Here is a 48,433-nt window from a genome sequence, read left to right as displayed (position 1 = left end):
GCCGCGTCGAGCCGCTCCCCGGAGTAGCGGTGCGGCATCCCCTGCCGGCCCACACCGACGGAATGGTTGCGGGCGGCACCGCGGATGCCGGTAACGGCCCGCACCTTGTCCGGGAATGCGCCATCGGGGGCCGTGACCAGGGCGACGCCCACCTGGGACGTGACGTCCTCCACTGTTCCGCCGGCGGCCTCGATGGCGGTGGTGGCGGCTTCGGGGGTGCCACTGAAGGAGACGACGAACTCGCCCCCGGCCAGCGTATGCGGCGGGTCCTCACTGAAACCCGCCACTGCAGGCCAGGCAGGAATAACTAATGCTGCAGCAGCGAGACATGCGAGCAGTGGAAAGTTCATTTTCATTGGATACTCCGGTTTGGCGCCCTTGACGGGCCGGATAAGGAGCCTCGCGGGAGGCAAATAAAATTCGGCAACCCCTGGCGCCAGACTATGCCTGCGGAGCAACGGTGTCGCCGGGAATGCCCCTTATCCGGCCCCCTATTGCGCCCCCTAATTCATCCCCTAACGCCAGCCCCTTGGCTAGGATCAAGCTATGAAACAGGCGGACCACGACCCCGATGATGCCACCCACTACCTCGAACAGGCGGTGGCGCTGGCCACCCGCAACGTAGCGGACGGGGGCGGACCGTTCGGTGCGCTGGTCGTGACCAGCGACGGGCAGGTGCACGAGGGAGTCAACCGCGTCACCCGCGACAACGATCCCACCGCCCACGCCGAAGTCGTGGCCATCCGTACGGCGGCTGCCGCCATACGGAGCTTCGACCTGCGCGGCGCGGTCCTCTACACCAGTTGCGAACCGTGCCCGCTGTGCCTTGCCTCTGCCCTTTGGGCACGGATAGACCGCGTCTATTTCGCCGCGGACCGGTACGGTGCTGCTTCCGCAGGCTTTGACGACGCCGTCTTCTACGACTACTTTTCGGGGACGCGCCCTGAACTGTTGCCGGTCAGCAAGGGCGACGTCCCGGCGTCGGACGCTCCTTTCCAGGCCTGGGGCGCCCATAAAAGCAGGAAGGATTACTAAGCATGCCAGCCGCCCTCGTCAAGTGTCCGCACTGCGGAAAGACCAACCGCATCCCGGCCGCCGCTGCCGGCCGGCCCCGCTGCGGCAGCTGCCGCGGCGCGCTGCCCTGGATCGTGGACGCCGGGGACGCGGATTTCGCCGCAGTTGCCGAGCGGTCACCGGTACCTGTGCTGGTGGACTTTTGGGCCGCGTGGTGCGGGCCCTGCCGCATGGTAAGTCCGGTCCTGGACAAGCTGGCTCATGAACGTGCGGGCGACGTCAAACTGGTCAAGGTGGACGTGGATAAATCGCCTGCGTTGTCCCGAAGGTTCGATGTACAGGCCATACCCACCCTGATGGTCATCGTGGACGGCAAGGTGGCCGCACGGCAGGCAGGTGCTGCCCCGGCGGACGTCCTGCGCACCTGGCTGGACGGCGCCCTATCCAGACCCGCAGCTAACGAAGGACCCGCTGCCGGCAGGTCGCTTTAAGCGCGTTCCGGCAGCCGGGCCAGGCCGTCCAACAGTTCCTGCCGCTTGCCGCACAGCGCGATCCGCACCCAGCCTTCACCGATGGAACCAAAGGCAGTCCCAGGGGCCAGCGCAACGCCTGACTCCGCAAGGAAGCGCCGGACCCACCCGCGGACGTCGCCGCCGCTGGCGTGGGACACGTCTGCCCAAAGATAAAACGCGCCGTCAGCCTTCAAATAGGGAATACCCTTGGAATCGAGCACGGCTGATGCCGCGTCCCGGTTGGTCCGATAGTGTGCGTGGGCGTGCTGGACGTAATCCTGTGGCCCGGTGAGGGCAGCGAGCGCGGCGTACTGCGACGGCGACGCCACGCACGAGACGATCGATTCCATGACGTTGTTCATCTTCTGCTCCAGGCCCGGCGGGCACACCAGCGCGCCGATCCGTAGCCCGGTGAGGCCATACGTCTTGGACAGGGTCAGCGACGTGAAGACGCGCGCCTCGCCCGGCAGGTCGCCGTCGAACCTCGCAGGGCTCACATGCGGGACGTCGTACGTGAACGCTTCGTAGCATTCGTCCGAAATCACCCATAGGTCGTGCCGGCGGGCGAGTTCAACGAGTTCCTTGGTCAGGTCCTCGCTGAGGACCGCGCCCAGGGGGTTGGAGGGGGAATTCAGGACCAGCACCCGGGTCCGGTCCGTGATGAGCGCCTCGATGTCGCCGGTCCTGGGCTGGAAGCCCTGGTCGGGGTAGAGCGGGTAGCCCACGGGGATGGCATTCAGGAGCCGGCTGGTCATGGCGAACGTGGGGTAGCCCGGGTTGGGAATCAGGATCTCGTCGCCGGGGGAGAGCAGCAGGCTCATGGCGAAATGCAGGCCCTGCTGGGCGCCGTCCACCACATACACCCGGTCGGCGCCCACCTCGCAGCCCTGCTGCTCCCGGAACCTGGCGGCGAAGGCTTCGCGAAGTGCCGGAATGCCCGCGTTGGGGGTGTAGTTGGTTTCGTCCCGGTCCAGGCATGCCATCCCGGCGTCGAGAACGTGGCGGGGGAGTGGGAACCCGGGCTCGCCGATACTGAGGACCAAGGCGCCCGGGGTACGCCATGCGGCCTCGGTGATCTCCCGGATCTGGTTGATGGGGACATCGCGGACGTGGGGGGCAAGCTCAGGCATGCCTGCCATCCTAACCGGCACGGACCCGGGGCGGCCGGGGATGCTCCCCGGGCCGGGCGATGCGTGGGCGGGTGCCACGACCAGCGCCGATATACTGGGAAGCGTGCTTTCTGGACTGGTGATAGTGGACAAACCGCAGGGATGGACCAGCCATGATGTGGTTGGCCGGATGCGGCGCCTTGCCGGTACCCGGAAAGTGGGGCATGCAGGCACCCTGGATCCAATGGCAACCGGCGTCCTGGTGGTCGGCATCAACAAAGCCACCCGCCTGCTCACGTACATCGTGGGCACGTCCAAGACCTACACGGCCACCATCCGCCTGGGCCAATCGACCGTCACGGACGACGCCGAAGGTGAAGTTACTGCTACAGCCGGCACTTCCGGGGTGGGCGAGCAGGCGATACACGACGGGATCGCGGCCCTCACCGGGCAGATCCAGCAGGTTCCCAGCAGCGTAAGCGCCATCAAAGTCAACGGGGAACGGGCCTACGCCCGGGTGCGCTCCGGTGAAGAGGTCAAACTCGCCTCCCGCCCGGTCACCATCCACCGGTTTGAGGTGCACAGCATTAACAGGGACGCCGAGGCCGACGTCGTGGACCTGGATGTCACGGTGGAATGCTCCTCCGGGACATATATCCGTGCCCTGGCCCGGGACCTCGGCAACACCCTCGGTGTTGGCGGGCACCTCACAGCCCTCCGGCGGACCCATGTTGGGCCCTACTCCCTGGAGCAGGCGCGCACCCTCGAACAACTCGCGGAAGAGCTCAACGTACTCGAGATGTCCGAGGCAGCCCGGGCCCTGATGCCCAACCGCGAGCTCAGCCCCGAGGAAGCCACGGAAATATCCTTTGGCCGGCGCATCGCTGCCGGCGCTGCCCCCGGTAGCCCGGCGGCGGCCACAGCAGAACATCCCGCAGCCGCCTTTGCCCCCGATGGAAGCCTGGTGGCACTGCTAGCCGATGCTGGCAGCTTCGCCAAACCCGTCCTGGTGTTCGCCCCTGGCACCGGCCCGGGTACCGGCGCGTCCGGGGTGGGCTGAGGGTGGACGCCTATTTCTACATCATCCTGGTAGTGGGGCTCCTGTCTACCGGGATCTGCCTCCTGGCCGGCATCCTGAAGAAAGCGCCGAATGATGCCACCATCCTTTCGGTCGCCGCCGTCGAGGTGGCGCTCCTGGTGTATCTGGTCGGATCCATCGTGCGCGTCATAGCCGGAGAGCCTATCGCCGGGGAAGCCTGGGAGTTCTGGGGCTACCTGGCCACGGCCATGCTCCTGCCGCCCGCCGCCGTCTACTGGTCCATCCTGGAGCGCACACGGTGGAGCAACTTTGTCCTGGCCGCCGTGGGTGTCACTGCGCTGGTGATGGCCGCCCGAATGAATCAGATCTGGTACTGAAATGGAAGAAGCTCGCCGCGTGAAAGACCAGCACTCCGCCGTTCCTAACACCACCACCGGCGCAGGCGCGAACGGAACCGGTGGCCGGAACACCCGCAATACGGGGCCCGGACGCCTGCTCATCGCCGTTTATGCAGTCTTTGCCATTTCGGCCTCCGCCCGCGCCGGCTACCAGATCCTCACCAAGTTTTCCGAGGCACCGCTGGCGTACCTGCTGTCCGCGTTCGCCGCCCTGGTGTACGTGGTGGCCACGGTGTCCCTGGCCAAGGCCGGCAGCACCTGGTTCAAGGTTTCGGTCGCGGCCGTCCTGGTGGAACTGGTGGGCGTGCTGGTGGTCGGTGCGCTGAGCGTCTTCGATTCCGTCGCGTTCCCGCATGAAACGGTCTGGTCGCTCTTTGGCCGCGGCTACGGCTTCATCCCCCTGGTACTCCCCATCCTGGGCCTGGTGTGGTTGTACCGGCGACGGCCGGTACGCAACGCCTGATGTCCGCCCGGCCGTTGCAGGCCACCCCCGCACAGCCTGGCAAAGTTGCCCGGGTGAATACGGGTAATCTTTAGAGAGTTCCGCGGCCGGCAGGGTTCGGAACGTTGATATTTGCAGGCAGTAAAAGGCGAGGGTGATGGTCTACATCTGGAACGATCCGTCCGAGGTCCCGGCGGACTTCGGCCCATCTGTTGTCACCTTCGGGAACTTCGACGGAGTTCACCGCGGCCACCAACAGGTGCTGTCCCAGCTGATCCGCACCGCCCGCCTCAACCGGTCAAGGTCCGTAGCAATCACCTTTGACCCCCACCCGGCCCTGATCCACCGCCCGGAATCTGCGCCAGAGCTCATCATGGGACTGCATGACAAGCTGGAGGCGCTGGGGGAGTTGGGCCTGGACGCCATCCTGGTGATGAAGTACTCCCTGGACCTCGCCAGCCTCACCGCTGAAGAATTCGTGGAGCAATTCCTGGTCAACTGCCTTCACGCCAGCCATGTTGTGATCGGCCACGACGCCCGGTTCGGCCGCGGCAACTCCGGCGACCTGGACACCATGAAGGCGCTCGGCGGAAAGTTCGGGTTCGAGGTCCAGGTGATCAGCGAGTTCGGTTCAGAGGGCTACCCCCTCCATGACGACGACGGCACGGACCGCCGCTGCTCCTCCACTTGGGTGCGCGAAGCCCTGCAGGAAGGCGACGTGGCCACTGCCGCGGCAGTGCTGGGCCGGCCCCACCGCATGCGCGGCGAAGTTGTCCACGGTGCGGCCCGCGGCCGTGCCCTCGGATTTCCCACAGCGAACCTTGCCAGCGACGCCAGCGGGCTCATCCCGGCTGACGGCATTTACGCGGGCTGGCTCGTGGACCAGGCCGGGACGCGCTGGCCGGCGGCCATTTCCGTGGGCTCGAATCCAACGTTCGACGGCGTGAGCAGGCAGGTCGAAGCCCACGTGATCGACCGGCCCCACGAAGCGGTGGAGGACTTCGATCTGTACGGCCAGACAGTAGTTGTTGAATTTGTGGCCCGGCTCAGGGGGATGGTGGCATACCGTGGGCCTGAGGCGCTGGTAGACCAGATGCGGCTCGATGTGGTCCAGGCCCACGACCTCCTGGCCAGACGCTGAACCATCCGCAGGGAAAGGCAGTACCGTGTCCGTTGAGAAGAACACCAGGAAACTGGACGAAGGTATTGTCCGTGATTTCAGCTCGCGGATGAGTTACGCCTCCTACCTGCAGCTGCCTACCCTGCTGAGCGCGCAGCAGCCTGTCAGCCAGCCGGAGCACCACGATGAAATGCTCTTCATCATCCAGCACCAGACCACTGAGCTGTGGCTCAAGCTGGTGTTGCATGAGCTGCGGAGCACCGCCGGCTGGTTGCGGGCTGACGACCTCGGCTCAGCGCTCAAGGGCATCGCCCGGGTAAAGCACATCCAGAAAACACTCACCGAGCAGTGGTCCGTGCTGGCAACGCTGACTCCCACGGAGTATTCGCAGTTCCGCGGTTTCCTGGGAAATTCCTCCGGTTTCCAGTCGAGCCAGTACCGTGCCGTCGAGTTCATTCTCGGCAACAAGAACCGCAAGATGCTTCCGGTGTTCGATTCGGACCCGGAAGCCCACGCCATGCTGGAGCAGCTGCTCAACGCTCCCAGCATCTACGACGAATTCCTCGCCTACCTCGCCCGCCAAGGGTTCGACGTGCCCCCGGCGGTGCTCGAAAGGGACGTAACCCGGGCCCACGAATTCACGCCGGAACTGGTGCCGCTCTTCAAGCACATCTATGAAAACGCAGCGGACAACTGGGGCGCTTATGAGGCCTGCGAGGAACTGGTGGACCTGGAGGACAACTTCCAGCTCTGGCGCTTCCGGCATTTGCGCACCGTGCAGCGGACCATCGGCATGAAAGCCGGGACGGGCGGTTCCAGCGGTGCCGCGTTCCTGCAGAAGGCCCTCGAACTGACCTTTTTCCCGGAGTTGTTCGCAGTCAGGACGGAGATCGGCCAATGACCACCCAGCAGCATCCCATCGTGGGAAACCCCCAGGACACAGCAGTGGCCCTGCAGCAGCGGGCAGCCGAGCTGGACCGGCAGGATCCGCTGGCCCGTTACCGCAGCCAGTTCATCGGCACCGACACACCCTTGTCCTACCTGGACGGCAACTCCCTGGGCCGCCCGCTCAAGCGGACGGCAGAGGATATCAGCACTTTCATCCGGGACGGCTGGGGCGGCCGCCTCATCCGTGGCTGGGACGAGGAATGGCTGGACCTGCCGCAGGCTATCGGCGACCAGCTGGGCCGCGCAGTGCTTGGTGCGGCTCCCGGGCAAACGATCATCGCGGATTCCACCACGGTGGTGCTGTACAAGCTGATCCGCGCGGCCCTGGCGGCCGTGGCAGACCCGGAGCGCAACGAACTCGTTCTGGACACCGGGAACTTCCCAACGGACCGCTATCTGGTTGAGGGCATCGCCCTTGAGGAAGGCCTGACGCTCCGCTGGATCGAAACGGACCCCGCCGCCGGGGTGACCGTTGACGAGGTGCGGGAAGCGGCAGGGCCGCGGACCGCCGTCGTACTCCTGAGCCACATCGCCTACCGTTCCGGCCATCTGGCGGACCTGCCGGGGATCACCGCGGCAGTACACGACGCCGGGGCGCTGGTGGTGTGGGACCTTTGCCATTCCGCGGGGTCGGTGGAGATCGAGCTCGACAGTGCAGGCGTGGACTTCGCTGCAGGCTGCACCTACAAGTACCTCAACGGCGGGCCGGGATCGCCCGCCTTCGCCTACGTCAACCACCGCCACCTCGCCTCCCTCAACCAGCCGATCTGGGGATGGATGGGCCGCAAGGATGCCTTTGAGATGGCCTCCGGCTACGAGCCGGCTGCCGGCATCCGCGGATTCCTCAGCGGCACTCCGGCGATTTTCGGGATGCTGGCCATGCGGGGCACGCTGGACCTCATCGAGGAAGCGTCAATGGCCGCCATCCGGGAGAAGTCGGTGAAGCTGACGGCCTTCGCCATCGAGATCTTCGAAGCGTGGCTGGCGCCCCTGGGCGTCGAACTCGCCTCGCCGCGGGAGCCGGGGGACCGGGGCAGCCACATCACGCTGGACCACCCCGGTTTCGCCAAAGGGGCCGTGGAGTCGCTGTGGGACGGGGATGTCATCCCTGACTTCCGCGCCCCGCACGGCGTTCGGGTGGGACTCTCGCCGCTGAGCACCAGCTTCGCTGAAGTCCTGCACGGGATGGCAGCGATCCGGGAGCAGTTGCCGCAGTAGCGGGCGGGCGGCTTTGGCCACGGCACCTTCTGCCAAGGCTTGCCTGTTTCGACAAGATTGGGCGGGGGCCGCTAAACTGAGGGATGGATCCGGCTGCAGTCCGTGGCGGCTGGTTCCTGTTGCGTGTGGCACTGTCCGGGTTTCCCGGACCAGCCGCGGCGGCAGACCCGGCAGTGAATTACTGACCTGGGCCCTCACGGCACATCCCTAGGAGTTATTGTGGCACTTGAAGCCGCCGTAAAGCAGTCCATCATCAAGGAATACGCAACCGCAGAAGGCGACACCGGTTCACCGGAGGTCCAGGTTGCTGTCCTGACCCAGCGGATCAAGGATCTGACTGAGCACATGAAGGAGCACAAGCACGATTACCACACCCAGCGCGGTCTGCTGGCCATGGTTGGTCGTCGCAAGCGCATGCTGAGCTACCTCAAGAAGACCGACATCGCCCGCTACCGTGCGCTCATCGAGCGCCTCGGCCTGCGCCGCTAGTCGGACTTAGGGGCGGCCCTTTCCACCACGGAACGGGCCGCCTTCTTCAAATGAAAAATTAAACAGGAGGATCAACCGCATCACGCATTCGCGGTCCTCGGTAGTGATCCCCGGGAACGGCTTCGTTGATAGAAGCCCCGGCCCGTGGGTCTCGATCGATGACCGGGTGCAGGGCCAGTAGACAGATGCTGGGCTGGGTTGATGCGGCTGGACTTCCGTAAAACAGAAACGGAGGTGACTCTCTTGGAGGGTCCCGAAATCCAGTTCTCAGAAGCAGTCATTGACAATGGCCGTTTTGGCAAGCGTGTAATCCGCTTCGAAACCGGCCGCCTTGCCAAGCAGGCAGCCGGCGCAGCGATGGTGTACATCGACGACGACACCGCCCTGCTGTCCGCTACCACAGCCGGCAAGCACCCGCGTGAAGGCTTTGACTTCTTCCCGCTGACGGTCGACGTCGAAGAGCGTATGTACGCTGCCGGCCGCATCCCGGGCTCGTTCTTCCGCCGCGAAGGACGCCCGTCCACCGAGGCCATCCTGGCCTGCCGCCTGATGGACCGCCCGCTGCGCCCCGCCTTCATTAAGGGCCTGCGCAACGAGGTCCAGATTGTGGTCACCGTCCTGGCGATCAACCCTGACGAGCTGTACGACGTGGTGGCCATCAACGCCTCCTCCATGTCCACCCAGCTTTCCGGCCTGCCGTTCTCCGGCCCCATCGGCGGCGTCCGCGTTGCCCTGGTTGCCGACGAAAACGGATCACAGTGGGTCGCTTTCCCCAAGCACTCGCAGCTGGAGAACTCCGTCTTCAACATGGTGGTAGCCGGCCGCATCGCCGGTGACGACGTCGCCATCATGATGGTCGAAGCCGAGGCCACCGACAACTCCTGGAACCTCATTAAGGAACAGGGCGCCACCGCCCCCACCGAAGAGGTTGTCTCCGAGGGCCTCGAGGCTGCGAAGCCGTTCATCAAGGCACTTTGCGACGCCCAGGCAGACCTCGCCTCCCGCGCGGCTAAGCCGACCGTCGAGTTCCCGGTCTTCCTGGACTACGAGGACGACGTGTACGCCGCTGTTGAGTCCGCTGCCGCTGAGAAGCTGGCTGCCGTCTTCCAGATCGCGGATAAGCAGGAGCGCAATGACGCTTCGGACGCCCTGAAAGACGAGGTTTCCGCCGCCCTGGCCGAGCAGTTCGAAGGCCGTGACAAGGAAGTGTCCGCAGCATTCCGCTCGGTCACCAAGCACGTTGTGCGCCAGCGCATCCTCAAGGACCAGGTCCGCATCGACGGCCGCGGCCTGACGGACATCCGCCAGCTCACCGCCGAGGTAGAGGTCCTGCCCCGCGTCCACGGTTCAGCCATCTTCGAGCGCGGCGAAACCCAGATCATGGGTGTCACCACGCTGAACATGCTGAAGATGGAACAGCAGATCGACTCGCTGTCACCCGTCAAGACCAAGCGCTACATGCACAACTACAACTTCCCGCCGTACTCCACCGGTGAGACCGGCCGCGTGGGCTCGCCCAAGCGCCGCGAAATCGGCCACGGTGCGCTGGCAGAGCGGGCCCTCGTGCCGGTGCTGCCGTCCCGGGAGGAGTTCCCGTACGCCATCCGCCAGGTATCCGAGGCGCTCAGCTCCAACGGTTCGACGTCGATGGGTTCTGTCTGCGCATCCACCCTGTCCATGCTGAACGCCGGCGTGCCCCTGAAGGCCGCCGTCGCCGGTATTGCCATGGGCCTGGTCTCCGACCAGGTGGACGGCCAGACGCGCTACGCGGCACTGACTGACATCCTTGGCGCCGAAGACGCCTTCGGCGACATGGACTTCAAGGTTGCCGGTACCTCCGAATTCGTTACGGCCATCCAGCTGGACACCAAGCTCGACGGTATCCCCGCCTCGGTGCTGGCAGCAGCCCTGAAGCAGGCCCGCGAAGCACGCCTGCACATCCTCGAGGTTATGGATTCGGCCATCGATACCCCGGACGAGCTCTCCGAGTTCGCGCCGCGCGTCATCGCCGTGAAGATCCCTGTGGACAAGATCGGCGAGGTCATTGGCCCCAAGGGCAAGATGATCAACCAGATCCAGGAAGACACCGGCGCCGACATCTCCATCGAGGACGACGGCACGGTCTACATTGGCGCCACCGACGGCCCGTCTGCAGACGCAGCACGCTCCGCCATCAACGCCATCGCGAACCCGCAGGTCCCGGAAATCGGCGAACGTTACCTGGGTACGGTTGTCAAGACCACCACCTTCGGTGCCTTCGTATCGCTGACCCCGGGCAAGGACGGCCTCCTGCACATCTCCGAGCTGCGCAAGCTGGCCAACGGCAAGCGCGTTGACAACGTTGATGACGTCGTCTCGGTGGGCCAGAAGGTCCAGGTGGAAATCACCAAGATCGACGACCGCGGAAAGCTCTCGCTCGCCCCGGTGGTTGCCGAGGACCAAGGCGCCGAGGTCGAGACCGAGCGCGCCCACACCACGGAGCCTGCTGAAGGCGCTGAGGTCTAACGGTTCCGGTTTCCGGCACACAAAGCATGAATCGGCGGGGCCGGTGGATGATCCACCGGCCCCGCCGCTGTTACGATGGCAGCCAGATCCCGGCTGCCCCTTTTGAAAGGCCTCAATGACTGTTGTACCCCTGCCGCTTGAGCAGAACCACCGCGGCGATACCCTGGTCCACGGTTCCGACGGCGGCTCCGAAGTCCGGCGTTCGGTGCTGCCCGGGGGAGTGCGGGTGCTGACGGAGGCGATGCCTGGCCAGAGGTCAGCCACCATTGGTTTTTGGGTGGGCGTCGGGTCCCGGGACGAGGCCCCGGGGCAGCATGGTTCCACACACTTCCTGGAGCATCTCCTCTTCAAGGGGACCAAGCGCCGTACCGCACTCGAGATCGCTTCGGCCTTTGACGAGGTTGGCGGCGAGTCAAACGCGGCCACGGCCAAGGAAAGCACGTGCTACTTCGCGCGGGTCCTGGATTCCGACCTGCCCATGGCCATTGACGTGATCGCCGACATGATCACGGGTGCCGTCCTGGACCCGGCAGAAATGGAGCAGGAACGGGACGTCATCCTCGAGGAAATCGCCATGGACAGCGACGACCCCACGGACGTCGCGCACGAACACTTTGTGTCAGCAGTCCTGGGCAGCCACCCCCTGGGACGCCCCATCGGCGGCACGCCGGACGCCATCAAGGCAGTTGCACGGGACTCCGTATGGGAGCACTACCAGCGGTATTACCGGCCGGACGAGCTCGTGATCACTGCGGCGGGCGGCCTCGAGCACGACGTCGTCTGCAACCTCGTCGTGGACGCCCTTGAGTCTGCAGGGTGGTCGCTTAAGTCCGACGCGGCGCCTGTCGAAAGGCGTTCCACCGACCGGGCCCTGATCACCGGGACGGCAGGCCTCCACGTGGTCAAGCGCGCGGTGGAGCAGGCAAACATCATCATGGGCTGCCCCACGATCGTTGCCACCGACGAACGGCGTTACGTCATGAGCGTCCTGAACGCCGTGCTTGGCGGAGGCATGTCGTCGCGGCTGTTCCAGGAAATCCGCGAGAAGCGCGGCCTGGTGTATTCCACGTACTCCTTCGCTTCCTCCTACGCCGACGCCGGGTACTTCGGCATGTACGCGGGATGCACGCCGTCCAAGGTGCGCCAGGTCCTTGGCCTGCTCGGCGAGGAACTGGACAAGCTGGCCGAGCACGGGATTACCGAGGACGAACTTCGGAAGGCTGTGGGCCAGCTGGGCGGCGGAATCGTCCTGGCCCTGGAGGATACGGGATCGCGGATGTCGCGGCTGGGCCGGGCGGAACTGGTTTCCGGCGAATACCAGGACATTGACGAAACGCTCAGGCTCATCAAGGCCGTCACGGCAGAACAGGTCCAGGACCTTGCGGCGGAGCTGGCAGCGGCACCCCGGACGGTGACCGTCGTCGGGCCCTTTGAGGAATCGGAAACGTTTGGGCTCTGACCCGCCGCAGGCAGGTCTTAGCGCGGGAGGGAGGGGACTGTGGAACGGACCCTACCCAACCGCGGTCCCGACGCATTGGCAGGCTTCCTGGGCAATTGGCGCGGGAGTACCCGGTTCGTCGGCGGCCCGTGGGGACCGGAGCGCACCGTAGAAGCCGAAGTGACGTACAGGCCGGTGGCCGGCGGTTTCGCCGTGGTGCAGAGCTATCGGCACCTGGAACCCGACGGGACATATTTCGAAGGCCACGGCATGTTCACTCTGGACCCGGATCACCAAAACGTCTTCTGGTACTACGTGGACAACGCGAGCCCAGACCCGGGTGCACCGGCGCGCTGTACGTGGCACGGCGGCGCCCTCAGGGTGGAACGCCGGGGCAGTGCCGGATGGACCCGTCATACGCTGAGCATCGACGGGGGAGTGCTCACCCATGTGACAGAGCTTCGCACCCGTGGAAACACTGCCGCAGGGGACGAATCCGGCGGCGGGGCCGACGGGAAAGGCTCGGCCTATGTTCCGTTCATGACGTCAACGTTCCAGCGAAGCTGACGTCTGCAACTCCTCAACCGCCCGAGGCACGCCATTTCAGACATGCAGCAGGCTCCTGGCCGTTGAGGGGTCGGCCGGCAGCGCAGGGGGCATGGCATAGAAGTCATCCCACAAACTGTCTCCGGCCGAAATATCGTCCGGATCCACAAGACTGTCCGCGGCTGGTTCGTCAGGCGGCAGTTCCGCGGGCGGAAGCCCCGGTGGCCAGTGGGGTGGTTCCCAGTCGGGGCGTTCAGCTTTGTAGTGGCGGCCGGTGGGTGAGGTCCAGCCTGGTGGTTCGTTTTTGGTGGCCGTTGTGGGTGTCCAGGTGCCGTGGTGTTTGAGGCGGTGGTGCTTGGGGCAGAGTTGGGCCAGGTTGCTGATGCCGGTGGTGCCGCCGTGCTGCCAGGCTTGAAGGTGGTCTGCCTCGTTGTCGAGTGACTGGTTGTTGCAGCCGGGGAAGGTGCATTTTCCGTCCCGCAGCCGCAGTGCCTGCTTCATGGATTTGGTGAGGCGGTAGCTGGTCCGTCCGATTTCCAGTGGTGCCCCGTCCCTTGGATCCACCAGGACCCGGTGGAAGGAGGTGGCGCCGTCGGCGAGGAGTTGCCGTGCCATCGAGGCGGGGATGGGTCCGTAGCCGTCAAGTATGGCGGGTTCGTCGGAGAGACCCAGCAGTGCGAACACCGGGACGGTGACCAGGACCTGGGCGTTCGGGACCGGGACCGTGGCGATGCCGGCGTATTCCTTGTCGCCGGCAGGGCCCGCGGCGTCGTGCTGGCCGGTGCTTGTTACTTCGGTGTCTGTTGTTGCCAGGGATGCCAGCCCGATCGCGTCGTCGGAGCAGTCTTTGGTGCTGTCTTCGCTGGCTTCCGGGGCGGCGGTTAGGGCCGGTGCTGCGCTGAGGAGCAGGCGGGCGAGGATGTCGGCCCGGAGTTGGGTGAGGGTGCGGGGTTCGTCCGGGCCCTGGGCGCCCCGGGCGAGGGCGGTGGTGCGGTTCCAGATGGCTAAGCCCTGGTGGGCGGGGAGGCAGGCCGAGATCCAGGCCATGCCGTCCCGGTCGGGGCTGTATTCCACTCTCCGGTCGGCGACGCTTTTGGTGTGGCGTCTTTCAAGGGATTCGGGGTGGTGGCGTTCCCGCCAGGCGCGGACTTTGGTCCGGAACCGGGAGGGGACCAGCTCACCGGCGGCGGCTCCGCGGGCCGGGTTGGGGGCGTCCGGGTCCAGGAAATGGGCGGCCAGGTTGGCCGCGCCGGCGGGGTCAAGGCTGTCGGTTTCGTCGGCGATGATTTTCGCGTGCTGCCACGAGATTGTTCCCGAGGCCAGAGCATCCAGAGCCAGCGGCAGGGCGCACAGCTGCCGGGAGTGGGTGACGAGTGCCCCTGCTGCTGCGGCACTTATTGTCAGGACGGCAGCGATTTCCTCAACCGCGGACATCTCGGCATAGGTCCGCTCGTGCACCGGCGCGTCCGGTGGGGTCATGGCCTTTTGCAGTTCGATGCACTCGGCTGCATCCCGGGCCTTGAGCGCAGCGAGCTGTGCTTCCAGACGTGACACCACAGCCATCCGGTCCAAACGGAGCTCGTACCCGCGCTGCAGCACGTCAACCCCTGCAGCGGCTGCCGCTGCAACCTCCAAAGACGCATCCTGGAGGAAGAGCGCTTGGAGGGCATCAACAGAAGCATGAATGCCCTCCATCGCCACTGCCCCATCCACGCTGTGTCCCATATGAACATCATCTAAGGAGTCACTGACATTCTGTGGGAATACGGTTGAAGAGCGGACCCGAGCAGCCAGCGCGGCAGGAAACAGCGTTGCGGGCACTGACACTGACGGCGCCGGCGAACCGATTGCGGGCGGGCTACCACGCTGCCGGGAAAGCTGCTCCTAGCCCCCTGCGAAGGGAGGCAGCACGTCCACCACGTCATTCGTGTCCAGCACAACGGAATGGTCCCGGACGGCGACTTCATTCAGCAGGAAGCTGCTTCGGGACAGGATGCGGGGCAGCGGGGGAGTCCCCGCAGGAGGCTCGGGGCGCTCCACCGACAGAACGGTCTCCAGCAGGTCGGCAACAGTGGAGCCCGGCGCCAGGTCGAAGCGCTCCTCCTCCACCCCTGCCGCAGCGCGCGCGGCAGCGAAGTAACGTACGTTCAAAAGATTCAGCCCCCGATGGCGCTCATGCTGCGGTCCGGCTGGACGAAGTCCGGAGCATCAAGTCCCACGTGGTCCATTCCGTGAGCCTTAGGTTTGATCCACATCGCATCCTGCCACCGCTGGGCAAGGGCGTCGTCGCTTGCCCCTGAGCGCAGGAGGCCCAGCAGGTCGAACTCTTCCCGGGAGAAGAGGCAGCTCATGATCTTGCCCTCTGCCGTAATCCGCGTCCTGCGGCAGTCTGAGCAGAACGGCTCGGTGACCGATGCGATAATCCCCACGGTTCCCAGGACAGGGCCGGCAGCGCCATCAGCGGACCCGGCCACCCGCCGTCGTACTTCAAAGCGTTCAGCCGGTGCGCCGTCACGCGCGCGGGGATCAGCGTTGAGGACAAAATCGGTGGAGAGCAACTCGCGGATTTCGGCGGCCGTGATCATGTTCCGCCGCGTCCAGCCATGGTCCGCGTCCAGCGGCATCTGCTCAATGAAACGCAGTTCGTAGCCGCGTCCGAGTGCCCAGGCGAGCAGCGATGGCGCCTCGGCGTCGTTGATGCCGCGCATCAGTACAGCGTTGAGCTTGACCGGGCCCAGGCCGGCTGCCCAGGCTGCGTCCACCCCGGCCAGTACCTGGTTCAGGAACGGCCTGCGCGTCAGTTGGGTGAAGGTTTCCTCATGCAGGGAATCGAGTGACACGTTGATGCGGGTCAACCCTGCCGCCTTCAGCGGCGCCGCTTTTTTCGCCAAGCCAACGCCGTTGGTGGTCATGGAGATGGGCAGGCTGGGATGGTTGCTGCGCAGCGCGGCGATGATGTCCACCAAGTCGTGCCGCACCAGCGGTTCGCCGCCCGTAAGCCGCAGTTCCCGGACACCCAACTGCTCCACGCCAATGCGGACGATCCGGACGATTTCCTCGGCCGACATGACTGCCTGCTTCGCCAGCCACTCCAGGCCCTCGGCAGGCATGCAGTAAGTGCAGCGCAGATTGCATTTGTCCGTCAGGGACAACCTCATGTCCGTGGCCCGGCGCCCATAGCGGTCCGCCAGTCCGGCCGGAGCACCAGCGGGGCGGGCAGCGGGAACCGACGGCAGGGACGCTGCTTCCTCCCGCGGCTGGGGCATGCCTAGCTGGACGCTCATGAATTCAGGCTACGCCACGTTGGGCTGTGCATCACACCCGTGACAGCGCAAAGGGCTGCAACAGAATACCCAGCGGAATTCACGGCAGGGCCCGCGCCACCTGAACTCCGCGAACCTATGCTGGAAGTGTGGACAGCTCCCAGCCAAGGCAGGCAACGCACGACGGCGGGGCCGGGCTGCGGGAACCCGCGCACCCTCCGCTGCCGCACCAGTCAACGCCACGCCTGAAGGGGCGGTGGGCAGCGGCCGCAGGGGCAGTTGCGGTGGGCAGCGCCGTGGTGCTGGGGGAGCTGTTGGCGGGTATTTTCAGTCCGTCGTTGTCGCCGCTTACCGCTGTTGGCGGCGCTGTCATCGACGCCGTTCCTCCCGGTGTCAAGGACTGGGCCGTGGCGCTGTTCGGTACTGCCGACAAGGTGGCTCTCCTGGCCGGAATGGCTCTGGTCATGGCGTCCCTGGCCGCGCTGGCGGGGGTAGCGGAGTACCGCCGCCGCTTTATGGGCGCCGCAGTGGTCGCTGTCTTCGGTCTCGTGGGTCTGGCGGCCGTCCTGACCCGCGCCCAGGTCACCTTTAATTCGATGGTGTTGCCAGTACTTACCGCAGTCGCGGCCGGAGTGCTGCTTAGGTTCCTGATTCGCTGGCTGCATGAGTGGGGGAGCGCGGGAGCGGAATTAGCGTCCCCGGAAGCGCCAGCCCGCCGTCGCTTCCTGCAAGCCGTCGCAGGCGGAGCCGCGTTCACTGTCATCGGCGGTGCGCTGGCGGGAGTATGGCGCGGTGCCGCCGCCGTGGCCAGCGAAGCCCGCAGTCGTGTGACGCTGCCGGCCCCCGCATCACTGGCACCAGCCATTCCGCCAACTGCGGAGGTGACGGTGGACGGCATGCAACCACTGGTCACTCCCAACGCTGACTTTTACCGCATAGACACCGCGCTTGTGGTTCCCGCGGTCGACCCGGACACGTGGGTCCTGAAAGTCACGGGCATGGTGGACAAGGAGGTGGAGTTGACCTTCGCCGAGCTCCTGGCCAAGCCCATGGTGGAGCGCCACATAACCATCGCCTGTGTATCCAACAACGTGGGCGGAGACCTCATCGGCAACGCACGTTGGCTCGGCTGGCCGGTCCGCGAACTGCTCAGCCTCGCCCGCCCCCAGCCCGGCGCAGACATGGTGCTCTCACGAAGTGTGGACGGCTGGACCGCAGGCACCCCCCTTGAGGTGCTCAGGGATGGCCGGGACGCCCTGCTGGCCGTCGGAATGAATGGCGAGCCGCTGCCCCTTGAGCACGGATTTCCGGTGCGGCTGGTGGTGCCAGGGCTGTACGGGTACGTGTCGGCCACCAAATGGGTCACCGGGCTCAAGGTCACCCGCTTCGCGGACGACGTCGCCTACTGGACTCCCCGGGGCTGGTCGGAGCGGGGCCCGATCAAAACGTCCTCAAGGATTGATGTGCCACGAGATGGCCGGCCGGTGAAGGCGGGAACGGTGATGGTCGGCGGCATCGCCTGGGCCCAACACACCGGCATCGAAAAGGTGGAGGTCCGCGTAAACCGCGGCCAGTGGCAGCAGGCGGAGCTGGCCGAAGGCATCTCGCTGGACACTTGGTACCAATGGAAACTGGGCCTGGAACTGACGGAAGGCCAGTACGAACTCCAGGTCCGTGCCACGGACCTGAATGGTAAGGCGCAGGACGAGGAGAGCCGGCCTGTCGCCCCGGACGGAGCCACCGGGTTCCACACGATTAGAGTGGAGGTGAAACCCTGACGGCTACCGAAGGCGGAACCATGACCAGCCCGCAACACCATGGAACGTCTGTAGGGCAAGCCCCGCACCAGCAGGAACACCAGCCCGGCGCCCAGGGGCCACACCGGCGGCATCAGGGCGGGCACCAGGCGCGGTCCGTGGCTGACCATGCCGCCGCCGTCGCTGAACTGTTGCAGCATGTGCGGGCACCGGAACGGGCGGAATTGCTGCCCCTGCACCAGGCGCTGGGCCGAGGCCTGGTGAACGCCGTCCGCGCTCCCATCAGCCTGCCGCCCTTCCCCAACTCCCAGATGGATGGCTACGCCATCCGTTCTATTGACGTGCCTGACGGCGGAGCGGAGTTGAGCGCTATGCCCCCCGTTCCAGCCGGAGCATTCCCTGCACCACTCCAACCCGGGATGGCCGTTCCGGTCATGACCGGTGCGATGCTCCCGGAGGGGTCCGACGCCGTCGTCCCCATTGAACGGGCCATTCCGGACCGTTTCCTGCCGCACACGGCGCAGGCCACGGTGTGGCTGCCTCCAGCAGCGCCCGGCACCTACGTGCGGGCAGCAGGCAGCGACGTGGAGGCGGGCAGGACAGCCCTGGCCGCCGGAACCTTCCTGGGCCCGGCCCAGTTGGGGCTGCTCGCCGCGCTGGGGATTCCGGAGGTTACGGTCTTCAAAGCAGTAACTGTCCTGCTGGTCACCACCGGCGACGAAGTGGTGGAGCCCGGCCAGGAGCTGCCTGCCGGCAAGATCTACGACTCCAACGCCACCCTCCTTGAAGCGGCCATGAAGCAGGCGGGGCTGAACGTCCGCCGCACCGGCATCGTCACGGACAACCCGGACCGGCTTCGTACGCTGCTGCGCGCCGAGCCCGACGCCGTGGACCTGATCGTCACCACCGGCGGAGTCAGCCAGGGCGCGTACGAGGTGGTCCGGCAGGCGATGCAGGACCAGCCGGTGGACTTCCTGCACGTGGCCATGCAGCCGGGTGGTCCGCAGGGGATCGGCACCTTCGAGGGACGCCCATTCCTGGGCTTCCCGGGAAATCCGGTCAGCTGCCTGGTGTCCTTTGAAATGTTCCTCCGCCCCGTCCTGGCCGGCCTGCTCGGCGCACCGGCGCCGCGCCTGCCCCTCCGTGCCCGCCTCAGCCAGCCGCTCACGTCTCCTGAACACAAGCACCAGGTCCGCCGCGGCACCCTGCAGCCCGACGGGACCGTGAAGCTGCAGGGCGGGGAAAGCTCGCACCTGATGCATGCGCTCGCCGGTTCGAACGTGCTGGTTCATGTCCCGGTTGGAGTGGCCGCGCTCGCGGCCGGGGCAGAGGTGGAAGTATGGATGCTGTGAATGCACAACAACCCCCGGCCGCACTGACGCACCTGCGCCAGGACGGCAGCGCCCAGATGGTGGACGTGTCCGCCAAAGCCGAAACCACCCGCGAGGCCACCGCCACCGCCACGGTCCACACCACGGCAGACGTCATGGCCCTCCTCGGCTCGGGCGGGCTGCCCAAGGGAGACGCCCTGGCCGTGGCACGCGTTGCCGGAATCATGGCCGCGAAGAAGACTCCGGAACTGATTCCGCTGTGCCATCCGCTTCCGCTGTCCAAGGTCACGGTGGACTTTGAGCTTGGCACGGAGTCCGTCGCCATCCTCGCAACGGTCAAGACCCGCGGCGTCACCGGCGTGGAAATGGAAGCCCTCACGGCAGCCTCCGTCGCGGCCCTGAGCGTGTACGACATGATCAAGGCTGTGGACAAACACGCGGTACTGAATGACATCAAAGTGCTTGCCAAGAGCGGCGGCAAGAGCGGGGACTGGACACTGTGAGCAGCCCCAGCATCCTGAATGCCCCGGAACCCCACCGCCACGGTGACGTCCAAGGCCGGAAGGCCGGCGTCGTCATCGCTTCCACCCGGGCCGCCGCCGGAATCTACGACGACGAAACCGGCCCCGTGATTACCGACTGGCTGACCGAGCACGGCTTTGACGTGTTCCCCGCCATGGTGGTTCCCGACGGCGAGCCCGTGGGCGCAGCCATCCGCGCCCTGCTGACCCAGCGCCCCGCCGTCGTCATTACCAGCGGAGGCACGGGCCTCAGCGCGGACGACAGGACACCGGACGTCACGCTGCCGCTGCTGGACCGCGAGATCCCCGGCATCATGGAAGCCATCCGACGCGCCGGCGCAGCGAAAACGCCGCTTGCGGCACTCAGCCGCGGTTACGCAGGCGCCGCCGGAAGCACCTTCATCATCAACCTGCCCGGGTCACCCAAAGGGGTGATGGACGGACTCACCGTCCTGGATCCGGTGATCGGGCACCTTTGCGACCAGTTGGAAGGCGGACATGGGCACTGAAACAGCATTCGAGGTGGTCCGCGCGGTCCTGAGCGCGGAGCCCATCTCCGTTGACCAGGCCATTGCGGCAGTGGAAAGTGACACCGCCGGGGCGGTGGTCAGCTTCAGCGGCGTGGTGCGCAATCACGACGGCGGCAAGGCGGTCAACCGCCTCAGCTACAGCGCGCATCCCACCGCCCACCAGGTGATGGCCGACGTCGTTGCCCGGCTGGCAGCGGAACAAACGGCAGAGGCACAAGGGGCCGGTGGTGCTCCCTCCCAGCCCGTACGGATCTGGGCAGCCCACCGGATCGGCATGCTCGACATCGGGGATCCCGCGCTCGTGTGTGCCGTCTCCGCAGCCCACCGCGGCCAGGCCTTTGCCGTGTGCTCGGAGCTGGTGGACAGAATCAAGGAGCAGGTGCCCATCTGGAAGGAACAGTTCTTCGCCGACGGCACCGTGGAATGGGTAGGCGCGGGCAGCTGATCCTGCTGTTGTGCCTGGTTCGCCCAAGCTCCCTCGGGCCTGTTCCTGCGAGGTAACGCACACTCCACAGTTCCTGTGCCCCGCAGGCCCACCGGTAGGGTTAACGCCATGACCGAACAACACTCTGCTCCCATGCCCGTTGCCGTGCTGGGCGCGAATGGGCGCATGGGCGCCGAAGCCGTAAAAGCCATTGAAGCGGCCCCTGACATGAAGCTCGTCGCCGCGTTGGGCCGGGGAGATTCGCTGGACCAGCTCACCGTTGCGGGGGCACGCTTCGTGGTGGACCTAACGGTTCCCGAAAGCACTGAAGCGAACGTGCGCTTCGCCGTTGAACATGGCATCCACGCCGTTGTCGGCACCACCGGGTGGGACGCCGGCAAGCTGTCCGGGTTGAAAAACCTGCTGGCAAGCCGGCCGGAGACCGGTGTGCTGATCGCACCCAATTTCGCCCTTGGCTCCGTGCTGGCCTCCGCCTTCGCCGCGAAGGCATCCAAGTACTTCGAGTCGGTCGAAATCATTGAGCTGCACCACCCGGACAAGGTGGACGCGCCGTCGGGCACGGCAGTCCGGACGGCCGAGCTCATCGCCGCCGAACGCAGGGCCGCCCAGGTGCCACCCAGCCCCGATGCCACCACCAGCGAACTTTCCGGTGCGCGCGGCTGTGAGGTGGATGGCGTTCGCGTCCACAGCGTACGGCTTCGCGGCCTCGTCGCCCACCAGGAAGTCCTGCTCGGCAGCGCCGGCGAGCAGCTGACGCTGCGCCATGACTCCTTCGACCGCGCCTCCTTTATGCCCGGCGTACTGCTTGGCCTGCGCGGCGTCGCCGCACATCCCGGGCTCACGGTGGGCCTCGACGGCTACCTGGACCTGGGGCTGTAGCCGTGGGCGGGTTGGTTGAAGGCCTCCGGAAGAACCGCACCAAAATCTGGGTGGGTGCAGTCACGCTCCTCCTGGTCTTCTATCTGGTGGTGTCCTTCCAGCGCTCGGTTCTGCTGCTGACGGACAGCAACCCTGCCGCCGTCGCCATCGGAGCCGCCTACCTCGTGCTGCCGGTGATTGGTGCCTGGGCGCTCGTCCGGGAACTCATGTTCGGAGCCCGCACCGAGCAGATGGCGAAGGTCCTCGAGGCCGAGGGCGGCCTTCCCGTGGACGAGCTGCCCAGGACCCCGGCGGGGCGGATCGTCCGTTCCGCAGCGGATGCGGAGTTCGAGAAGTACCGGGCGGAGGCTGAAGCAGCACCGGAAGACTGGCGTTCCTGGTTCAGGCTGAGCTGCGCCTACGACGCCGCCGGCGACCGCAAGCGCGCCCGCGCCTCCATGCGCGACGCCGTCAAGCTCTTCCGCGGCCAGGTTCCGGCCTAGCGCTTTGGCGACCTGTTTTGCCCTCCCGCTCCCTGGAACGGCGGATCTAACGGCGGTGCATCAAACGGCGGTGCATCAAACGGCGGTGCATTTAGCTGCGGTGCATTTAGCGCAGGGCCTTGGCGTTGCCGCGGCCCACCTGATTTGCCGCGTGCCCCAGCCATTCCAGGGGTCCGCGCCACTTCAGCAGCACGAACACCATGCCCACAATCACTGCTGTGGCGGCGTGGGCGAAGTACATCGCGTCCTCAGTCCAGCCGGCCGGGAGCGGCTTGAGGTAGAAGCCCGAAACCACCCACACGTGGACGGAGTAGAGGGTCAGGGTCATGGCCCCCGCACCGCGAAGCGGCAGCAACAGGTCCAGGGCCACCCACTCGGCCAGCCTGCCCAGCAGGAGGAAGGCCCCGATCACCGCCGCTGCCACGGCGGACGTATGCAGCAGGTCAAGCGGCGTGGCCGAATGGGGCGCCGCCGAGGCCAGCCACCACCAGGACCCCTCCTGCGGGATGCCCGTCAGGTTTACCTGCAGGACGCTGTGCAACGGATAGCCGGGGGAATCAAGCAACTTTTCCAGGGCAGCCCGCCCGCCCCAGCTTTCCATCGCCGCGGTTCCCAGGGCTTTGGCCAGGACAGCAACGATGGTGCCTCCGATCAGGAGCACCCACGGGACGAGGGCCTTGTTGAGCATCAGGCGGCCGACGACGAGCCCCACCAGCAGGTAGGACAGCCATTGGAAGACGGGGTAATAGCCGGTGAAGAAGAGGTCCGCCAGGAGCCGGGTGGGGATGGACAGATCCTCCCAGGAAGGGTTGTGGCCGAGCCTTAGGGGCGGGTTCGCAGCCAGCAGCCAGGGGCGCAGCAAGTACGCCAAAACCGGTGAGGCAAGGATCCAACCGACCGTCCATCCGACGAGCGGCTTCAGCTTCATGCCCAGGAACGGCAGGACGCACAGGAACAGCACTGCGTAGTGGACCAGGATGATGGCCAGGTTCACTTCGAGGCCGCCCAAACTAAGTCCGACGGCGGCAATCACCAGGGCGCGCAAGGCAACGCCGCGCCGGGCTGCCGACAGGTCCGGGCCATCCAGCGGCCTGTGCTTACCCGTGGACAGGGCAAGGCCAACGCCTGCCAGCACTGCGAACAGAGCGGCTGCCCGGCCTGAAAAAGTCAGGCCGATCCAGGTAGGGGTCAGGTCGGCGTTCGGTTCAAACGTGGGAAGCCGATGGGTGGCCATCATCCCCAGCAGGGCCAGCCCGCGCGCCGCGTCAATGCCATGCAGCCGGCCCGGTATCGACCGGACGGCAGCCGTCCTGGAAGAGGTGGCGGCATTACGGGAGGTCATGACCAGATCGTCTCACACCTGCCTGTACCGGAGCTGTCAATAAACTGCTCTTGTCTTCGAATATATGTTCGAATAACATGGATCGCATGCAAACCCCATCACCCGATATCCCCGCTTCGGAGTCACAGGATGCCGGGCCACTGAAGGCAATGAGCCCGGGTGTTGTTGACTACCTCTTCCGCCAGCTGGTGACTGGAAAATCCTCCGAGGATATCCAGTGGGAGCAGGAGGGCATCAGCCTGTCCGCGCAGCCGGAGGGGGCGGAGCTCGCGCGCCGGCTCGGCGAGACGGATATCGACGCCCTGACTCCGGTCGAACTGTTCCACTACGTCCGGGCAGCCCAGAGGCTGGCCGCGTGGGCGGAAGGGCTGAGGCAGGCGGCCGTCGGCAGGTATTGCCAGCATGGTCCTGGTGAACCGCCACGCGCTCAAAAGGACCGCTGCTGAGGTGGGCGTCAGGGCAGCTGCCTAGGATGGAGGCGTGACAGACACCCTCCCCGTCGCCGCTATCCAGTACCAGCCCCTGGACGGAGGGATCACCGCAAACGCTGCCGAGCACGTGCGCCTCATCGAGGACGCCGATGACCACGGCGCCCGCCTGGTGGTCTTCCCGGAACTGTCCCTCACCGGCTACCGGCTGGATCTCCTCAGGGATTCCGATTCCTGGCTGATGCCGGACGACGAACGCCTCGGCGACGTCCGGGAGATCTGCCGCAGGACCGGGGTTACGGCTGTTGTCGGCGCTGCCCTCCGCGAAAGTGATGGTGCGGCGCGCCTGGCATCCGTAGCCATTCATCCGGACGGCAGCACGGAAACGGCGTTCAAGACGCACCTGCACGGCCAGGAGCAAGAGCTGTTCACGCCGGGGGAGGGCGCCACCCTGATCATGGTGGACGGGTGGACCATTGCACTCGCTCTCTGCTTCGATACCTCCGTACCGGCTCACGCAACCGACGCCGCTGCAGCAGGAGCTGACGTGTATTGCGTGTCCGCCCTTTACACCAGGGACGAGGAACACCGGCTGGCCCTCCACCTCGGAGCGCGGGCCATGGACAACAGGATGTTCACGCTGCTCGCCAACCTCGGCGGCAGGAGCCCCTTGGGTGAATCGTGCGGCTTGAGCGGCTTGTGGGGTCCTGACGGCTTTCCGCTGAAGCAAGCAACAGGAATCGGCACCGAAGTTGTTCCCTGCATCCTGCAGCGAAGCCGTCTCGCAAAATACCGCAAGCACACCGGCGGCCCCTTCGGCGAGGCGGCTGTTTGACGTTCATCACGCCGCCCCTATTGTCCTAACCGGCCGGGGACAGGGTAACGTTTTTTCCATGGCTGACACTTCCGCGCGCATCCCTGCCCTTGGCACCCTCCTGACCGCCATGGTCACGCCGTTCACGAAGGACGGCACAGTGGACTACCAGCAGGCCGCGGAACTGGCCAGCAAGCTGGTGGACGACGGCTGCGACGGCCTGGTGGTCACCGGAACCACAGGCGAAACTTCCACCCTCACCGACGAAGAGAACCTGGGCATGTTCCGGGCCGTCAAGGAAGCGGTCGGAGGCCAGGCGGCAATCATTGCCGGCACCGGCACCAACGACACCGCGCACTCAGTGCACCTCTCCCAGCAGGCTGCAGCCCTCGGCGTCGACGGCATCCTGCTGGTCACCCCTTACTACAACAAGCCCAGCCAGGCCGGACTGCGCGCACACTTTGAAACCATCGCCTCCGCCGCGGACGTGCCCGTTATGCTCTACGACATCCCCGGCCGGTCCTCGATCGCCATCGAACCCGAGACCATGATCCGCCTGGCGCAGCACCCCAACATTGTGGCCGTCAAGGACGCCAAGGCCGATTTCGTTGCGGCCACCCGCGTTATGGCTGAAACAGACCTGCTCTTCTACTCCGGCGACGACGGACTGACCCTTCCCTGGATGGCGCTGGGTGCCGTTGGCCTCGTCGGCGTCACCACGCATGTGGCCACCCGCCAGTTCCGCGACCTCATCGATGCGGTCAATGCCAACGACCTCGAAACCGCGCGGAAGATCAACTTCGAGCTTCAGCCCGTGGTCCGCGCCACCATGACCCGGGTCCAGGGGGCCGTTGCGGCCAAACAGATTCTTAAATGGCAGGGAGTCCTGCCCAACTCGATTGTCCGTTTGCCCCTCGTGGAGCCGGACGAAGCCGAGATCGAAACCATCCGCGGGGATTTGGCGGAAGCGGGGCTGGTCTTTTCCTGAGGGCTGAGACCGGCGCCCTTGCGCCTGGAAAGTAGTGCAATATGACCCAAACTGCCCTAACCGGCCTTGTCACCCCTCCCCGCCTGCCGCAGGGAACGCTCCGGATTGTTCCGCTGGGCGGACTTGGGGAAATTGGCCGGAACATGGCCGTGTTCGAAATCGACGGCAAGCTGCTGATCGTGGACTGCGGCGTGCTCTTCCCGGAGGAAACCCAGCCCGGCGTCGACCTGATCCTGCCTGACTTCTCCTACATTGAGAACCGGCTGGACGACATCGTGGCTGTGGTCCTCACCCACGGGCATGAGGACCACATCGGTGCTGTTCCGTACCTGCTGCGCCTCCGCGGTGACATTCCGCTGGTCGGCTCGCAACTGACCCTTGCCCTGATTGAGGCGAAGCTGCAGGAGCACCGCATCCGGCCCTACACCCTCACCGTCGAGGAAGGCCAAGTGGAGAAGTTCGGCCCGTTCGAATGCGAGTTCGTAGCGGTCAACCACTCCATCCCCGACGCCCTGGCCGTGTTCCTCCGCACTGCAGGCGGCACCGTCCTGCACACCGGCGACTTCAAGATGGACCAGCTCCCCCTAGATGGCCGCATCACGGACCTGCGGCACTTCGCGAAGCTCGGTGAAGAGGGCGTTGACCTCTTCATGTCGGATTCCACGAATGCCGATGTCCCCGGTTTCACTACCGCGGAGAAGGAAATCGGCCCCACACTGGAGCGCCTCTTCGGCCAGGCCACCAAGCGGATCATCGTCGCGTCCTTCTCATCCCACGTGCACCGGGTCCAGCAGGTCCTGGACGCGGCCGCCAAGCACAACCGCAAGGTGGCTTTCGTGGGCCGCTCGATGGTCCGCAACATGGCCATCGCGGAGAAGCTGGGCTACCTGGACGTCCCGCCTGGCCTCATCGTGGACATCAAGAACATCGACAACCTGCCGGACAACCGCGTGGTGCTGATGTCCACCGGTTCCCAGGGCGAACCGATGGCCGCGCTGTCCCGGATGGCCAACGGCGACCACCGCGTCGTGGTGGGCGAGGGAGACACCGTCATCCTCGCGTCCAGCCTCATCCCCGGAAATGAAAACGCCGTCTTCCGGATCATCAACGGACTGCTCAAGCTTGGCGCCGACGTCATCCACAAGGGCAACGCCAAAGTCCACGTCTCCGGGCACGCCGCTGCTGGCGAACTCCTGTACTGCTACAACATCCTTGAACCGCTCAACGCGATGCCGGTACATGGTGAGACCCGCCACCTGATCGCCAACGGCAAGATCGCGATCGAGTCAGGCGTTCCGGAAGCCAGTGTGATCCTCGCGGACAACGGCACCGTGATCGACCTCAAGGACCACCGGGCAGACGTGGTGGGCCAGGTTGAAGTGGGCTTCGTCTACGTGGACGGCTCCAGCGTTGGCGAAGTCACCGAGGCCGACCTCAAGGACCGCCAGACCCTGGGCGATGAAGGCTTCATCTCCATCATCACGGTCATCCACCGAGCTACGGGCAAGGTGGTTTCCGGGCCGGAGATCCACGCCCGCGGCGTGGCCGAAGACGATGCCGTGTTCGACGAGATCATCCCCAAGATCAACGCCGCGCTGGAAGAAGCCGTGCTGAACCATACGGATCACACAACCCACCAACTCCAGCAGGTGGTCCGCCGGGTGGTGGGCACGTGGGTCAACCGCAAGCTCCGCCGCAAGCCCATGATCATTCCCGTGGTGCTTGAGGCCTAGTCTTCCTTGCCGCCGGCTCCGGCCCGTGCTCCTGGTCCCGACCAGGAATGCGGGCCGGACGTGTTTAAGCGCTCAGAACCGGCATCCACCGGCTCCCAAATGCCCGGAAAACCACCGCCGTTCCGGTACCGTGGCTAATATGGCCACTCGTACTACTTCCGCGCCCAATGGTTCAAGCAGGGCCAGCTCCGGCAGCAAATCCGGCGGTTCCGGCGGCCGCGGTTCCGGCTCCACGGCAGCGAAATCCCCAGCGTCCAAATCAGGACGGACGGGGAGCTCCGGCACGGCGCGGACCCGCCAGCTTCCCGCCGTCGAACAGCACCAGCCCTGGCTGCTGCGGGTAGTGAGCGGAGCGTGGTTGGGGATCGGCCACCTCGTCGGCGGGGGAATGCGGCGCATCGGCCATGACGTCAGCGACCTTCCGGCAGACGAGCGCCGTGACGGTGCCGCCCTCTTCAACCTGGCCCTGGGCGTCTTCATCGCCACCTTTGCCTGGTGGGGCCTCACCGGCTGGTTCCCGGACGCCGTCTACAGCGTGGTGAACGGTACGTTCGGCTGGATCTCGCTGCTGCTCCCGCTGATGCTTTTTGTGTGCGCCTTCCGGCTGTTCCGGCAACCCTCTGACGGCCGGGGCAACAACAGGGTGGGCATTGGCTTCCTGATCATGACCTTCGCAGGGTGCGGCCTTGCGCACGTCCTGGGCGGCCAGCCCACGGTCGCCCAGGGTTTTGACGGGTTGCGGCAGGCCGGCGGCATGCTGGGATTCCTGGGTGCCTCGCCACTGGCTGCGATCCATCCGGCCGTGCCGCTGGTGCTCTACGGGCTGCTCGCCTTCGTATCCCTGCTCATCATCACCGCTACGCCGTTCGGTGCCATCCCCCGGCGGGTTCGGGGCGCCTACGAGCACCTCATGGGCATCGACCTGATGAACCAGGAGGACAGCGACCGTCACGACCGCAGCTACCTTGAACGGACCCCGCCAGCCGCACCGAAAAAGAAGAAGCGCCGCCTGTTCGGCAAGGACGAGGATACCGACGCCGGCCTGGAAGGCTATGTGGGCGACGAAGCGTTCGAGCACGCCGTCATCGACGACGACGAACCGCAGCCGCCGCGCCCCGCCCCTGGGGTCCGCCGCCCCACCCAGGCCGAGATCGCCGTCGAGAAGATCAAGGCCGCGCAAGGACTCGGCGCTGCTGCTTCTCCTGAAGCGGGGGAGAACGCCACTGAAGCCATCCCCATGATCACCCCGGGCATGTCCGCCTCCGGCGGCCAGGCGGGTTCCGCGGCGCCCACCGTGCCCTCAAACCCGGTGGCTCCCGCACCGCCACCCGTTCCCATCCCGCAGCGGACCGAGCAGTTGTCGCTTGCCGGGGACGTGACCTACACCCTCCCTGCCTCCGACTACCTGACCCCGGGCTCAATCCCCAAGGAGCGCACGGAGGCCAATGACGCCGTCGTCGCTGCCCTCACCGACACGCTTCAGCAGTTCAACGTGGATGCCACGGTGACAGGCTTCAGCCGCGGTCCCACCGTCACCCGGTACGAGATCGAGCTGGCCCCGGGCACCAAGGTGGAGCGGGTTACCGCCCTGTCGAAGAACATCTCGTACGCGGTGGCCTCGAGCGACGTGCGGATCCTGAGCCCCATCCCGGGCAAATCCGCCATCGGCATCGAGATCCCCAACACGGACCGTGAGACCGTCTCGCTGGGTGACGTACTGCGCAGCCAGAACGCCCGCCGCACCGACCATCCGATGGTGATGGGCGTGGGCAAGGACGTTGAGGGCGGCTACGTGGTGGCCAACCTCGCCAAGATGCCCCACCTGCTGGTGGCAGGTGCCACCGGTGCCGGTAAATCGTCCTTCGTGAACTCCATGATCACGTCCATCCTGATGCGCGCCACCCCGGACGAAGTCCGGATGGTCATGGTGGACCCCAAACGGGTGGAACTCACAGCCTACGAAGGCGTCCCGCACCTCATTACACCCATCATCACCAACCCCAAGAAGGCGGCGGAGGCCCTCCAGTGGGTGGTCCGCGAGATGGACGCCAGGTACGACGACCTCGCGAATTACGGCTTCAAGCATATTGACGACTTCAACAAGGCGGTTCGCGCGGGCAAGGTCCAGCCGCCGGTCGATTCCAAGCGGGTGATCCGCCCGTACCCCTACCTCCTGGTGATCGTGGATGAGCTCGCCGACCTCATGATGGTGGCGCCGCGCGATGTGGAAGACTCGATCGTCCGCATCACCCAGCTTGCCCGCGCCGCCGGCATCCACCTCGTCCTGGCCACGCAGCGGCCGTCCGTGGACGTGGTCACCGGCCTTATCAAGGCCAACGTTCCTTCGAGAATGGCGTTTGCCACCTCGTCCGTCACCGACTCACGCGTGGTTCTTGACCAGCCGGGCGCGGAGAAGCTCATTGGCCAGGGTGACGCCCTCTTCCTGCCCATGGGTGCTTCAAAGGCCATGCGTGTCCAGGGTGCCTGGGTGACGGAGTCCGAGATCCACAAGGTGGTGGAGCACGTCAAGGGACAGCTCCAGGCGGCCTACCGTGACGACGTCGCTGTCGATGCGCCCAAGAAGCAGATCGACGACGACATCGGGGACGACCTCGAGGTGCTGCTGCAGGCCACCGAGCTGGTGGTCACCACGCAGTTCGGCTCCACGTCCATGCTCCAGCGCAAGCTGCGGGTCGGCTTCGCCAAGGCCGGCCGCCTGATGGACCTGCTCGAATCGCGGGGAGTGGTGGGCCCCTCCGAGGGTTCCAAAGCCCGCGACGTCCTGGTGAAGCCGGACGACCTGGCACCGGTCCTCGCAGCCATGAAGGGCCAGGAGGCGCCGAAGGCACCGGACGCCCAGACGGCAGCCCTCAGCGACAACGCCAACGCCAATATCGCCCAGGGCGGTTACGCCGAGGACCTGGTGGCGGCGGACCTGGACCAGCGGAAGCAGAACGTCGAATACTACGATGGGTCTGATTCCGCTCCCGGCGGGTATGACGACGAAGACGGCTCGGAAGACGCCTGGTCCCTGACCGGGCGCTAGCCCAAAGAATGTAGCCTAGGTAGGTGACTAGCACCGATGCAACCGCCGCCGGCTCAGGCCGTGCCGGGGTCTGGAACCTTCCCAATGTCCTGACCATGCTCCGCATCGCGCTGGTGCCGTTCTTCGTCTGGTTCCTGATCGCTGACGCGCCGGGCCTGCAGAGCGAGGCCGGGCCTTGGCGCTGGGCAGCGGCGGCGGCGTTCGCCGTCGCGATCTACACGGACAAGCTCGACGGCGACATCGCCAGGAGCCGGAACCTCGTGACCGACTTCGGCAAGATTGCCGATCCGATTGCGGACAAGCTGCTGATCGGGTCCGCACTGGTCATGCTGTCCGTGCTCGGCGAACTGCCCTGGTGGGTCACGGTGGTGATCCTGGTCCGTGAGTGGGGCATCACGGCGCTGCGTTTCTTCGTGATCCGCTATGGTGTCATCCCCGCGTCACGGGGTGGCAAGCTCAAAACGGTTGTCCAGACGGCGGCCATCTTCCTGTACCTCCTGCCGCTGGCGGCCATTATGCCGTGGCTGTCATGGGCAGCTTTCGCCGTGATGATGGTGGCCGTGTTGATCACGGTCTGGACCGGCGTCGAGTACGTTGTCGAGGCGCTGCGCCTGCGGTCCAAGGGAAAGCTGCAGGGAACGGCCAACGGGCAGGAGCCGGCATGACAAACCATCACCATCTGTCGGAACAGGCTGTCAGGAAGGCACTGGAACTGGGCCGCACCGTGGCCACGGCCGAGTCGCTGACTGCCGGCATGGTCTCAGCTGTCCTCGCTGACACCCCGGGCGCCTCCGGGATGCTGCAGGGCGGCGTGGTGGCCTACCAGAACTCGGTGAAGGAGAGCGTCCTGGGGATTCCCCCGGAATTGCTCGCCGACGTCGGATCTGTTGACAGCGGTGTTGCCGCCGCCATGGCCGCCGGCGCCCGGACGGCCCTTGGCGCCGATATCGGTATCTCTACCACCGGAGTTGCCGGACCGGAAGCCCATGATGGAAAGCCAGTGGGAACGGTGTACATCGGCATAGCTACGGCTGCGGGAACTGCCGGGTTTGAGTATGTGTTTGCCGGGAACCGGTCCGAAATCCGTGGGCAGGCATGCGGGGCTGCCCTGGAAAGGCTCCTCGAAGCACTGGCTTCCTGAAGTTACCCGCCTGTAAAGTTGGTGGGAACAAAAGCCGGTACCGATTAGTTATTACATTGTGTCGCTTCCGCGGAGCGGGGGCGCCTAGGATAAAACCACCACCATGGTCCGCTCCGGCGGACCGACTATGAGGAGCAAGGCGATACAGATGGTAAAGCAGCCCGTATCCGTAAACGGCGTTGTCCGCTGGAAGGATGTGGGCCTCGCCGATCAGGCTAAGAGCGAACAGAAGGAGCGCAAGATGGTTGTACTTCGTCACGAAATAGGTGATGTCCTGCGCGATGTTCGCCAGCGTCAGGGGCGTACGCTCCGTGAAGTTTCGCACAGTGCCCGTGTCTCGTTGGGCTACCTGAGTGAAGTGGAGCGCGGCCAGAAGGAAGCATCCTCCGAGTTGCTTTCCTCGATCTGCTCGGCCCTGGACGTCCCGTTGTCCAGCATGCTTCGTGAGGTCAGTGACCGTGTGGCAGTTGCCGAAGGCGTTGCCGTTCCGGACACCGTACCCCAGGAATTCTCCCAGCGTTACGGACGTGATCTCGAAAGCGACCTTAACACTGAACTCAACGACGAACTTTCAACAGGCCTGTTCTCCGGCGCCCGGTAAGGGCTGATCCACCACCCGGTGGCCCTGCAACACAATGAAGCCTTCGGCGGTGTGCCGGGGGCTTCAGTTGTGTCCGCCCACTTTCGTGCCTGCTCTCCGTGGCTGACCTGCCCAGGCTGTTCCGCGTACTTGGTCCGCTTGCTTGCCCGCACCGCCTACTTGTCCGTGGCCGCCTACTTCTCCCCGGCAGCCTGGGCCGGGGGACCCTCGTGCGGGAAACCGTCGCGCTCATAAGTTGAGTTCAGCTTGGCCATAAAACGGGCCAGCTCCTGCAGGTCCTCCACCGGCCATTCCCCCAGTCGCTCCCGGAAGACCTGCCGCCGGGCATCCTGGACCTGGTGCATTTTTTCTTCGCCTTTGGGGGTCAGCCGGATGGCCTGGGCCCGCCCGTCCAGAGGGTCGGCCTCCTTGGATACCAACCCGATACTTTCCAGGAAGGCAATCTGCCGGCTCACCGAAGGTTTGCCCACACCGATGTTCATCGCCAGGTCCGTGAGCCGGATGGGGCCCTCGCGCCGGATGACCGTCAGCAGCCCATAGGCCGCAGGTTCCATGTCCGGGTGGACCTGCCGGGAGAGTTGGTTGGAAATGGCCCGTGCCCGCCGCCAGAAGAGGCTGATCTGGTGTTCCACGTTTTGCAGCGCGGCGTCCACGGTGGCATCGTCTTCGCGGCCGTGCGCGGGCGGGATGGCGGGGGAGTTGCTCATGGCAACAATTCTAGGGTGCGGATCGTGAGAGACTTTTCTGGTGCGAATCAGCGACTATTGGCGACTCATGGACGACGAATTTGGCGCCGGGTACTCGCGGGTCCTCAGCAGCACCCTTGTTCTTGCCGGGGTGGGCGGACGTACCGCGGACCAGGCGCTGGCCGCCGGCGTGGAGCCGCGGAAAGTGTGGCTGGCAGTCTGCGATGTCCAGGACGTTCCGCCTGAGCGGCGGCTGGGCAGGGACATCAAACCCCGCGTGGAATGAGCAGTTTCTCCTGACACGCCGCGCCGCTGTTCGAATACCTGTTCGGGTAAAGCTATGCTTTTCCTAGCGGGTTTTCCACATAGCCGCCCTCATCCGGCCGGAATGTCAGTGGGTCCCATTAGCGTCAGAGATGACCAATAAACGGCCGCTGAGGCCACTCCAAAGCGAGAAAGCATTAGAGGTGTGAACCATGGCGGCAGCCCCGGATCGTGCAAAAGCGCTCGAAGCAGCGCTGGCCCAGATCGACAAGCAGTTCGGAAAAGGCTCAGTCATGCGGCTCGGGGACGAAGTCCGGGCCCCGATCGAAGTCATCCCTACCGGTTCCATTGCGTTGGACGTAGCCCTGGGAATTGGCGGCCTGCCCCGTGGCCGCGTCGTAGAGATCTACGGGCCGGAATCTTCCGGTAAGACCACGGTGGCCCTCCATGCAGTGGCCAACGCCCAGCGGCTGGGCGGCATTGCCGCCTTCATCGACGCCGAGCACGCCCTCGATCCTGAATACGCCGCCAAGCTCGGCGTGGACACGGACGCCCTCCTGGTCTCCCAGCCGGACACCGGCGAGCAGGCCCTGGAGATCATGGACATGCTGGTGGGTTCAGGCTCGCTGGACGTCATCGTTATCGACTCTGTCGCGGCCCTGGTTCCGCGTGCTGAAATCGAAGGCGACATGGGCGACAGCCACGTAGGCCTCCAGGCACGCCTCATGAGCCAGGCACTGCGTAAGATCACCGGACGCCTGAGCCAGACCAAAACCACGGCGATCTTCATCAACCAGCTGCGAGAAAAGATCGGTGTCTTCTTCGGTTCCCCCGAAACCACCACCGGTGGCAAGGCGCTGAAGTTCTACGCCTCCATCCGTATCGACGTGCGCCGCATCCAGACCCTCAAGGAGGGCGCGGATTCGGTCGGCAACCGGACCAAAGCCAAGATCGTCAAGAACAAGATGGCCCCGCCCTTCAAGGTCGCCGAGTTTGACATCATCTACGGCCAAGGCATTTCCCGCGAGGGTGGCATCATTGACATGGGTGTGGAGCACGGCATCATCAAGAAGTCCGGCTCCTGGTTCACCTATGACGGCGACCAGCTGGGTCAGGGCATGGAAAACTCCCGCCGGTTCCTTCGGGACAACCCGGAGCTGGCCGCCGAGCTGGAGCGCCTGATCAAGGAAAAGCTCGGCGTTGGCGTGAAGCCGGCGGAGCCTGAGTCCAAGGACTCCCCGAAGCTGAAAGCCGTTGACGGGTTCTAGCCCTTGACCAGTGCTGAAAGTGCGCGTCCCCGCCGGGGCAGAACCGGTGGGCGGCGCGCTGCTTCATATGCGGCTGACTTCCAGGACGGTCCGGATCAAGATTCGCCGGTAGCCGGCGAGGCCGAACCTGATCCCGTATCCGTCGCCCAGGCCATCGTGTACCGGCAGCTGGCAGCGTCCGCGAAAAGCCGGCTTCAGCTTGCCCGCAAACTCGCCGAACGGAACATCCCGGAGCACGTCGCAGAGGCGGTACTGGACAAGTTCCAGGAAGCGCGGCTCATCGATGACGCCGAATTCGCGGACATGTGGGTGCGGAGCCGGTCGCAGTCCCGGAAGCTGGCCAAGGCCGCACTCCGGCGGGAGCTCGCCGAGAAAGGTGTCGACCAGGAAACCGCCGCCGCAGCCCTTGAGCAGCTCTCCGACGCTGACGAGGAAGCCGCCGCACGAAGCCTGGTGGAGCGGAAGCTGCGGCCCGGAACTGACCTTGGGGACAAGGCGGACCGCGACAAAGCCACGCGCCGGCTGGCCTCCATGCTGGCCCGCAAGGGCTACCAGCCGTCCCAGGCTTTCCGCATCGTCAGCGAAGTCCTTGATGCCCACGCCGCTCCCGACACTGACGACCCACCGAACCGGTACCCTTAACAGGTGAGTTTGACCATTCCTTCCCCTCTTTCCGGCACCAACCCGTCTTCGGGGTCCAGCGCCGCGGCCCCGGCTGCCCCCGCTCCCGAACCCGGCACCGGAAAGCCCCGCAGCTATGAGGTACGCACCTTTGGCTGCCAGATGAACGTGCACGACTCAGAGCGTATGGCGGGCATGCTGGAGAACGCCGGCTACGTGCCGGCAGACGGCGGCCAGGCGGACGTGGTGGTGTTCAACACCTGCGCCGTTCGTGAAAACGCTGACAACAAGCTCTACGGCAACCTCGGCATCCTTGCCCCGGTCAAGGCAGCAAACCCCGGCATGCAGATCGCCGTCGGCGGCTGCCTCGCGCAGAAGGACCGGGAAACAATTCTGAAGAAGGCGCCCTGGGTGGACGCCGTCTTTGGCACCCACAACGTGGGCGCCTTGCCCGCGCTGCTGGACCGCGCCCGGCACAACGACGAGGCGCAGCTGGAGATCCTGGAATCGCTGGACGTTTTTCCGTCCACGCTTCCCACCAAGCGCGACTCCGTGTACTCGGGCTGGGTCTCCATCTCCGTCGGCTGCAACAACACCTGCACCTTCTGCATCGTTCCCGCCCTGCGCGGCAAAGAGAAGGACCGCCGGCCCGGGGACATCCTCGCGGAGATCCAGGCCCTGGTGGATGACGGCGCCATCGAAGTGACCCTCCTGGGCCAGAACGTCAATTCCTATGGCGTGGAGTTCGGCGACCGGCAGGCCTTTTCAAAACTCCTGCGGGCCTGTGGGGAGATCGAGGGCCTGGAACGGGTCCGGTTCACCAGCCCGCACCCTGCCGCATTCACGGACGACGTCATCGATGCCATGGCCGAAACGCCCAACGTCATGCCGCAGCTTCACATGCCGCTGCAGTCCGGGTCGGACAAGGTCCTGCGGGACATGAGGCGGTCCTACCGGTCCACCAAGTTCCTCGGCATCCTCGAAAAGGTTCGGGAAAAGATTCCCCACGCCGCCATCTCCACTGACATCATCGTGGGCTTCCCCGGCGAAACCGAAGAAGACTTCCAGGCAACCCTGGATGTGGTGGAGCAGTCACGCTTCGCCACCGCCTTCACCTTCCAGTACTCCAAGCGCCCCGGCACGCCGGCAGCGGACCTGCCGGACCAGCTGCCGAAGGCCGTAGTGCAGGAGCGCTTCGAACGCCTCACCGCGCTGCAGGACCGGATTGCCGCGGAGGAGAACCGGAAACAGCTGGGCCGCCGGGTAGAGGTCATGGTGACCGCGCAGTCAGGCCGCAAAGCCGAAGAGACGCACCGGCTGTCCGGGCGCTCCCAGGACCAGCGGCTGGTGCATTTCTCCGTACCGGAGGGAGCACCGGCGCCACGCCCCGGTGATCTCGTGACTGTCACCATCACCGAGGCCGCTTCCTTCCACCTCGTGGCGGACCCCACCCTTGAGGACTACAGCCTGCGCAGGTCCCGCGCCGGCGACGCCTGGGACAGGTCCCAGGCAGACTCCTGCGGAGCACCCGCGCCAGGTGCCGCCAAGGGCCGGAGCGGGGTTTCCCTCGGGATGCCTGCCCTGCCTGTCCGCAGCCGCTGAAGCGTGGGCTCCCCGCCGGTTATCGCCGTCGTCGGTCCCACCGGTTCCGGCAAATCCGACTTGGCCGTAAGCCTCGCCCTTGAGCTGGACGGCGAAGTCATTAACGCCGACGCCATGCAGTTCTACCGGGGCATGGACATCGGTACCGCAAAAATCACGATGGCGGAACGCAGGGGCGTGCCGCACCACCTCCTGGACATCCTGGACGTCACTGAGGAAGCCAGCGTTTCCCAGTTCCAGCAGCAGGCGCGCGCCATCATCACGGACATCCACGCACGCGGGAAGCGGGCCATCCTCGCCGGCGGCTCAGGACTGTATGTGCGGGCCGCCCTTGATGTCCTTGAATTCCCCGGGACCGACCCGCGCCTGCGCCGTCAGCTTGAGGAAGAGCTGGCGGCCCACGGCACTGATGCACTGCTGGCCCGGCTCCAGGCCGTTGACCCGGTATCCGCCGGCAGGCTCTCCGACGATCGGCGGATCATCCGTGCACTGGAGGTCCATCAGCTCACCGGACGGCCGTTCAGCTCCTTTATGCCGCAGCGCGAGTACCACCAGCCCGCAGTACAGATCGGCCTCACCGTTGACCGGGACGAGCTCCGCGACCGCCTGGCCGGCAGGGTGCACCGGATGGTGGACGGCGGCCTGCTCGCCGAGGTGGAGCGGCTGGAAACGCAGGGGCTGCGGCAGGGCAAAACAGCCCCCCGCGCCCTTGGCTACTCGCAGTTCCTGCGGGTACTCGACGGGGCAGCAACAGTTCCCGAGGCGGCCGAGGAGACCATCGTGGCAACCCGGCAGTTCGCCCGGCGGCAGCTCACGTGGTTCCGTGCCGATCCTCGGATCCAGTGGCTGGACTGGCAAGATCCGCAGCTGGTGGCCCACGCGGCCGCCCTCTGCAGCTGAACCGGATACCTCTGCAGCGGACCCGGGAGTTTTTGGTCGAAGGGAGGTCCGGCGGCCGGAGGCCGCTGTATCCGGTCAAACTTCTGGTTTCGGGCACGCTCCGCCCGACCGGTAACCTTGACACCATGAACGCAACCCTTGCCGAGACAACAGAGCACGCCTTCCGCACGTTGGGTGGGCTCCGCTTCTCGAAGGGGCACGGCACCGGCAACGACTTTGTCCTGGTTGCCGACCCGGAGGGAGTACACACCCTAGGGGCAGAACAGGTAGCAGCCCTGTGTGACCGCCACCGCGGCATTGGTGGTGACGGGCTCATCCGCGCGGTCCCGTCCCGCTTCCTGCCCGAGGGCCGCGAACTGCTGGCCGCAACCCCCGGCGCTGAATGGTTCATGGATTACCGCAACGGCGACGGCTCACTGTCCGAGATGTGCGGCAACGGCGTCCGCGTCTTCGTCCACTTCCTCCGCACAGAGGGCCTGGTGCACCTGCCCGACGGCGGTGCGCTTACCATCGGCACCCGCGCCGGAGCCAAGACCGTCGTCCGGACCGGTGAGGATTACGCCGTCGACATGGGCCCCTGGGAGTTCATTTTCCCCGGCGAGGCCACCGCCAAAGCAATGGATTCACTGGTCACAGCTGACGGACTGGAAGTTCCCCGTCCCGCTTTGTCCGTCAGCATGGGCAACCCCCACACCGTGGTGGCCCTCGCCGAGCTCTCCGAACTTGCAGGGACCCGCCTCTTCACCGCACCCGTCGTGGACCCGGTGCCGGCCAACGGCACCAACGTGGAGTTCGTGGTTCCGTCCGAACCCCTGGTGCACGACGGCGTGGGGTCGGTCACCATGCGCGTGCACGAACGCGGAGTAGGCGAGACCCAGTCCTGCGGAACGGGCGCCTGCGCCGCAGCCGTGGCCACCAGGCACTGGGCAGGAGCGGAAGCGCCGGACAGCTGGCAGGTGCACGTTCCGGGAGGCGTGGTGGGCGTGAAATTTTTCGCCGGCCCCGGCGGCCACGAACACGTGGAGCTCAGCGGTCCGGCCGTTATTGTGGCAACAGGGACGCTTTCCTGACCTTCAGGATGCGGAAGGACTTCGAGGTTGATTCCCGGCTCACACTGAAGGACTCATCCAGTTCCGCCGACAGCCAGCGCTGAAGCGAGTCCGACCCCAGGTTCTTCTGCACCACCAGCCAGGCGGTTCCGCCAGGCGCCAGGCGCGGCAGCCACAGCCTCAGGAGCGAATGCAGTTCGTCCTTGCCGATCCGGATGGGCGGATTCGACCAGATGGTGTCGAAACGCACCTCCGGATCCACAGCGTCAGGCATGCTGGCCACCACGTTGGACAGCCCCAGCGCAGCAGCGTTCTCGTTGGTGAGCATGATGCACCGTTCATTGACGTCTACTGCGTAGACCTTCGAATGCGGGGCGCGCAGCGCCATCGTGAGCGCAATCGGACCCCAGCCGCACCCGATGTCCAGCAAGTTTCCGGTAGGCGAGGGCGCGGGCACCTCGGCAAGGAGCACGGCGGTTCCCTTGTCGATCCCGTCCGGGCTGAAGATGCCGGTGGAGGTCTGCAGCCTGCGCGTTTCCCCTGCGAGTTCAACCGTGAGCGGCTTCCGCGTGAACGGGCCGGCGGGGGATGCGCTGAAATAGTGTGCGGACTCCATAACTCGCCAGAGTAGTTCCCCTTGCAGCGTAAAGTGAAACCCTGTTCTTTGCCCCTCTGCTAATGTTGAACCCATGTTCCTGATCTTCGAGTAGCCGGCACGGGCCCTGCCCGTACCGTAGCCATGTCCCACAGCGACGCAGGTATTCATGCCTTCCGCTCAGTGCACCGGACCCGCGCAGCTGCGCTTCCTCCGGCCGCCGGACAATACTCGAAAGTCAGCCTCCCGCTGTCTCTTTCGCCGATTCTCCGGCTTCTTCCCCCTTCCGCCACTCCACGCGATGTGGCCGCCACCGCCAGCCGCTTTGCCGGCCCGGCGAACCAAACAGGAGAACTGCATGACCGCAGGCCGTCAGCCCAGCGCGAATACTTCCCCAACCAGCAGCAATCGGCACTATTCTGGAACTGCCGAATCTTCAAAGGAGACCATGACCAGCCAGCCCAACACCGGATCCGATCCAGCCGCCCAGGACATGAGTCCTGAGGAAATCCAGGCCGTGATCGACCGGATTCTCTCCAAGGACGTACCGGCCAAGAGCGTCAGCACGGCAGGCGATACCAGCCGCGGCGACGGAAAGGGTGTGCTGGGCAAGGCCCAGGCCATATCCCGGCTGGATGAAGAACATTCAACATTCGACGGCGACCAGCAGGACCTCGAGGAACGCCGCGCCCTGCGCCGCACGGCAGGCCTTTCCACGGAACTGGAAGACGTTACCGAAGTCGAGTATCGCCAGCTTCGCCTGGAACGCGTGGTGCTCGCCGGCATCTGGTCGGAGGGAACCCTCGCGGACGCGGAAAACTCGCTGCGTGAGCTCGCCGCCCTCGCCGAAACAGCCGGTTCGGAGGTCCTGGACGGACTCGTGCAGCGCCGTGACAAGCCGGACCCCGGCACGTTCCTGGGTTCAGGCAAGGCGCAGGAACTGAAGGACATCGTGATGTCCACCGGTGCCGATACCGTCGTGGTCGACGCCGAGCTGGCACCGTCCCAGCGCCGTGGCCTTGAAGACATCGTCAAGGTTAAGGTCATTGACCGGACAGGCCTGATCCTGGACATCTTCGCCCAGCATGCCAAGAGCCGGGAAGGCAAGGCGCAGGTGGAGCTCGCGCAGCTCGAGTACCTCCTTCCGCGCCTCCGCGGCTGGGGCGAATCGATGTCCCGCCAGGCCGGTGGCCAGGTGGGTGGCGCAGCGGCCGGCATGGGTTCACGTGGTCCCGGTGAGACGAAGATCGAACTGGACCGCCGAAGGATCCGTACCCGCATGGCCAAGCTGCGGCGCGAGATCGCCGCGATGAAGCCTGCCCGGGAGACGAAACGCGCCAACCGCCGTCGTAATGAGGTGCCCTCCGTGGCAATCGCCGGGTACACCAACGCCGGGAAGTCCTCGCTGTTGAACCGCTTGACCGACGCCGGAGTGCTCGTGGAGAACGCCCTGTTCGCCACCCTTGACCCCACGGTACGCAAGGCGGAAACCGCTGACGGCCTCGGTTACACGCTGGCCGATACTGTCGGTTTTGTCCGTTCGCTGCCCACCCAGCTGGTGGAGGCCTTCCGCTCCACCCTCGAGGAGGTTGCGGACTCGGACCTGATCCTTCACGTCGTGGATGTCTCGCACCCGGACCCGGAGGGCCAGATTGCTGCAGTCCGAAAGGTCTTCAGCGAAGTGGACGCCCGCAAGGTTCCGGAGATCATCGTCCTCAACAAGGCCGACGCCGCCGATCCCTTTGTGGTTGAACGGCTGAAGCAGCGCGAACCGCGCCACGTTGTGGTGTCGGCCCGCACGGGGGAGGGCATCCCCGAGCTGCTGAAGGCGATCAGCGAGGCCATTCCGCGGCCGTCGGTCAAGCTTGAGCTGCTCATTCCGTACGACCGTGGGGACCTGGTCAGCAAGCTGCATGAGTCCGACGCCGAGATCATCAGCGTCGACCACGATGAAGCCGGTACCCGGGCAGTTGTTAAAGTCCGGGAAGGCCTCGCGGCTGAACTGGAATCATTCGTCAGCAATGACTGACCTGGTGGCTGACGAAGCCACAGGCAAGGCCGGCGAGCAGTTCGTGATCGAGCTGCTCGACCGCGCCGTTGCCGGCATGGGCGGGCAAAGCCGCAGTGGACAGCACGAGATGGCCCGGCAGGTGGCCCGGGCGATTGAAACCGGCGACCACCTGCTCGTTCAGGCCGGAACGGGTACGGGCAAGTCGCTGGCGTACCTGATACCGCTGATTGCCCACGCCTTGGAGAGCGACAAGCCTGCCCTGGTGTCCACCGCAACGCTTGCCCTGCAGACACAGATTGTGGGCAGGGACATTCCGCGGCTCCTGAAAACCATCACCCCGGCCCTGGAGCGCCCGGTAAAAGTGGCCTTGGTCAAAGGCCGGTCCAATTACGTCTGCCTGCACAAGCTCGAAGGCGGGTTTCCCTCCGAGGAGCCGGCGGAGGGCCAGTTGTTTTCCCTGGGGGAGGACACCAGCGTCCCGCACTTTGCTGCGGCTGTGGGCGGTCCTGCTTCACAGCTGGGCAAGGAAGTGGTGCGCCTGCGGGAGTGGGCAGAGAAAACCACCACCGGTGACCGCGATGAGCTCCTGCCCGGCGTCACCGACCGTGCATGGCGGCAGGTCTCCGTCACGTCGATGGAATGCCTGGGTGCGCAGAAGTGCCCCATGGCCGCGGAGTGCTTCAGTGAGCTCGCACGGCAGGACGCCGCCGACGCCGACGTTGTGGTCACCAACCATGCCATGCTCGCCGTCAGCGCTTTTGAAGGGCTGGCGGTGCTTCCCGAATACGACGTCGTTGTGGTTGATGAGGCCCACGAACTCCAGGACAGGGTCACGGGCGCCGTCTCGGGGCAGCTGTCGGTGGCCATGGTCCACGCAGCTGCCGCCGGCGCCCGAAAGCACACTGCCATCGCGGTGGATGCGCTCAACGCCGCTGCCGCGAACCTTGAAGTTGCCCTGGCGGGAGTTCCCAACGGGTTGCTCCCCAACGGACTGAACGATGAGCAGTTGGACTGCGTGGACCAGCTGCGCGAGGCCTGCCGTGCTGCCTTGTCCGACTCCAAGGGGGACAGCAGTACAACGGCCGACGGCGGGCGGCAGCTCGCGCGCTCCCGGCTGATGCTCATCCTGGAACTCTGCGAACGGCTCCTTGCCGCGCGGGAGAACCGGGAAGTGGTGTGGTTTTCCCGCGCCAGCTCCTTCGACCCCCAGCAGGGATATTCCCAACCGGACGAGACTGCACCCGCGCTGATCAATATTGCCCCGCTATCGGTCGCCGGACGACTGCGGGAGGGGTTGTTTGCGGGGCACACAGTTGTCCTGACCTCCGCAACCCTGGCCATCGGATCCGCGTTCGAGCCCGCAGCTGGCGGCCTGGGGCTGGTGGGCGAGGGTGCCCCGAGCTGGACCGGCGTTGACGTTGGCTCGCCCTTTGACTACCCGAAGCAGGGAATCCTGTACGTGGCCGGGCACCTGCCCAAGCCTGGCCGGGGGGCGTCCCCTGAAGCACTGGAAGAACTGGAGGCCCTGATCCGGGCTTCCAATGGTGGTGCGCTCTGCCTGTTTTCGTCCCGGCGGGCGGCAGAAGAAGCGGCCGACGCGCTCCGGCCAAAGCTGGACATGACCATCCTTTGCCAGGGTGACTCCACCATGACGGCACTGGTGAAACAGTTTGCCGACGAACCCGATACCTGCCTGTTCGGCACCATGTCCCTTTGGCAGGGCGTTGACGTTCCGGGCGGGTCATGCCGCCTCGTGGTCATCGACCGGATTCCCTTTCCCCGGCCCGACGATCCGCTGATGACGGCGCGGTCCCGGGCGGTGGCGCAGGCCGGAGGCAACGGCTTTATGTCCGTTTCTGCCACCCACGCCGCTATCCGGCTCGCTCAAGGAGCGGGACGGCTCATCCGGTCAACGGGGGACAAGGGTGTGGTGGCGGTGCTGGACTCCAGGCTGGCCACCGAACGGTACGCAGGCTTCCTCCGGGGTGCCCTGCCGCCGTTCTGGTCCACAACGGACAGGAAGACAGCCATTGCGGCGCTGGAACGGCTGGCGGGGGAGAACGCCTGAAAGGCTAGAGGGAGCGCAGCACCGAAACAACCTTGCCCATGATGGTGGCATGGTCGCCCAGGATGGGTTCGTACTGCGTGTTCTGCGGCAGCAGCCAGGTGTGGCCGTCGCGCTGGCGGAAGGTTTTCACCGTGGCCTCGTCGTCCAGCAGTGCGGCGACGATGTCTCCGTTGGCTGCGTCCGCCTGGCGGCGGACCACCACCCAGTCACCGTCGCAGATGGCGGCGTCCACCATGGAATCGCCGGCAACCTTGAGCATAAAGAGTTCCCCCTGGCCCACCAGCTGGCGGGGGAGCGCCAGGACGTCCTCCACCACCTGGTCCGCCAGGATTGGACCACCGGCAGCGATCCGGCCTACGAGGGGAACCATGGCAGTGTCCATGGCGGTGGGAAGCGCGGTGACGCTGCCGGTGCCGGCAGGCAGGAGCGCAGCCGGCTCGGCTGTCTGCTTGGGCGAACCCCCGTCCAAGGTGAGGGGCATCAGCACCTCCATGGCGCGCGGCCGCTTCGGGTCACGCCGGAGGTAGCCCAGCTTCTCCAGCTGCGAAAGCTGGTGCGTGACACTGGAGAGGCTCGCGAGGCCTACCGTGTCCCCGATTTCGCGCATTGACGGCGGATAACCGTTGTCATTCACTGAGCGCTGGATGGTCTCGAGGATTTTCTTCTGCCGCGGCGTCAGGCCTTTGGCGGTCTTCTTCGGTTGGGAGGTTGCCCTGCCCCCGGCGGCTGCTGCTGCCATATTCGCCAATGCCTTTCGGTTGCCCCGGGCTCTTCTTGGCCCGGACCTGAAGTTCACGCCGTCATTGTCAGACCCTGCTGATCAACTGTCGAGGTGGTAGTTCCTGTCTTCAAAGCTAGGCCAGCCACATTGCTTTTTCAAACATTTGTTCTAGCGAGTCTCGACATTATTCGTCGATAGGTGCTAAAACAGGAGGAGCAAAGTTCGAATATGTGTTCTATTCGGAGCGTAGCCATTCGAAGACCCGGACCATCGGGTCTCGGGTAGCGCGGGTCCGGAGCGGAACGTCGGGCAGCACAGTAAAGGTCCAGGAGGGCTAATTCATGTCAGCTACATCTGCTTCGCAGGATTCAATTTCGGTGCATTACCTCATGTCCGGGCGGGACAAGCCGCAGGCTGCTCGTCCTGCACCGCTTCCGCCCCTGCGTCTGACGCGGCGCGGAAAGATCGTCCTGATCGGCATCCCCCTGGTGCTGCTGGCCGCCTTGCTGCTCTCCCTGGCGGGCTTCTTCAACGCACCCGCCAAGGCCTCGGACTCGCCGGCGGACCTGGCTGTGACACCAACCGTCACCGTCACCGTGCAGCCGGGTGAGTCCCTGTGGGCCATTGCAGGAAGCGTTGCACCGGAGCGGGACGCGCGGGACGTTGTGGCAGACATCGTGCAGCTCAACAATCTGACTGCGGGCGCGGTCCTCCCGGGGCAGCAGCTGTTCGTCCCCACCCGGTAGCCGCACGAAGCCCGGAGACGCCGCCCTGGGACTGGAAGCGCGCCCGGAAAGCGGGCAGGAGTAGCAGCGGGAAAGCCCCTGCAAAGGCTTCGCGGCAGCGGCACGCTGAGCGCGAACAGGAGCCCGTCACATTTTCCGGGGCCCGGCGCTGGCACTAAACTGTTCAGGTGAATGACCAGCTAGAGCGCCTCAACCGGCTACCCCTCCGCAGCAACCTCCGTGGGCTTACCCCCTACGGCGCGCCCCAGCTGGATGTCCCCATCCTCCTCAACGTCAACGAGAACACCCACGGTGTGCCGCAGGACGTTCGTGCGGCCATCAGCACAGCAGTAACAGAGGCTGCCGCCGGACTCAACCGCTACCCGGACAGGGAGTTCAGTGAGTTGCGGAAGGCCCTGGCGGAATATCTGGGCCACGGGCTGGATGAGTCGAATGTTTGGGCGGCCAACGGCTCCAACGAAGTCCTCCAGCAGATTCTCCAGGCATTCGGCGGCCCCGGCCGCACGGCGCTGGGCTTCCCGCCCACGTACTCCATGTACCCGCTGCTGGCCAGCGGCACGGACACCGAATACATCGTGGGCGAACGGGCTGACGGCTACGGTCTCAGCGCAGAGTCCGCGGCGCTCCAAGTGAAGGAGCTGCAACCCAACCTTGTGTTTCTCTGCTCGCCGAACAACCCCACCGGAACCGGCCTGGGGCTCGACGTGGTGGAGGCAGTGTATGAGGCCGGCGAAGCAAGCCAGGCAATCGTCATCGTTGATGAGGCCTACCACGAGTTCGCACACGACGGTACGCCCAGCGCCCTGACCCTCCTGCCGGGAAGGGAGCGGCTGATCGTCTCACGGACCATGAGCAAGGCCTTTGCGCTGGCCGGAGCTCGGTTGGGTTACATGGCGGCCGCTCCGGAGGTCACGGATGCACTGCGTCTGGTGCGCCTGCCGTACCACCTCTCCGCCGTAACCCAGGCGACTGCCCTCGCAGCACTCCAGCACCGTGAGGCGCTGCTGGCCGACGTTGAAGACATCAAGAAGCAGCGCGACCGGATCGTGGCTGAACTGATCCGGATGGGCCTCAAGCCCGCTGCTTCCGATTCCAACTTTGTGTTCTTTGGCGGCCTGGAGAACCCCCACGAGGTATGGCAGGAGCTGCTCGACGCCGGTGTCCTGATCCGTGACGTCGGGATTCCAGGCCATCTTCGGGTGACCGCAGGCACTGAGACGGAAACCACAGCGTTCCTCACCTCCCTGGAAAGCATCCTTGCCGGCCAGCGCACGCTTCATGCCTAGACTTGAAGTACCGGCGCTGGACGCCCTGAACCACTCCTTCTTCCCAAAGGACACCTGACCATGAGTTCCACCGGATCCAATGCGGCCGTGGCCCGGACCGCGCGCATGGAGCGTGCCACGAGTGAATCCTCCGTGCTCGTGGAGATCAACCTTGACGGTACCGGCATTTCGGACATCGACACCTCGGTGCCCTTTTACGACCACATGCTGACAGCGCTCTGCAAGCACTCGCTGATCGACCTGACAGTAAAAGCCACCGGAGATATCCACATCGATGTCCACCACACCGTGGAAGACGTCGCCATCACCTTCGGCGAGGTGCTCCGCACCGCCCTGGGAAACAAGGCCGGGATCCGCCGCTTCGGTGAGGCCACCGTTCCACTGGACGAGGCACTGGCCCACGCCGTCGTTGACGTGTCCGGCCGTCCCTACCTCGTCCACGGCGGTGAGCCCGCAGGCCAGGAATACCACCTGATCGGTGGACACTTCACCGGCTCGCTCACCCGCCACGTCTTTGAAGCGATCACCCTGCACGCAGGGATCTGCCTCCACATGAACGTCATCGCCGGGCGCGACCCGCACCACATCGTTGAGGCCCAGTTCAAAGCCTTCGCCCGTGCCCTTCGCGCCGCTGTGGAATCCGATCCGCGTGTTGAAGGCATCCCCTCCACCAAGGGTGCACTGTGAGCGGCCAGGTGCTGCGGGACGGCGCCATCATCGATCCCTCAGCGGCACAGAAGCTGCCCTCGCCCGAGGGCAAACCCACGGTAACCGTGCTCGACTATGGCTCCGGGAACGTCCGCTCGGCAGTCCGCGCCCTCGAACGCGCCGGGGCAGAGGTGATCCTCAGCTCCAAGCCTGAGGACGTTCTGAACGCCGATGGCCTGGTGGTCCCCGGCGTCGGCGCCTTTGAAACCGTTATGCGCGAGCTCAAGGCCGTGGACGGCATCCGCCTCATCGGCCGGCGCGTCGCCGGCGGCCGCCCTGTCCTGGGTATTTGCGTGGGCCTTCAGGTGCTCTTCGAGGCCGGCGTGGAACACGGTACGGAAGCTGAAGGCATCGGTGAATGGCCCGGCAAGGTGGAGCTCCTGCCGGCGGAAGTCGTTCCGCACATGGGCTGGAACACAGTGAAGGTGCCCGAAGGGTCAAAGCTCTTCTCCGGCGTCGAAGGCGAGCGGTTCTACTTTGTGCACTCCTACGGCGTGCAGGAGTGGAATTTCGACGTTGTCCAGCCGCGGATGGCGGCGCCCCTCGTCACCTGGTCCGAGCACGGTGCCCCCTTCATTGCCGCCGTCGAAAACGGCCCGCTGTGCGCCACACAGTTCCACCCGGAAAAGTCCGGCGACGCCGGCGCCCGGCTCCTGCGCAACTGGGTGGAAGCTCTCCGCAAACCTTCCGTGGCAGGTAAACCGGGCGAAACCGGCGAAACGCCTGAAAACAGCGATTCCTGAATGTGGTCCGTTATCCTGATGGGCCTCGCCGGCCTGCTGATCGGCGGTGCCCTGTCCTTCCGGCAGCAGCATAAGCCGCTCTGGACGCAGGTCTCGTTCTACGTCCTGGCGGGCATGGCGCTGCTCGCCGCTTACCTGCTGACGCTGCCCGCCAACTAGCTGCTGCTCAACCAACGGCCGGCGGGTTGTCCGCCGCACCTGCTGCCCCCTAACACTGAGGATTACGATGAACTCCGCTACCGACCTGCCGGTACTTGAACTGCTTCCTGCCGTCGACGTGGTCAACGGCCAGGCCGTCCGGCTGGTCCAGGGTGAGGCGGGCAGCGAAACCAGCTACGGGACCCCGCTGGAAGCGGCCCTGAACTGGCAGCAGCAGGGTGCGGAGTGGGTCCACCTGGTGGACCTGGATGCGGCCTTTGGCCGTGGCTCCAACGCAGAGCTCCTCCGGGAAGTTGTCGGCCGGCTGGACCTCAAGGTTGAACTCTCCGGCGGCCTTCGGGACGACGCCACGCTTGAGGCGGCGCTGGACCTGGGCGTTGCCCGCGTGAACCTTGGCACGGCAGCGCTGGAGAACCCGGAATGGACCCGCCGGGCCATCGAACGCTTCGGTGACCAGATCGCCGTCGGGCTCGACGTCCGCGGAACCACGCTGGCGGGCCGCGGCTGGACCAAGGAAGGCGGGGATCTCTGGGAGGTTTTGGGCCGGCTCGAAGAAGCAGGGTGCTCGCGGTATGTGGTCACCGACGTGACCAAGGACGGTACCCTGCAGGGGCCGAACGTGGAGTTGCTCCGCCAAATGGTCGAAAAGACCGGCAAGCCCGTGGTCGCATCCGGCGGTATCTCGAGCCTGGATGACCTCAAGGTACTGCGTTCCCTGGTGCCCCTGGGTGTCGAAGGTGCCATCGTGGGCAAGGCCCTGTACGCAGGGGCTTTTACGCTGCCCGAGGCCTTGGACGTCGCCGGACGCCGCTAGGCAGTCGGCAGACCACGAACAAGACGCCATGGCCAGCAACGAACCCGGCACCCCACCCGAGCGCCACCTTCCCGGCCACATCGCCGCCGCATTGGCTGGGGCCGGTGGCGCCG

At 65.6% G+C, this 48,433-nt stretch carries 50 protein-coding genes; 41 read left to right on the top strand and 9 right to left on the bottom strand.

All coding sequences use genetic code 11. The annotated features are described in order from the left end of the window. Positions 1–350, bottom strand: a 350-nt coding sequence (locus tag AC5RV1_RS17940; protein WP_493995482.1) for a S8 family serine peptidase, incomplete at its 3' end; no start/stop codon positions are given. 196 nt (positions 351–546) lie between these two features. On the opposite strand from AC5RV1_RS17940, the gene AC5RV1_RS17935 reads away from it, so the two are divergent. Together AC5RV1_RS17935 and trxA are read left to right on the top strand one after the other, a co-directional pair. Beyond that, positions 547–1,035: a nucleoside deaminase gene (locus AC5RV1_RS17935; RefSeq protein WP_493947269.1), complete on the top strand. Its 489-nt coding sequence runs from the start codon at positions 547–549 to the stop codon at positions 1,033–1,035. 2 nt (positions 1,036–1,037) lie between these two features. Continuing rightward, a complete protein-coding gene (trxA, locus tag AC5RV1_RS17930; RefSeq protein WP_493995481.1) occupies positions 1,038–1,505 on the top strand; it encodes a thioredoxin in 468 nt (155 codons plus the stop codon). Here the strand turns inward: trxA and AC5RV1_RS17925 are convergent. After that, positions 1,502–2,656 carry a pyridoxal phosphate-dependent aminotransferase gene (locus AC5RV1_RS17925; RefSeq protein WP_493947267.1) on the bottom strand — a complete coding sequence of 385 codons (1,155 nt, stop codon included), beginning with the start codon at positions 2,654–2,656 and terminating at the stop codon, positions 1,502–1,504. The two genes, trxA and AC5RV1_RS17925, sit on opposite strands and share 4 nt — an antisense overlap. Positions 2,657–2,759: 103 nt before the next feature. On the opposite strand from AC5RV1_RS17925, the gene truB reads away from it, so the two are divergent. The 10 genes from truB to AC5RV1_RS17875 all read left to right on the top strand — a co-directional run bounded on the left by truB (position 2,760) and on the right by AC5RV1_RS17875 (position 12,799). Then, complete coding sequence (gene truB, locus AC5RV1_RS17920) at positions 2,760–3,695, top strand: tRNA pseudouridine(55) synthase TruB (protein ID WP_493995480.1); 936 nt, start codon at positions 2,760–2,762, stop codon at positions 3,693–3,695. A 2-nt stretch (positions 3,696–3,697) separates the two neighbouring features. Then, positions 3,698–4,051: a hypothetical protein gene (locus AC5RV1_RS17915; protein WP_493947265.1), complete on the top strand. Its 354-nt coding sequence runs from the start codon at positions 3,698–3,700 to the stop codon at positions 4,049–4,051. A gap of 1 nt (position 4,052) precedes the next feature. Beyond that, positions 4,053–4,535 carry a hypothetical protein gene (locus AC5RV1_RS17910; RefSeq protein WP_493995479.1) on the top strand — a complete coding sequence of 161 codons (483 nt, stop codon included), beginning with the start codon at positions 4,053–4,055 and terminating at the stop codon, positions 4,533–4,535. 136 nt (positions 4,536–4,671) lie between these two features. Next, positions 4,672–5,655, top strand: a complete 984-nt coding sequence (locus AC5RV1_RS17905; protein ID WP_493947262.1) for a bifunctional riboflavin kinase/FAD synthetase — start codon at positions 4,672–4,674, stop codon at positions 5,653–5,655. Between the two features lie 25 nt (positions 5,656–5,680). Then, entirely contained in the window at positions 5,681–6,535 is an 855-nt protein-coding gene (gene kynA / locus AC5RV1_RS17900) for a tryptophan 2,3-dioxygenase (RefSeq protein WP_493995478.1), read from the top strand. Continuing rightward, on the top strand, positions 6,532–7,800 hold the full coding sequence (locus AC5RV1_RS17895) for a kynureninase (protein ID WP_493995477.1): 1,269 nt from the start codon (positions 6,532–6,534) through the stop codon (positions 7,798–7,800). Before kynA ends, AC5RV1_RS17895 begins: the two co-directional genes overlap by 4 nt. A gap of 219 nt (positions 7,801–8,019) precedes the next feature. Continuing rightward, positions 8,020–8,289, top strand: coding sequence for a 30S ribosomal protein S15 (rpsO, locus tag AC5RV1_RS17890; protein WP_493947259.1), 270 nt, complete (start codon positions 8,020–8,022; stop codon positions 8,287–8,289). A gap of 243 nt (positions 8,290–8,532) precedes the next feature. Continuing rightward, a complete protein-coding gene (locus AC5RV1_RS17885; RefSeq protein WP_493995485.1) occupies positions 8,533–10,794 on the top strand; it encodes a polyribonucleotide nucleotidyltransferase in 2,262 nt (753 codons plus the stop codon). Positions 10,795–10,909: 115 nt separating this feature from the next. Beyond that, the gene (locus AC5RV1_RS17880) at positions 10,910–12,253 is read left to right on the top strand and encodes a M16 family metallopeptidase (RefSeq protein ID WP_493947258.1); all 1,344 of its coding nucleotides are present in this window, start codon (positions 10,910–10,912) and stop codon (positions 12,251–12,253) included. 39 nt (positions 12,254–12,292) lie between these two features. Continuing rightward, positions 12,293–12,799 carry a DUF1579 family protein gene (locus AC5RV1_RS17875; RefSeq protein ID WP_493995476.1) on the top strand — a complete coding sequence of 169 codons (507 nt, stop codon included), beginning with the start codon at positions 12,293–12,295 and terminating at the stop codon, positions 12,797–12,799. Positions 12,800–12,835: 36 nt separating this feature from the next. Here AC5RV1_RS17875 and AC5RV1_RS17870 read toward each other — a convergent pair whose 3' ends face one another. The 3 genes from AC5RV1_RS17870 to moaA form a co-directional block, all read right to left on the bottom strand. After that, a complete protein-coding gene (locus AC5RV1_RS17870; protein WP_493995475.1) occupies positions 12,836–14,503 on the bottom strand; it encodes an HNH endonuclease signature motif containing protein in 1,668 nt (555 codons plus the stop codon). 159 nt (positions 14,504–14,662) lie between these two features. Next, entirely contained in the window at positions 14,663–14,929 is a 267-nt protein-coding gene (locus tag AC5RV1_RS17865) for a MoaD/ThiS family protein (protein WP_493995474.1), read from the bottom strand. A 5-nt stretch (positions 14,930–14,934) separates the two neighbouring features. Continuing rightward, positions 14,935–16,062: a GTP 3',8-cyclase MoaA gene (gene moaA, locus AC5RV1_RS17860; protein ID WP_493995473.1), complete on the bottom strand. Its 1,128-nt coding sequence runs from the start codon at positions 16,060–16,062 to the stop codon at positions 14,935–14,937. A 275-nt stretch (positions 16,063–16,337) separates the two neighbouring features. On the opposite strand from moaA, the gene AC5RV1_RS17855 reads away from it, so the two are divergent. The 7 genes from AC5RV1_RS17855 to AC5RV1_RS17825 all read left to right on the top strand — a co-directional run bounded on the left by AC5RV1_RS17855 (position 16,338) and on the right by AC5RV1_RS17825 (position 21,986). Beyond that, the gene (locus tag AC5RV1_RS17855; RefSeq protein WP_493995484.1) at positions 16,338–17,819 is read left to right on the top strand and encodes a molybdopterin-dependent oxidoreductase; all 1,482 of its coding nucleotides are present in this window, start codon (positions 16,338–16,340) and stop codon (positions 17,817–17,819) included. Between the two features lie 20 nt (positions 17,820–17,839). Continuing rightward, entirely contained in the window at positions 17,840–19,150 is a 1,311-nt protein-coding gene (locus tag AC5RV1_RS17850; RefSeq protein WP_493995472.1) for a molybdopterin molybdotransferase MoeA, read from the top strand. Continuing rightward, positions 19,138–19,632, top strand: a complete 495-nt coding sequence (gene moaC, locus AC5RV1_RS17845; protein WP_493947252.1) for a cyclic pyranopterin monophosphate synthase MoaC — start codon at positions 19,138–19,140, stop codon at positions 19,630–19,632. Before AC5RV1_RS17850 ends, moaC begins: the two co-directional genes overlap by 13 nt. After that, positions 19,629–20,159, top strand: a complete 531-nt coding sequence (locus tag AC5RV1_RS17840) for a MogA/MoaB family molybdenum cofactor biosynthesis protein (RefSeq protein ID WP_493995471.1) — start codon at positions 19,629–19,631, stop codon at positions 20,157–20,159. The genes moaC and AC5RV1_RS17840 overlap by 4 nt, the downstream gene beginning before the upstream one ends. After that, entirely contained in the window at positions 20,149–20,625 is a 477-nt protein-coding gene (locus tag AC5RV1_RS17835; protein WP_493947250.1) for a molybdenum cofactor biosynthesis protein MoaE, read from the top strand. The genes AC5RV1_RS17840 and AC5RV1_RS17835 overlap by 11 nt, the downstream gene beginning before the upstream one ends. 108 nt (positions 20,626–20,733) lie before the next feature. Further along, on the top strand, positions 20,734–21,504 hold the full coding sequence (gene dapB / locus AC5RV1_RS17830) for a 4-hydroxy-tetrahydrodipicolinate reductase (RefSeq protein WP_493995470.1): 771 nt from the start codon (positions 20,734–20,736) through the stop codon (positions 21,502–21,504). 2 nt (positions 21,505–21,506) lie between these two features. Next, positions 21,507–21,986 carry a hypothetical protein gene (locus AC5RV1_RS17825; protein WP_493947248.1) on the top strand — a complete coding sequence of 160 codons (480 nt, stop codon included), beginning with the start codon at positions 21,507–21,509 and terminating at the stop codon, positions 21,984–21,986. A gap of 106 nt (positions 21,987–22,092) precedes the next feature. On the opposite strand, the gene AC5RV1_RS17820 is transcribed toward AC5RV1_RS17825, so the two are convergent. After that, on the bottom strand, positions 22,093–23,328 hold the full coding sequence (locus tag AC5RV1_RS17820) for a heparan-alpha-glucosaminide N-acetyltransferase domain-containing protein (RefSeq protein ID WP_493995469.1): 1,236 nt from the start codon (positions 23,326–23,328) through the stop codon (positions 22,093–22,095). Positions 23,329–23,414: 86 nt separating this feature from the next. On the opposite strand from AC5RV1_RS17820, the gene AC5RV1_RS17815 reads away from it, so the two are divergent. From AC5RV1_RS17815 to AC5RV1_RS17780, 8 genes are all read left to right on the top strand, one after another. After that, positions 23,415–23,774: a hypothetical protein gene (locus tag AC5RV1_RS17815; RefSeq protein ID WP_493947246.1), complete on the top strand. Its 360-nt coding sequence runs from the start codon at positions 23,415–23,417 to the stop codon at positions 23,772–23,774. Between the two features lie 34 nt (positions 23,775–23,808). Next, positions 23,809–24,591, top strand: a complete 783-nt coding sequence (locus AC5RV1_RS17810; protein ID WP_493995468.1) for a carbon-nitrogen hydrolase family protein — start codon at positions 23,809–23,811, stop codon at positions 24,589–24,591. Between the two features lie 58 nt (positions 24,592–24,649). After that, positions 24,650–25,558 carry a 4-hydroxy-tetrahydrodipicolinate synthase gene (gene dapA / locus AC5RV1_RS17805; protein ID WP_493995467.1) on the top strand — a complete coding sequence of 303 codons (909 nt, stop codon included), beginning with the start codon at positions 24,650–24,652 and terminating at the stop codon, positions 25,556–25,558. 41 nt (positions 25,559–25,599) lie between these two features. Then, entirely contained in the window at positions 25,600–27,291 is a 1,692-nt protein-coding gene (locus AC5RV1_RS17800; RefSeq protein ID WP_493947243.1) for a ribonuclease J, read from the top strand. Between the two features lie 139 nt (positions 27,292–27,430). After that, entirely contained in the window at positions 27,431–30,337 is a 2,907-nt protein-coding gene (locus tag AC5RV1_RS17795) for an FtsK/SpoIIIE family DNA translocase (protein ID WP_493995466.1), read from the top strand. A 23-nt stretch (positions 30,338–30,360) separates the two neighbouring features. Further along, a complete protein-coding gene (pgsA, locus tag AC5RV1_RS17790; RefSeq protein WP_493995465.1) occupies positions 30,361–31,002 on the top strand; it encodes a CDP-diacylglycerol--glycerol-3-phosphate 3-phosphatidyltransferase in 642 nt (213 codons plus the stop codon). Next, the gene (locus AC5RV1_RS17785) at positions 30,999–31,478 is read left to right on the top strand and encodes a CinA family protein (protein WP_493995464.1); all 480 of its coding nucleotides are present in this window, start codon (positions 30,999–31,001) and stop codon (positions 31,476–31,478) included. The genes pgsA and AC5RV1_RS17785 overlap by 4 nt, the downstream gene beginning before the upstream one ends. 148 nt (positions 31,479–31,626) lie before the next feature. Further along, positions 31,627–32,079 (top strand): helix-turn-helix domain-containing protein, encoded by a 453-nt coding sequence (locus AC5RV1_RS17780; RefSeq protein WP_493947239.1) that lies wholly within the window; start codon positions 31,627–31,629, stop codon positions 32,077–32,079. 173 nt (positions 32,080–32,252) lie between these two features. Here the strand turns inward: AC5RV1_RS17780 and AC5RV1_RS17775 are convergent, their stop codons facing one another. Continuing rightward, the gene (locus tag AC5RV1_RS17775) at positions 32,253–32,786 is read right to left on the bottom strand and encodes a MarR family winged helix-turn-helix transcriptional regulator (RefSeq protein ID WP_493995463.1); all 534 of its coding nucleotides are present in this window, start codon (positions 32,784–32,786) and stop codon (positions 32,253–32,255) included. Positions 32,787–32,826: 40 nt separating this feature from the next. Between AC5RV1_RS17775 and AC5RV1_RS17770 the strand changes: the two genes are divergently transcribed. From AC5RV1_RS17770 to dapF, 6 genes are all read left to right on the top strand, one after another. After that, positions 32,827–33,051: a DUF3046 domain-containing protein gene (locus AC5RV1_RS17770; protein WP_163164541.1), complete on the top strand. Its 225-nt coding sequence runs from the start codon at positions 32,827–32,829 to the stop codon at positions 33,049–33,051. A gap of 190 nt (positions 33,052–33,241) precedes the next feature. Further along, positions 33,242–34,297, top strand: coding sequence for a recombinase RecA (gene recA, locus AC5RV1_RS17765; RefSeq protein WP_066274884.1), 1,056 nt, complete (start codon positions 33,242–33,244; stop codon positions 34,295–34,297). Positions 34,298–34,300: 3 nt separating this feature from the next. After that, positions 34,301–34,939 (top strand): regulatory protein RecX, encoded by a 639-nt coding sequence (locus AC5RV1_RS17760; RefSeq protein ID WP_493995462.1) that lies wholly within the window; start codon positions 34,301–34,303, stop codon positions 34,937–34,939. A gap of 3 nt (positions 34,940–34,942) precedes the next feature. Continuing rightward, positions 34,943–36,520 (top strand): tRNA (N6-isopentenyl adenosine(37)-C2)-methylthiotransferase MiaB, encoded by a 1,578-nt coding sequence (gene miaB, locus AC5RV1_RS17755; RefSeq protein ID WP_493995461.1) that lies wholly within the window; start codon positions 34,943–34,945, stop codon positions 36,518–36,520. A gap of 3 nt (positions 36,521–36,523) precedes the next feature. Beyond that, the gene (miaA, locus tag AC5RV1_RS17750) at positions 36,524–37,420 is read left to right on the top strand and encodes a tRNA (adenosine(37)-N6)-dimethylallyltransferase MiaA (RefSeq protein ID WP_493995460.1); all 897 of its coding nucleotides are present in this window, start codon (positions 36,524–36,526) and stop codon (positions 37,418–37,420) included. A 125-nt stretch (positions 37,421–37,545) separates the two neighbouring features. Next, on the top strand, positions 37,546–38,490 hold the full coding sequence (gene dapF / locus AC5RV1_RS17745; RefSeq protein WP_493995459.1) for a diaminopimelate epimerase: 945 nt from the start codon (positions 37,546–37,548) through the stop codon (positions 38,488–38,490). Here dapF and AC5RV1_RS17740 read toward each other — a convergent pair. Further along, positions 38,462–39,085 (bottom strand): class I SAM-dependent methyltransferase, encoded by a 624-nt coding sequence (locus tag AC5RV1_RS17740; protein ID WP_493995458.1) that lies wholly within the window; start codon positions 39,083–39,085, stop codon positions 38,462–38,464. The two genes, dapF and AC5RV1_RS17740, sit on opposite strands and share 29 nt — an antisense overlap. Before the next feature lie 427 nt (positions 39,086–39,512). Between AC5RV1_RS17740 and hflX the strand changes: the two genes are divergently transcribed. Continuing rightward, positions 39,513–41,093 carry a GTPase HflX gene (gene hflX, locus AC5RV1_RS17735; protein ID WP_493947231.1) on the top strand — a complete coding sequence of 527 codons (1,581 nt, stop codon included), beginning with the start codon at positions 39,513–39,515 and terminating at the stop codon, positions 41,091–41,093. Then, complete coding sequence (locus AC5RV1_RS17730) at positions 41,086–43,143, top strand: ATP-dependent DNA helicase (protein WP_493995457.1); 2,058 nt, start codon at positions 41,086–41,088, stop codon at positions 43,141–43,143. The genes hflX and AC5RV1_RS17730 overlap by 8 nt, the downstream gene beginning before the upstream one ends. Before the next feature lie 4 nt (positions 43,144–43,147). Here the strand turns inward: AC5RV1_RS17730 and lexA are convergent, their stop codons facing one another. Next, positions 43,148–43,882: a transcriptional repressor LexA gene (gene lexA, locus AC5RV1_RS17725; protein WP_493947229.1), complete on the bottom strand. Its 735-nt coding sequence runs from the start codon at positions 43,880–43,882 to the stop codon at positions 43,148–43,150. Positions 43,883–44,253: 371 nt separating this feature from the next. On the opposite strand from lexA, the gene AC5RV1_RS17720 reads away from it, so the two are divergent. From AC5RV1_RS17720 to priA, 6 genes are all read left to right on the top strand, one after another. Further along, positions 44,254–44,610: a LysM peptidoglycan-binding domain-containing protein gene (locus AC5RV1_RS17720; protein WP_493995483.1), complete on the top strand. Its 357-nt coding sequence runs from the start codon at positions 44,254–44,256 to the stop codon at positions 44,608–44,610. A gap of 167 nt (positions 44,611–44,777) precedes the next feature. Then, the gene (locus AC5RV1_RS17715; protein WP_493995456.1) at positions 44,778–45,896 is read left to right on the top strand and encodes a histidinol-phosphate transaminase; all 1,119 of its coding nucleotides are present in this window, start codon (positions 44,778–44,780) and stop codon (positions 45,894–45,896) included. Between the two features lie 60 nt (positions 45,897–45,956). After that, entirely contained in the window at positions 45,957–46,583 is a 627-nt protein-coding gene (gene hisB, locus AC5RV1_RS17710) for an imidazoleglycerol-phosphate dehydratase HisB (RefSeq protein ID WP_458778959.1), read from the top strand. Then, positions 46,580–47,347, top strand: coding sequence for an imidazole glycerol phosphate synthase subunit HisH (gene hisH, locus AC5RV1_RS17705; protein WP_493995455.1), 768 nt, complete (start codon positions 46,580–46,582; stop codon positions 47,345–47,347). The genes hisB and hisH overlap by 4 nt, the downstream gene beginning before the upstream one ends. Next, positions 47,348–47,506 (top strand): hypothetical protein, encoded by a 159-nt coding sequence (locus AC5RV1_RS17700; RefSeq protein ID WP_181037399.1) that lies wholly within the window; start codon positions 47,348–47,350, stop codon positions 47,504–47,506. 67 nt (positions 47,507–47,573) lie between these two features. Then, positions 47,574–48,320, top strand: a complete 747-nt coding sequence (priA, locus tag AC5RV1_RS17695; protein ID WP_493995454.1) for a bifunctional 1-(5-phosphoribosyl)-5-((5-phosphoribosylamino)methylideneamino)imidazole-4-carboxamide isomerase/phosphoribosylanthranilate isomerase PriA — start codon at positions 47,574–47,576, stop codon at positions 48,318–48,320. Positions 48,321–48,433: the final 113 nt, after the last annotated feature.

The organism is Arthrobacter sp. Hb9-2 (genome assembly GCF_059091165.1).
Note: the sequence above shows the minus strand (reverse complement) of the source record. Positions and strands in the feature narration are given on the sequence as shown.

Excerpts from the sequence above, each read along its gene's own strand:
- AC5RV1_RS17870 (WP_493995475.1), bottom strand. The coding sequence starts at position 14,503 with ATGGGACACAGCGTGGATGGGGCAGTGGCGATGGAGGGCATTCATGCT.
- AC5RV1_RS17880 (WP_493947258.1), top strand. The coding sequence starts at position 10,910 with ATGACTGTTGTACCCCTGCCGCTTGAGCAGAACCACCGCGGCGATACC.
- dapA (WP_493995467.1), top strand. The coding sequence starts at position 24,650 with ATGGCTGACACTTCCGCGCGCATCCCTGCCCTTGGCACCCTCCTGACC.
- AC5RV1_RS17775 (WP_493995463.1), bottom strand. The coding sequence starts at position 32,786 with ATGAGCAACTCCCCCGCCATCCCGCCCGCGCACGGCCGCGAAGACGAT.
- AC5RV1_RS17815 (WP_493947246.1), top strand. The coding sequence starts at position 23,415 with ATGCAAACCCCATCACCCGATATCCCCGCTTCGGAGTCACAGGATGCC.
- AC5RV1_RS17895 (WP_493995477.1), top strand. The coding sequence starts at position 6,532 with ATGACCACCCAGCAGCATCCCATCGTGGGAAACCCCCAGGACACAGCA.
- hisB (WP_458778959.1), top strand. The coding sequence starts at position 45,957 with ATGAGTTCCACCGGATCCAATGCGGCCGTGGCCCGGACCGCGCGCATG.
- AC5RV1_RS17785 (WP_493995464.1), top strand. The coding sequence starts at position 30,999 with ATGACAAACCATCACCATCTGTCGGAACAGGCTGTCAGGAAGGCACTG.
- priA (WP_493995454.1), top strand. The coding sequence starts at position 47,574 with ATGAACTCCGCTACCGACCTGCCGGTACTTGAACTGCTTCCTGCCGTC.
- moaA (WP_493995473.1), bottom strand. The coding sequence starts at position 16,062 with ATGAGCGTCCAGCTAGGCATGCCCCAGCCGCGGGAGGAAGCAGCGTCC.
- AC5RV1_RS17835 (WP_493947250.1), top strand. The coding sequence starts at position 20,149 with ATGGGCACTGAAACAGCATTCGAGGTGGTCCGCGCGGTCCTGAGCGCG.
- AC5RV1_RS17800 (WP_493947243.1), top strand. The coding sequence starts at position 25,600 with ATGACCCAAACTGCCCTAACCGGCCTTGTCACCCCTCCCCGCCTGCCG.
- AC5RV1_RS17730 (WP_493995457.1), top strand. The coding sequence starts at position 41,086 with ATGACTGACCTGGTGGCTGACGAAGCCACAGGCAAGGCCGGCGAGCAG.
- AC5RV1_RS17795 (WP_493995466.1), top strand. The coding sequence starts at position 27,431 with ATGGCCACTCGTACTACTTCCGCGCCCAATGGTTCAAGCAGGGCCAGC.
- AC5RV1_RS17850 (WP_493995472.1), top strand. The coding sequence starts at position 17,840 with ATGACCAGCCCGCAACACCATGGAACGTCTGTAGGGCAAGCCCCGCAC.
- AC5RV1_RS17720 (WP_493995483.1), top strand. The coding sequence starts at position 44,254 with ATGTCCGGGCGGGACAAGCCGCAGGCTGCTCGTCCTGCACCGCTTCCG.
- AC5RV1_RS17700 (WP_181037399.1), top strand. The coding sequence starts at position 47,348 with ATGTGGTCCGTTATCCTGATGGGCCTCGCCGGCCTGCTGATCGGCGGT.
- AC5RV1_RS17910 (WP_493995479.1), top strand. The coding sequence starts at position 4,053 with ATGGAAGAAGCTCGCCGCGTGAAAGACCAGCACTCCGCCGTTCCTAAC.
- AC5RV1_RS17780 (WP_493947239.1), top strand. The coding sequence starts at position 31,627 with ATGGTAAAGCAGCCCGTATCCGTAAACGGCGTTGTCCGCTGGAAGGAT.
- AC5RV1_RS17740 (WP_493995458.1), bottom strand. The coding sequence starts at position 39,085 with ATGGAGTCCGCACACTATTTCAGCGCATCCCCCGCCGGCCCGTTCACG.
- recA (WP_066274884.1), top strand. The coding sequence starts at position 33,242 with ATGGCGGCAGCCCCGGATCGTGCAAAAGCGCTCGAAGCAGCGCTGGCC.
- dapB (WP_493995470.1), top strand. The coding sequence starts at position 20,734 with ATGACCGAACAACACTCTGCTCCCATGCCCGTTGCCGTGCTGGGCGCG.
- dapF (WP_493995459.1), top strand. The coding sequence starts at position 37,546 with ATGAACGCAACCCTTGCCGAGACAACAGAGCACGCCTTCCGCACGTTG.
- AC5RV1_RS17820 (WP_493995469.1), bottom strand. The coding sequence starts at position 23,328 with ATGACCTCCCGTAATGCCGCCACCTCTTCCAGGACGGCTGCCGTCCGG.
- AC5RV1_RS17935 (WP_493947269.1), top strand. The coding sequence starts at position 547 with ATGAAACAGGCGGACCACGACCCCGATGATGCCACCCACTACCTCGAA.
- AC5RV1_RS17905 (WP_493947262.1), top strand. The coding sequence starts at position 4,672 with ATGGTCTACATCTGGAACGATCCGTCCGAGGTCCCGGCGGACTTCGGC.
- lexA (WP_493947229.1), bottom strand. The coding sequence starts at position 43,882 with ATGGCAGCAGCAGCCGCCGGGGGCAGGGCAACCTCCCAACCGAAGAAG.
- hflX (WP_493947231.1), top strand. The coding sequence starts at position 39,513 with ATGACCAGCCAGCCCAACACCGGATCCGATCCAGCCGCCCAGGACATG.
- trxA (WP_493995481.1), top strand. The coding sequence starts at position 1,038 with ATGCCAGCCGCCCTCGTCAAGTGTCCGCACTGCGGAAAGACCAACCGC.
- moaC (WP_493947252.1), top strand. The coding sequence starts at position 19,138 with ATGGATGCTGTGAATGCACAACAACCCCCGGCCGCACTGACGCACCTG.
- AC5RV1_RS17925 (WP_493947267.1), bottom strand. The coding sequence starts at position 2,656 with ATGCCTGAGCTTGCCCCCCACGTCCGCGATGTCCCCATCAACCAGATC.